Raw genomic sequence first — 56,609 nt, 5'->3', positions numbered from 1 at the left:
GACACCGGAGACCGTTTGCGATCCCTACACCAACGTCGCCCCGCGCAAATTCCGCATGAACCGGCAATGGCCATGGTGGAGCCCGCTGGTTATCTCCGCCCTCGCCATGGCGGTGGCCTACGGCATCTACAGCTACCGGCTGCACCTCATTACCACCGAGGTGCTGGAGTCGCTGAACGGCATCTTGCAGCAGTAACAGATCGGCGCATGTCGCCACGGATTTCCGTTTGCGCTACAGCGAGCAGGTGCGCACCGCTCGCCAGGTTCAGCGTGACTACACCTTTACCAACCCGGCCTACCGCCAGGAACACAGAGCTGCCGGGCCCTTCCTGGAGCATCAGTCCCAAGAGTTCGAATTCTTCGATTACCCAGGCCGTTACAAACGCGATGCGGTCGGCAAGCCGTTCACTGAAAACCGCATCACTGCGCTGCGCCACGATGTGCGTATTGCCGAGGTTGAGGGTGACGATGTTCGCCTGCAACCGGGCCTGAGCTTCACCCTGACAGGTCACCCACGTGACGACCTCAACACGCACTGGCGGGTGAACACGGTTACCCACAGAGGCATCCAGTTCACCAGCCTGCAAGAAGAAGCCGCAGGTGTGGAACAAGGCACGCGCTACGAGCAGACCGCCGTGCTGGTCCCCGGTCGGACCGAATGGCGCCCTGCCCCACTATCAAAACCACGCGTTGATGGCCCGCACATGGCTACCGTGGTCGGCTCGAAGGGAGAAGAAATCTATTGCGATGAGTGGGGCCGGGTGAAGGTCAGCTTTCCCTGGGACCGCGAAAGCCAGAACAACGAGTTCAGCTCCTGCTGGGTGCGTGTGTCGCAAGGCTGGGCCGGTGGCAGCTGGGGCGACGGATCAGCAAAGCGGTGTACAAGCCAGGCGAAGCCGAGCCGATATACCGGACGCTGTTTCACTGGCAGGGATTGCGCTTGCTGCAGGAAGTGCAGAGCGGGCTGCCCAGCCTGTATGTCTATACGAGCCCGAACAGCTATGAGCCAGAATTTCTGATGCTGCCTGGCCACGATGAACGATTTTTCATCCACGCGATAAGACTTTAAACATTTTGTTTATTTCTTCGACGCTATGCCCCGCTTATAGTTGATGGGGCCGGTTGGTATTTGAAGACGCTGAGTGCCAGTCCTCCGACCGTACGAGCGATCCTACAGGGAGGTACGATGCTCAACAGAACAGCACAAGACTGGGAGCGTTTGCGAGCGCTGCCCGCCTTGCTCAAGGAACTCCCTGCAATCACGGATGAACTGGGCTTCCATTTCTACAGCTTCAGCTGCACCTGCCCCACCCACGAGGTTCATGCGGGCAACCTTCCACCGGGTGGAGAACGACTTGTCCAGACCGCATTGGACTTCAGGCCCCATCATCGCCAACAAGCGACTGTTCCCGTCCTTTGGACCAAGGATGTCTTCTTGAATAGGCCCCGGTTGTGGGAGGTCGCGCAGGGGCTTGGACTACGCCACGGCTTGATCCAACCCGTGCACGATGACGCCAGGCAAAGCAGCCTGGCGCTGTTACGCCCACATGTGAGTCTTTCGGTACAGGAGCTCTATCAGAAAGCTGCGCAGATCATGTGGCTGAGTGAACGCCTGCACTTGGCGGCAACTCAAGGGGAGCAGCACTCAGCTACGCTCACGAGCCCTATGGACCTCCGTGCGCATTATAACGAGTAACCTGGAGTCAGCCATCGGACGCTATCATCGGCCTGCAGTAGGCCTAACGACGGTCCGCTACCGCGACAGTGAAATAGTGGCTTTGACTGAAACGAAAAAAGACGCCGAAGCGTCTTTTTTCAATGATCTACAGACTTCCATGGAACCCTGTAAATCTATATTTGGAGCGGGAAACGAGACTCGAACTCGCGACCCCGACCTTGGCAAGGTCGTGCTCTACCAACTGAGCTATTCCCGCGTCTTGATGGGTGCCATTCTAGCGATTTCTAAAACAGCGTCAACCCCTTGATTCAAAAAAACTTTTATTTCTGCTCCGAGCCTTCGCGCAGGTGCGGCCAGGCGGCCAGCAGGTAGTGCACCATCGACCACAGCGTCAGCCCCGCCGCCACCAGCAGCAGCGCGTAGCCGAGGATTACCCAGAAGGTCACCGCCGGCGGGTTGCCCAGCAGGATCACCAGCGCCAGCATCTGTGCCGCAGTTTTCCACTTGCCGAGGTTGGACACCGCCACATGCGCCCGCGCGCCCAGCTCGGCCATCCACTCGCGCAGCGCCGAAACCACGATCTCGCGGCCGATGATCACCGCGGCCGGCAGGGTCAGCCAGAAGTTGGCGTGGGTCTGCACCAGCAGCACCAGGGCCACCGCCACCATCAGCTTGTCGGCCACTGGGTCGAGGAAGGCACCGAACGGCGTGCTCTGCTGAAGACGACGCGCCAGGTAGCCATCCAGCCAGTCAGTGGCGGCGGCAACGGCGAACACACTGCTGGCGGCCATGTAGCTCCAGTGGTAGGGCATATAGAACAGCAGGATGAAAATCGGGATGAGCAGGACGCGTAGAACGGTGAGCAGGTTTGGAATATTCATCGGTACGACTGGCCGCAAGTTGAGCCCGCATTCTACTCGCTATGCAGGCTGGCATAAATCGACTCGGCAAGCTTTTTACTGATGCCGGGTGCTTTGGCGATTTCATCGACACTGGCGCGGTTGAGCTCCTGCAGGCCGCCGAAATGTTTCAGCAGGTCGCGCCGGCGCTTGGGCCCTACCCCGGCCACATCCTCCAGGCTGGACACCCGGCGGGCCTTGCCGCGGCGGGCGCGGTGGCCGGTGATGGCGAAACGGTGGGCCTCGTCGCGGATCTGCTGGATCAGGTGCAAGGCCGGTGAGTCGCCCTTGAGGGTGAACTCATGGTGCACGTCGTTCAGGTACAGGGTTTCGAAACCGGCCTTGCGCGTCACGCCCTTGGCCACGCCAAGCAGGGTCAGGTCGCTGAAGCCCAGCTCCTGCATCACGTCACGGGCCATGTTCAGCTGGCCCTTGCCGCCGTCCACCAGCAGCACGTCGGGCAGCTTGCCCTCGCCATCCTTGATGCGCCCGTAGCGGCGGGTCAGGGCCTGGTGCATGGCGGCGTAGTCGTCACCAGCGGTGACGCCTTCGATGTTGAAGCGGCGGTAGTCGGACTTGAGCGGGCCTTCGGGGCCGAACACCACGCAGCTGGCCACGGTGGCTTCGCCGCTGGAATGGCTGATGTCGTAGCACTCCAGGCGCTGCGGCACCTCGTCCAGGCCCAGCACCTCGGCCAGGGCCTCGAAACGTGCGGCCATGTGCTGGCGGTTGGCCAGGCGCGCATTGAGCGCCTGCTCGGCGTTGGTCACCGCCAGCTGCTGCCAGCGGGCGCGGGTACCGCGTACCCGGTGGCTGATGGTCAACTCGCGGCCGCGCAAGGTCTGCAGGGCTTCGCTGATGGCTGCGAAGTCTTCGTGCACCACGTTGACGATCAGTTCGCCCGGCAATTCGCGCTCGGCATTGCCCAGGTAATACTGGGAGAGGAAAGCGGCCATTACTTCGGCCACCTCCTCCTCGATGCCCACCTGCGGGAAGAAGTTCTTGCTGCCCAGCACCCGCCCGCCACGCACGCTGATCAGGTGCACGCAGGCGCCACCGGGGTTGACGAAGGCGGCGATAACGTCGACGTCGCCGCTGCCGCCTTCGATGTACTGCTGGTCCTGGACGCGCCGCAGCAAGGCGATCTGGTCGCGCAACTCGGCGGCCTTCTCGAAATTGAGGGCCATGGCGGCCTTCTCCATCTCGGCATTGAGCTCGTTGCCCAGTTGCTGGCTACGCCCTTCTAGGAACATCACCGAGTGGCGCACGTCCTCGGCATATTCCTCGGCGGTCACCAGGCCCGTGCAGGGCCCTTTGCAGCGTTTGATCTGGTACTGCAAGCATGGCCGGGTGCGGTTGGCGTAGTAGCTGTCTTCGCACTGGCGCACCGAAAAGGCCTTTTGCAGCAGGCTGAGGCTTTCGCGAATGGCGCCTGCGCTGGGGTACGGGCCAAAGTAGCGGCCCTTGGCCTTCTTCGCCCCACGGTGAATGCCCAGCCGCGGAAACTCGCCGTCGGACAGGAACACGTAGGGGTAGGATTTGTCATCGCGCAGCAGGATGTTGTACGGCGGCCGCCACTCCTTGATCAGGTTCTGCTCCAGCAGCAGCGCCTCGGTTTCGTTGGCGGTGATGGTGGTTTCGACCTGGGCGATGCGGGCCACCAGCGCGGCGGTCTTGGGCGCCAGGCCGGTCTTGCGGAAATAGCTGGCCAGGCGCTTCTTGAGGTTCTTGGCCTTGCCCACGTAAAGCAGCCGGGCTTCGCCGTCGAACATCCGGTAGACGCCCGGGCGACCACTGCAGGTAGCCAGGAATGCGCTGGCATCGAAAACTTGGGACATGAGGTTTTACAGGCTTGCGTCGACCATGCCGTGGCGAACGGCCAGCAAGGTCAGTTCGACGTCGCTGGTGACCGAGAGTTTTTCAAAGATCCGATAACGGTAAGTATTGACGGTCTTGGGCGAGAGGCACAACTTGTCGGAGATGATCTGCACTTTCTGGCAGCCGACGATCATCAGGGCAATCTGGATTTCCCGTTCCGACAAGGCATCGAACGGTGAGCCCTGTGGCTGGAATGGCTTCAGCGCCATCTGCTGGGCAATCTGGGGGCTGATGTAGCGCTGGCCGGCGAAGGCCAGGCGGATGGCCTGGACCATTTCGTCGAGGCCGGCGCCCTTGGTCAGGTAGCCAGCAGCGCCGGCCTGCAGCAGGCGTGTGGGGAACGGGTCTTCCTCGCACACGGTCACGGCAACCACCTTGATGTCCGGGTGGCTGCGCAGCAGCTTGCGGGTGGCCTCCAGGCCGCCGATGCCGGGCATTTTCACGTCCATCAGCACCACATCCGGCTTCAGTTCACGGGCCAGCCTGAGTGCCGACTCGCCCGAATCGCCCTCACCCACCACCTGCAGGCCATCGATGTCGGCCAGCATGCGTGTAATACCGGTTCGTACCAGATCGTGATCGTCGACCACTAAGACCCTAATCAAGCACACACCTCGTCAGCAGGGCGATTGGATCCCGCCACCTTAACAAAATTTTTCACGGCGGACCTAACGCATTCCTTCCGTAAGAAACGCCTGAGGTTCAACCGTAAGCGGTCTCACTGTCTGTCGGGATTTGTCGTTGTTGGTCAAACGCCGCAACAAGTGCCAAAGTGCCGCCTGATCGTCGAACGACAACTGCCGGAAAGCCCCCAGCAAACCGGACTCATCGGCGCTCAGCCCCTCGAGCGGTGCCGGGGTGCGGATACCGCTGAGCACATATAGTGCATCCACGCCTCGGGTTGCCAATGCCGCCAGGTAATCGAGCCGCGGCAATCGTTCACCACTCTCGTATTTGCCCTGGGCATTGGGTTCGACGCCGCCGATATCGCCAAACACGCGCTGGGTCATCCCCAGGCGTTCTCGCTCTTCCCGCAGCCGCGGACCGATTCCATTCATGGGGGGTCTCCTTATCCCTGATCATACTCATGTACGGCCTACCCGCTGCAGGTAGCCGTGAACGCTTGGGTTCACTATGCCGATGCTCACCAGTGGCGACAAGCCATCATTGAGTTATTGGTCGATCGTGCGCTGCATGCGCACGAAGCATTCGTCCTCACCCATTTCGACGAAGCCGTGGCGCTGGTAGAGCACCCGCGCCGGGTTGCTGCGAAACACCATCAGCCGCAGCAGCGGCAGGTGCCGCTGGCGGGCCCACAGTGCCAACTGCTCCAGCACCCAGCTGCCGACCCCGCGCCGACGGTGCTCGGGTAGCAGGTGCAACTCGCGGATGAACAGCGCCTGGCGGTCCTGGCTGAGGCTGCAGAAGCCGAGTACCGCGTGGCCATCGGTCACCAGCCACTGCTCGCGCCAGCCCCAGGCTTCGTCGAAGGCTTCCTCTAGCCACAGCAGGTCGTATTCGCGGTAGTACGGCAACATCGCGCGGCGCGTGAGGTCGCGGGCGAAGGTGCGGTGGGTGTCGTTGGCGGGGGTCAGTTTCAGGGACATCACATTTCATACTCTTCGGTTTGCCAGGCCCGGCCCTATCGCCAGCACAACGAATATCAATCATGGGGCGTAGCACACGGGCGAACTGCCGGGCCCACGCCGGTCCAGTTCGTCCTCCAGCCATTCAGCCAACACCCGGGCATTGTTGTGCTCCGTATCCTTGCCCGCATAAAGCAATGTCAGCGTGCCCTTTCCGGCCAGGTCCAGCAGCGGGTACCAGTGCTCGGGGTGGGCCGCCAGCTCTTGCTGGTAACGCTCGGTGAAGCCGGCGAAATCCACTTCACCCTGGTGAAACGCCTTGCGCAACTCATCCGAGGGTGCAACTTCGCGCAACCACTGCCCGTGCAGGTCTTCCTTGCGCTTGTTACGCGGCCAAAGGCGATCGACCAGCACGCGCTGGCCGTCGTCTTGCTCAACCGCATCGTAGACACGCTTGCAGCGAATCATGGGTTTCTCCTGCCACTACCGTCCGTCTTGAGCCTAGATAAATCATTGATCGAGGTCACGGCCGGGTTACGAATTGTTTCTATGCTCAAGGCCTTCGGCACCCTTGCCCCACCCCGACCGGAGCCACCATGGCAACCCCCTCACTGGCCAGCCTGCCGCAACTGGCCCAACGCGATGCCCGCCCGCAACTTGCCCACAAACCCGGGCGAGCCACCCTGGTGTTGTTCTTCGGCCTGCTGCTGGCCGGTATTGCCTACACCGCCTGGAGCCTTAAACAGGATGTGACGGCCAGCGGCACGGTAATCACCACGGTCACACCATTCCTGCTGCTGGGCCTGGCATTGCTGATTGCACTGGGCTTCGAGTTCGTCAATGGCTTCCATGACACCGCCAACGCAGTGGCCACCGTCATCTACACCCACTCGTTGCCTGCCCCCGTCGCCGTGGTCTGGTCCGGGCTGTGCAACTTCCTCGGCGTGCTGCTTTCCAGTGGCGCGGTGGCGTTCGGCATCATCGCCCTGCTGCCGGTGGAGCTGATTCTGCAGGTCGGCTCCTCGGCCGGTTTCGCCATGGTCTTCGCCCTGCTGCTGGCAGCGATCATCTGGAACCTCGGCACCTGGTGGCTGGGCCTGCCGGCCTCATCCTCGCACACCCTAATCGGTTCGATCATCGGCGTGGGCGTGGCCAATGCGCTGATGCACGGGCGCGACGGCACCAGTGGCGTGGACTGGGCCCAGGCCAGCAAGGTCGGTTATGCCCTGCTGTTCTCGCCACTGCTCGGCTTTGCCTGTGCCGCCCTGTTGCTGCTGGCCCTGCGCGCGCTGGTCAAGCGCAAGGCGCTGTACCAGGCGCCGGAAGGCCAGACACCACCACCGTGGTGGATTCGCGGTGTACTGATCCTGACCTGCACCGGGGTGTCCTTTGCCCACGGCTCCAACGACGGCCAGAAAGGCATGGGCCTGATCATGCTGATTCTGGTTGGCACCCTGCCGATGGCTTACGCATTGAACAAGACCATGCCCAATGAACAGGCTTTGCAGTTTTCCGCGGTCGCCGAGGTTACCCGCCAGGCACTGGTGCGCGGCGCCCCGCAAGCAGCACCGGCCGACCCACTCCAGGTGCTGACCACGTTCATTGCCGAGCCCAGGGCCAACCCGCAACTGATACCGGCGCTGGCGGCACTGACCGGCATGATCGGCGAAGAGGTCAAAGGTTATGGCTCGCTCAAGCGGGTACCGGCCGAAGCCATGGCCAACGTGCGCAACGACATGTATCTGACCAGCGAAGCCATCCGCCTGATCGAGAAGAACCAGCTGGTGGTATTCGATGCAGGTACACGCAGCCAGGTGCTGCTGTTCAAGACCCAGCTGGATGATGCTACCCGCTACATCCCGCTTTGGGTGAAAGTGGCCGTGGCCATCGCACTGGGGCTGGGCACCATGGTCGGCTGGCGGCGCATCGTGGTGACGGTAGGCGAGAAGATCGGCAAGACCCACCTCAGCTATGCCCAGGGGGCTTCGGCCGAAGTGGTGGCAATGTGTACCATTGGTGCGGCGGACATGTTCGGGTTGCCGGTGTCGACCACCCATGTGCTGAGCTCCGGGGTGGCCGGGACCATGGTGGCCAACGGGTCGGGGATTCAGAAGCGCACGCTGGTCAACCTGCTGATGGCCTGGGTGCTGACCTTGCCGGCAGCGATGCTGTTGGCCGGCAGCCTGTACTGGCTTCTGCACCACATTTTCTGAAAAGCTGGAATACGCCCCTTGTAGGAGCGGCCTTGTGTCGCGAAAGGGCTGCAAGGCAGCCCCGGCGATTTATGCATCAGTGCTGAAATCCCGGGGCCGCCTTGCGGCCCTTTCGCGACACAAGGCCGCTCCTACAATGGCCGGTGCATGCACATAAGGCCGGTGTTGCCTGATCAGCCTGGGATTTTCAGGCCCCGTTGCACGGCCGGCCGCTCGAGGAACGCCGCCCGCACTCGCTGCACTTCCTTGAACTGATCGAAGCCAACCAGGTCTCGGGCGTTGTAACGCTCAACCAGGTTACGCACCCACGGGAAGATCGCGATATCGGCAATGCTGTACTCGTCGACCATCCATTCCCGGCCCTTCAGATGCCGGTCCAGAACACCAAGCAGGCGCTTGGACTCATTGACATAACGGTCCCGCGGGCGCTTGTCCTCGTATTCCTTGCCAGCAAAGAAATGGAAGAACCCGACCTGGCCGAACATCGGCCCGATGCCACCCATCTGGAACATCAGCCACTGCAAGGTCTGGTAACGCTGGGCCGGGTCCTGGCTGAGCAACTGGCCGCTCTTCTCTGCCAGGTACTGCAGGATCGCCCCCGACTCGAACAACGGCAGCGGCTGGCCGCCCGGGCCATTGGGGTCAAGGATGGCGGGGATTTTGTTGTTGGCGCTGAGCGAGATGAACTCGGGGCTCAGCTGGTCATCGTTGTCGAAGCTGACCTTGTGCGGCTCATAGGCCAGGCCGATCTCTTCGAGCATGATCGACACCTTGACGCCGTTGGGCGTCGGCAGCGAATACAGCTGCAGGCGCTCGGGGTGTCTGGCGGGCCACTTGCGGGTAATGGGGAAAGCACTGAGATCGGTCATGATCAACCTGGCCTGGGGAATGAACCTCTCACTCTAGAGACATCCCCGGCCGCTGACCATCACCGACCACTCATCAGCACCGGCGGCTCAGGCCTGGCCGTGGGCCTTGAGCTTGAGCTTTTCGGTATCGACGCGAACGAACACCGAGTCGGCAGTCACTGTCAGCACATCGTCGGCCCAGACTTCGCAGAGCACCCGGGTCTTGCGCCCCACCTCACCTTCCACACGCGCCTTGAGCAACAATTCGACGCCCATGGGCGTGGGCTTGAGGTAGTTCAGGCCAAGGCTGCCAGTGACACAGTCGATACGCGGCAGGCTGCCCGCTTCGCGACCTTCGTTGCGGTAGTGGTAAGCCATTGCCGTCCAGTTGGAGTGGCAGTCGACCAGCATCGCCAGCAGCCCGCCGTAGACCAGGCCGGGCCAGCCGATGAAGGTGCTGTCGGGCGCGTGCCGGCACACCAGGTGGATGCCGTCGGCGTCCCAGTGGCTTTGCAGGTGCAGGCCGCTGGGGTGGGAGCAACCGCAGCCGTAGCAAGTGCCGTCGGGTGCGGCGAGGGCCTGGAGGGAAAGGGGGTGGTCGTTCATACGCTTCCTGTGCTTATTGATATGGGGGGGCGCGCAACGCCCCCACATTAAAGCAGAAACATCAGGCCGTCTGGGCAACCACCCTGGCGCGCCGCTGGGTCAGCGAAACCAGCAGGATGAACGCGGTCACCCCGGCGGTCATCAGCGTCTCGTAGCGGTAGGCATCGCTGAACAGCATGTAGCCCAGCACCATGACGATGGTGCCGATCACCAGCCAGGTCAGCCATGGGAACAGCCACATCTTCAGCTCCAGCGGCCGCCCTTCGCGCTCGGCACGGGCCCGCATGCGCAGCTGCGAAACGGCAATCACCAGGTACACCAGCAAGGCGATGGCGCCGGTGGTGGACAGCAGGAAGCCAAATACCTTGCCCGGGAACACATAGTTGACGAAGCACCCGGCAAAGCCGGCCAGGGTCGAGAAGATGACCGCCACGGTCGGTACGCCCGAGCCGGAGATACGCTTGGTAACGCTCAGCGCCTGGCCACGGGCGCCCAGCGAATAGAGCATGCGCGACGCAGTGTACAGGCCCGAGTTCATGCAACTGGTCACGGCAACCAGCACCACGATATCCACCAGCAGCTTGGCGCCCGGCACGTTCAGCACTTCCAGCACGCGCTGGAACGAACCTACCGCTTTGAGGCCCGGGTCGTTCCACGCCACAAGCGACACCACAAGGAAGATCGACGCCAGGTAGAAGATGGCGATGCGGTATACAACAAGGTTGGTAGCGCGGCGGATCTTGTCTTTCGGGTTGGCGGTTTCGTCAGCGGCAATGGTGACGATTTCGGCGCCGAAGAACGAGAAGATGGTGATCAGCACGCCGCCGAGCACGGTGCCGAAACCGTTGGGCATGAAGCCTCCGTTGTCCCACAACCGGCTGACCCCGGACACCTCGGCCAGCGGCCAGACGCCGAACACCGCCAGGCTGCTGACCACGATGAAGGCGATGATCGCCACCACCTTGACCAGCGCGAACCAGTACTCGAAGGCACCGAAGTTCTTCACGCTGATCAGGTTGGTACCCGACAGCACCAGCATGATCAGGAAGGCGAACAGCCACGACGGCACGCCAGGGAAGTAGGCATGCAGGATGTCGGCGCCGGCAATGGCCTCGACCGGAATGATCAGTACCCAGAACCACCAGTACAGCCAGCCGATGGTAAAGCCCGCCCAAGGGCCGATGGCTTCGGAGGCATAGGTGGAAAACGAGCCGCTGTTGGGGTTGGCGATGGCCATTTCACCCAGCATGCGCATCACCAGCAAGACCAGCAGACCGGTCATGGCGTAGGAGATGAGGATGGCCGGGCCGGCGGTGGCGATGGCGTTGGAAGAACCGATGAACAGGCCGGCACCGATGATGCCGGCGATGGAGATCATGGATACCTGACGGGACGTCAGGCCGTGCTGCAGGGAGCGCTGTTTGTTGTTGTTTGGCGAAGCCATGAAGAACCCTCGAATGGGTCGGCCGCAGCGGGGCGGCTGAAGACTGGAGCAGAATTCTTATAAATTTCTGATGTTCGTTTTTGTTGTTTTGCAGATGCCGGAAGCGGGTACTGACCTCCTCTTCGCACGACCGGTTGTAATCGTTGATCCAGGTCAGTATTAATCTATAGGCCGAGGTCAACAAACGACCTTTTCGAAACACATGATTCCGTTATGGAATGAACTCCTTCCTTTTTTGCTCGGTATTTGCCCGTCATGTCCAAACGCCTGATGCCTTCGACCACCGCCCTTCAGTGCTTCGAAGCGGCCGCCCGCCACCTCAGCTTCACCCGCGCGGCCCAGGAACTGCACCTGACCCAGAGCGCCGTCAGCAAGCAGGTGGCGCAGCTCGAGGACATGCTGTCGCACTCGCTGTTCCAGCGCATTCGCCGGCGCCTGCACCTGACCCCGGCTGGCGCGCTGTACCTCACCGAAGTGAACAAGATCCTCACCCAGATCGACATTTCCAGCCGCTACATCCTCAGCTACGGCGACGAGACCGAAGTGCTGCGCATCGCCACCCAGCCCACCTTCGGCGCGCGCTGGCTGGTACCTCGGCTGAAGGGTTTTGGCGACCGCTACCCGCGCATTCACCTGGATATCCGCAACGAACTGGAGCCGTTCGACCTGGTGCAGGCCAAGGCCGACATTGCGTTTTTCTTCGGCCAGGGCACCTGGCCCGGGGCAACCTGCATCGAACTGTTCAGCGAGGAAGTGGTGCCGGTGTGCAGCCCGCAGCTGCAGGCCAACCACCGGTTCGACAGCGCCCAGGCGCTGACCGAGCACCGCCTGTTGCAGTGTGTGTCACGCCCGGAGGCCTGGCACGAATGGTTCCTGGGGCTGGGGCTGCATAGCCAGAACAGCTACCACGGGCCCCGCTTCGACACGTTCTACCTGTGCATCCGCGCAGCCATTGCCGGCTGCGGCATCGCCCTGATTCCGCGCTACCTGGTGGCCGAAGAGTTGAGCGAGGGCAAGCTGGTAGTGGCCTGGGACCACCCGGTGGCGAGCAACGGCCGGCACTTCATCGCCCATGCCGAGCATGCGGCCGAAGTGCCCAAGGTCAGGGCCTTCGTGCAGTGGATTCGGGAGCGGGTGGCCGAGGGGGACTGATATCACCTGGGCGGGCCTCTTCGCGGGTAAACCCGCTCCCACAGGGATCGCACACCTTTCAAGCGCGGCGCCGTACCTGTGGGAGCGGGTTCACCCGCGAAGAGGCCAGTGCTAGCAATACAAAATCAGACAAGATCAAGAATCCAGGGAATGACCGCAATCGAATAATTCGTTTGCGGAATAACCTGCCAACACGCTTGGATAATAAGAAATTCGAACAAAGGTCCGCGTGCCCATGAACCAGGAAAGTATCAGCCAATCCATTGCCATCGTTCACCCGATCACACTTTCCCATGGCCGTAATGCCGAAGTCTGGGACACCGACGGCAAACGTTACATCGACTTCGTCGGTGGTATCGGTGTACTCAACCTGGGCCACTGCAACCCGGCCGTGGTCGAGGCGATCCAGGTCCAGGCCGCTCGCCTGACCCACTACGCCTTCAACGCAGCCCCCCACGGCCCATACCTGGCGCTGATGGAACAACTGAGCCAATTCGTACCGGTCAGCTACCCATTGGCCGGCATGCTCACCAACAGCGGCGCGGAAGCTGCGGAAAACGCCCTGAAAGTGGCCCGTGGTGCCACCGGCAAACGCGCCATCATCGCCTTCGACGGCGGCTTCCACGGTCGCACCCTGGCCACCCTGAACCTCAACGGCAAGGTCGCCCCATACAAGCAGCGGGTCGGTGAACTGCCGGGGCCGGTGTACCACCTGCCCTACCCCAGCGCCGACACCGGGATTACCTGCGAACAGGCCCTCAAGGCCATGGACCGCCTGTTCAGCGTCGAGCTGGCAGTAGAGGACGTGGCAGCGTTCATCTTCGAGCCGGTACAGGGCGAAGGCGGCTTCCTCGCCCTTGACCCAGCCTTCGCCCAGGCCCTGCGGCGCCTCTGCGACGAGCACGGCATCCTGATCATCATCGACGAGATCCAGTCAGGTTTCGGCCGCACCGGCCAGCGCTTCGCCTTCCCGCGCCTGGGTATCGAGCCCGACCTGCTGCTGCTGGCCAAGAGCATTGCTGGCGGCATGCCGCTGGGCGCGGTGGTCGGGCGCAAGGAGTTGATGGCAGCGCTGCCCAAGGGCGGCCTGGGTGGCACCTACTCAGGCAACCCGATCGCCTGCGCAGCGGCCCTGGCCAGCCTGGCGCAGATGACCGACGAGAACGTCGCTACCTGGGGTGAGCGCCAGGAGCAGGCAATCGTGCGCCGCTTCGAGCGTTGGAAGGCCTCGGGACTGAGCCCGTTCATCGGCCGCCTCACCGGCGTCGGCGCGATGCGCGGGATCGAGTTCGTCAATGCCGACGGCAGCCCGGCACCGGCGCAACTGGCCAAGGTGATGGAAGCGGCGCGGGCCAAGGGCCTGTTGCTGATGCCCAGCGGCAAGGCGCGGCACATCATCCGCCTGCTGGCACCGCTGACCATCGAGGCCGAAGTGCTCGAGGAGGGCCTGGATATCCTCGAGCAGTGCCTGGCGGAGCTGGGCTCCTGAGAGGAACGGGGGCTTAAAGACCCAGTTCCTGCGGGGTGAGCATGTCGGACTCGAAGGCAATCCAGCCGCCTTCGAGTTCGGCGTGCCCGTTGACGATCGGGCCGTAGTAGGTCAGGCCGTTCTCCAGGGTCACGCAGATGTGCGTGGCGTTCTTTTCGGGGGCTGCGAGCGTACCGACGAAATGCACCTTCTTCAGCGTTTCGGTCACCGCTTCCAGGCCAACGCGCATGTTGGGGTTTTCCGAGGCCTCGGCGTCGCCGCCACGGTCTTCGGCGCTGACGGTGATGGTGGCGATGTACGGGTACTTGGTGCTCAAGCGGGTTACCTCTGTGGGTGTGTAGGCGTATGGGCGCGTAGAGTACGGCAGGTGATCTCTATTGTCTCTACTGGCCTCTTCGCGGGTAAACCCGCTCCTACAGTGACCGCACATTGCCCAAGGCCTGCGCAGTACCTGTGGGAGCGGGTTTACCCGCGAAGAGGCCGGGCCTGCAAAAGGTGATCTGAATGCCCCGATCTGTTAGGGTGCCCGCCGATGCACGCCACACCACACGAGGATCCCGAGTGAGCGCCGAAGAACCCCTGATCGCCGACCTGTTCGAAGTCGACAAACGCCTGTCCCTCAAGCCTGTGGTGGACTTCAACAGCTACCTGCGCAACGCCTTCGGCGAAGGCCCGTGCCGTTGCCATCGCTGCACCGAAGGGGGCGACCAAGGCACCTACAGTCACGCCCACACCTTCACCTTCGACGGCCGCCAATGGCACCGCCGCTTTGCCAGCACCTCCGGCAGCGACGTCGCCCAGGCCCTGAAAAAGGCCTGGCTTTCGTACACAAAGGCCGATCTCAACCTGATCGGCGCACTGGACCTGGCCACTCTCAAGACCTTCACCGAAGCCGCCCTGCACACGCGCCTGCTGGCCCTGCTGCCAGCCAGCGGCCTGGCCCGCGAAGTGGATGGCCAGTGGCTGCTGCAAGCCCAGGCCGACTGACGGCCCGGCGGTAAAGCAGGATTCTCCCGTTCTGCTACCGTGGGAGAATCCGCTCATCCGCAGGTAGTCCGCCATGGCCCGTACAACGCCCATCGAGCTGTATCGCAATATCGGTATCGTCGCCCACGTGGACGCCGGCAAGACCACGACCACCGAGCGGATCCTGTTCTACACCGGGGTCAACCACAAGATGGGCGAAGTGCACGATGGTGCCGCGACCATGGACTGGATGGCCCAGGAGCAGGAGCGCGGCATCACCATCACCTCGGCGGCGACCACTGCCTTCTGGCAGGGCTCGACCAAGCAGTTCGCCCACAAATATCGCTTCAACATCATCGACACCCCAGGCCACGTCGACTTCACCATCGAGGTGGAGCGCTCGCTGCGCGTGCTCGATGGCGCGGTAGTGGTGTTCAGCGGCGCGGACGGGGTCGAACCGCAGTCCGAGACCGTATGGCGCCAGGCCAACAAGTACCACGTGCCGCGCCTGGCCTACATCAACAAGATGGACCGCCAGGGCGCCGACTTTCTGCGCGTGGTCAAGCAGATCGATCAGCGCTTGGGCCACCATCCGGTGCCGATCCAGCTGGCCATCGGCAGCGAAGAGAACTTCATCGGCCAGATCGACCTGGTGAAGATGAAGGCCATCTACTGGAACGATGCCGACCAGGGCACCAGCTACCGCGAAGAAGACATCCCTGCCGAGCTACAGACACTGGCCGACGAGTGGCGCGCGCACATGGTCGAGGCAGCGGCCGAGGCCAATGACGAGCTCACCATGAAGTTTCTCGAAGGTCAGGAACTGAGCGTCGACGAAATCAAGGCAGCTCTGCGCCAACGCACCATCGCCAACGAAATCGTACCGACCATCCTCGGCTCGTCGTTCAAGAACAAGGGCGTGCCACTGATGCTCGATGCGGTCATCGACTACCTGCCCGCCCCTTCGGAGATTCCGGCCATCAAGGGCACCGACCCGGATGACGAAGAAAAGCACCTGGAGCGACACGCCGACGACAGCGAACCGTTCTCCGCCCTGGCATTCAAGATCGCCACCGATCCGTTCGTCGGCACCCTGACCTTCGCCCGGGTGTACTCCGGCGTGCTCAGCTCCGGCAACGCGGTGCTCAACTCGGTCAAGGGCAAGAAGGAACGCATCGGCCGCATGGTGCAGATGCATGCCAACCAGCGGGCTGAAATCAAGGATGTGTGCGCCGGCGACATCGCCGCGCTGATCGGCATGAAGGACGTGACCACCGGCGACACCCTGTGCGACATGGACAAGCCGATCATTCTCGAGCGCATGGACTTCCCCGACCCGGTAATTTCCGTGGCAGTGGAACCAAAGACCAAGGCCGACCAGGAAAAAATGGGCATCGCCCTCGGCAAGCTGGCCCAGGAGGACCCGTCATTCCGCGTGCGCACCGACGAGGAAACCGGCCAGACCATTATCTCGGGCATGGGCGAGTTGCACCTGGACATCATCGTCGACCGCATGCGCCGCGAGTTCAACGTCGAAGCCAACATCGGCAAGCCACAGGTGGCCTACCGAGAGAAAATCCGCAACACCTGCGAGATCGAGGGCCGCTTCGTCCGCCAGTCCGGCGGCCGGGGCCAGTACGGCCACTGCTGGATCCGCTTCGCCCCCGGCGACGAGGGCAAGGAAGGCCTGGAGTTCATCAACGAGATCGTTGGCGGCGTGGTCCCACGCGAATACATCCCGGCTATCCAGAAAGGCATCGAGGAGCAGATGAAGAACGGCGTGCTGGCCGGCTACCCGCTGATCAACCTGAAGGCGGCGGTGTTCGACGGCTCGTACCACGATGTCGACTCGAACGAAATGGCCTACAAGATCGCCGCCTCGATGGCCACCAAGCAGCTGTCGCAGAAAGGTGGGGCGGTGTTGCTGGAGCCGGTGATGAAGGTGGAAGTGGTGACCCCGGAGGAGTACCAGGGTGACATCCTCGGCGACCTGAGCCGGCGCCGCGGGATGATCCAGGACGGTGATGAAACGCCGGCCGGCAAGGTGATCCGTGCCGAGGTGCCGCTGGGCGAGATGTTCGGCTACGCCACCTCGATGCGCTCCATGACCCAGGGCCGGGCCAGCTTCTCGATGGAGTTCACCCGTTATGCCGAGGCACCGGCGAGCATTGCCGATGCCATCGTCAAGAAGAACCGCGGGGAATAAAACCTTCTCCTGCACCGGCCTCTTCGCGGGCATGCCCGTTCCCACAAGGGTTATGCGATCCCTGTGGGAGCGGGCGCGCCCGCGAAGAGGCCAGCACAGGCAACAACCCTTCTCAGTGCTGCTCCCCAGCCCGCTTCAGCAGCTTCTTGCAGCGCTCGGACAAATGCACCACCCGCAGTTGCTTGCCCGCCCTCGCATACCGCTCCCGCAAGGTCTTCAACGCCGCAATCGCCGAATAATCGACAAAGCTCAAATGCTGGCAATCCAGGGTCACCTTGTCCGGGTCGTTAGCCGGGTCGAACTGGTTCAGGAACACCGTAGTCGAGGCAAAGAACAGCGTGCCATGCACCTGGTAATGCTTGCCCTCCTCTGCATCCTCATGGCTGTCGGCATACAGCTCCCGCGCATGCTGCCAGGCAAAGTTCACCGCCGCGATGACGATGCCGAACAGCACCGCCACGGCCAGGTCGGTGAACACCGTGACCACGGTCACCGCAATGATGGCCAGCACATCGCTCAGCGGCACCTTGTGCAGCACCCGCAAAGACGCCCAGGCAAAGGTCTGCTGCGCCACCACGAACATCACCCCGACCAGCGCCGCCAGCGGAATACGCTCGATCAACGGCGACAGGAACAATACGAACAACAAGACCATAACCCCGGCCACCACCCCCGATAGCCGACCACGGCCATTGGAGCTGAGGTTGATCATGGTCTGGCCGATCATCGCGCAACCACCCATGCCACCGCACAGGCCGGAAACCATGTTGGCCGCGCCCAGCGCCACGCACTCGCGGTCCGGGTAGCCACGGCTCTCGGTGATTTCATCGGTCAGGTTGAGCGTAAGCAGGGTCTCAAGCAGGCCGACCATGGCCATCAGCACCGCATAGGGGGCGATGATCCTCAGGGTCTCGAGGTTCCACGGCACGTCCGGCAGGGCCAGCTGCGGCAGGCCACCGGCGATGCGCGCCATATCGCCCAGGGTGCGTGTGGGCAGGCCAAGCAGGTACACCAGCAAACCAACGCCAAGGATCGCCACCAGCGCTGGCGGCACCGTACGGGTCAACTTCGGCAGCACGTAGACCACCGCCATGGTCAGCGCCACCAGGCCGATCATCAAGTACAGCGGCGTACCGCTGAGCCAGTGCCCGCCCTCCTTGAAGTGTTCCAGTTGGGCCAAGGCGATAACGATCGCCAGGCCGTTGACGAAGCCGAGCATCACCGGGTACGGCACCAACCGCACCAGCTTGCCCAGGCGCAGCAAGCCGAACAGGATCATCACTACGCCGCCCAGCAAAACCGTGGCCAGCAGGTACTGCGCACCGTGCTGCACCACCAGCGCAACGATCACCACCGCCATCGAGCCGGCGGCACCGGAAATCATCCCCGGTCGACCACCGAAAAGCGCCGTCAGGGTGCAGATGATGAAGGCGCCATACAGGCCCATCAGCGGGTTCAGGTGAGCCACCAGGGCAAAGGCGATGCACTCGGGCACCAAGGCGAACGAGGTGGTCAGGCCGGCGAGCACGTCGGCGCGAAGTCGGGCGGGTTTCATGGGCATCCTGTGAGGCAATCCGGGCGGACGGTACAAAAACAAGGGGCGCGATGTTACGGAATTTGTCTGACAGCGGCCACCGCTCAAGGGGTTCTGTAACGTGAAACCAGCAGAAGCTGGGCAAATTTGCCATCATGAACATTCCACCTGCGGAGATCATGGACATGCCGCTACGCCCCCTATTCGCCGCCTTGCTGCTGGCCGCCAGCCTCACTGCCCAGGCCGCCACCGAGGTATTGCCGCTACAACACCGCAGCAGCGCCGAACTGCTACCTGCCGCCCAGGCATTCATCGGCAAGGACGGCACGGTCAGCGCCTTCGAGAACAAGCTGATCGTCAACGCCAGCCCCGAACGCATCGACGACCTGCGCACCCTGCTGCAACAGCTGGACACCGCACCCAAGCGCCTGCTGATCAGCGTCGACAACAACGACAGCAACTTCCAGGACAACCGTGGCAACGCGCGCGTCATCCACTATGGCACCAGCAACCGTGACGGCGGCATGCAGCAGATTCAGGCCAGCGAAGGCCAGCCGGCGCTGATCCAGATTGGCCAGAGCATCCCGATCACCAGCACCAGCACCGACAGCTACGGGCGCATCCAGAGCAATACCGAATACCGCAACGTGACCCAGGGTTTCTACGTCACCCCCAGCTTGAGTGGCGATACGGTTCGTCTGCAAATAAGCACCAATAATGACCGTATCAGCCAGGAACGTGCTGATGTAGTGAAAGTGCAAAGCACCGACACGACCATCACCGGCAAGCTCGGAGAATGGATCACACTGGCGGGCTACAACCAGCAGAGCCAAGCCGACCGTAGCGCATCAAGCCACAGTTACAGCACCCAACGGGGTGAAAACATGACTTTGCGCGTCAAAGTCGACCTTCTCGACTGATCCCAGGCAATTCAAGGCCTCGACCAAAGGCCTTGAAACTGACTGCCAAGTCGCATTAGACCAAAGATGTAGTAAGTGAAAAAAACCACTACAAAACATTTGACAGGGTCTTTTTCCCAAGGGCATGATGGCCTCGCTCCCGCTAATCAGGGGCCCTGGCAAGGGCCTTCGAGGCGCGCTCCTCCCACCCCTGGAGGCGTCTCGTGTCTATACGGCCCACAAGGCGGTTCGACGGGATTGCGACTGCAACGAAGAAGTTGTCCCGAGGGACGGAAGCGCATCACCGCAGTACTGGCAATCGCGTAGCACCGCAGCAAGGCAACCACGAGCCGACCTGCCGGAGCACCCTTTCGCCTGGCCTGCACACCCTTCCCCTTCGAGCCTTCGCGTTCGCCGCCGCACTCCTGCGAACAGGACAGCCGCCAGCTCCTGATCTGCTCCGAGCATCAGCACAATTACCCCAAGATCGATGCGACGAGGTTTATTTCCATGGCACTGACACGCGAACAGCAAATTGCAGCCCTCGAGAAAGACTGGGCCGAGAACCCGCGCTGGAAAGGCGTGACCCGTACCTACACCGCCGCTGATGTCGTTCGCCTGCGTGGCTCCCTGCAGCCGGAGCACACCCTGGCCCGCCTGGGTGCAGAAAAACTGTGGAAGCTGGTCACCGAAGGTGCCCACCCGTCCTTCCGCCCAGAAAAAGATTTCGTCAACTGCATGGGCGCCCTGACCGGCGGCCAGGCAGTGCAGCAGGTCAAGGCCGGCATCCAGGCCATCTACCTGTCCGGCTGGCAGGTTGCCGCCGACAACAACTCGGCCGAGTCCATGTACCCTGACCAGTCGCTGTACCCGGTCGACTCGGTACCGACCGTGGTCAAGCGCATCAACAACGCCTTCCGCCGCGCCGACCAGATTCAGTGGAAAGCCGGCAAGAACCCGGGCGACGATGGCTACATCGACTACTTCGCACCGATCGTGGCCGACGCCGAAGCCGGTTTCGGTGGCGTGCTGAACGCCTACGAACTGATGAAGAACATGATCGAAGCAGGCGCCGCCGGTGTGCACTTCGAAGACCAGCTGGCCTCGGTGAAAAAATGCGGCCACATGGGTGGCAAGGTACTGGTACCGACCCAGGAAGCCGTGCAAAAGCTGGTGGCCGCGCGCCTGGCAGCTGACGTATCGGGCGTGCCGACCATCATCCTGGCCCGTACCGACGCCAACGCCGCCGACCTGCTGACCAGCGACTGCGACCCGTACGACCAGCCGTTCGTGATTGGCGAGCGCACCCGTGAAGGCTTCTACAAGGTACGCGCCGGCCTCGACCAGGCCATCGCCCGCGGCCTGGCCTACGCGCCGTACGCCGACCTGATCTGGTGCGAAACCGCCAAGCCGGACCTGGACGAAGCCCGCCGCTTCGCCGAAGCGATCAAGAAGGAGTATCCGGACCAGATCCTGTCGTACAACTGCTCGCCTTCCTTCAACTGGAAGAAGAACCTGGACGACGCGACCATCGCCAAGTTCCAGCGCGAGCTGTCGGCAATGGGCTACAAGCATCAGTTCATCACCCTGGCCGGCATCCACAACATGTGGCACGGCATGTTCAACCTGGCGCACGACTACGCCCGCAACGACATGACCGCCTACGTGAAGCTGCAGGAGCAGGAATTCGCTGACGCCAACAAAGGCTACACCTTCGTGGCGCACCAGCAGGAAGTGGGCACTGGCTACTTCGACGACATGACCACCGTGATTCAAGGTGGCGTATCGTCGGTGACTGCACTGACCGGTTCGACCGAGGAAGAGCAGTTCCACTGATAGTGGGTTGCTGCTGAAGAAAGGCCCGAGGCTTGTTAAAGCCCCGGGCCTTTCTTTTTGGTCTGTACCCAGAAATACACGGACCCTGTAGGAGCGGCCTTGTGTCGCGAAGGGCTGCAAAGCAGCCCCCGCATTTTTTGCCTCGATGCTTAAATCCTGGGGCCGCTCTGCGGCCCTTTCGCGACACAAGGCCGCTCCTACAAAGCAATCGCGAAGCCCTGCACTACCTCAGTGCTTCATGCCCAGTTCCGCATCATCCATCAATGCCTTGGCCATCGCGCTCAGATAGTGGGCGGCCCAGATCATCATCGGTTTCTCATCCATCAGGCCGGTGATGGTCAGTTCGCGCACGTAACCCATCAATTCCGAAGACTGCTCGCGGGCGTCGCGACAGGGAATACCTAGCTCGATGCGGAACAGTGGGTGGGTGCCGTATTCGCCTTGGTAGAAGGTGGTCTTGCCGACAGTGAATTGGGTGTCTTCTGTGGTCATTTTTGAATCCCCTGAAAATTCTCGACTGCCTGGACGGGCCCTTTCGCGGGTAAACCCGCTCCCACAGGGACTGTGCAAGTCTTGAAGACTGTGGTGACCCTGTGGGAGCGGGTTTACCCGCGAAGAGGCCCGCCCAGACAACACATCACTCAAGCCTCAGTGCAAAGTCCGAGGCTCAGCAGGCATCTGCACCTGGATCAATGCCGACTCAAGCAAAGCCCGCAGCGCCTCCAGCTCGTGCATCGAGGTCATCATCAGGATCGACGCCGGTGATTTGGGCTGCAGCAACGATGCCTGATGCACCACCGTCGCCGCGCACAGCGCGTAGTCGGTGGCCTGGATCAGGGTGTCTTCGAGGGAATGGGGGTTGCGGGGTGGATCGGGGACAATTTTCAGCATGACTCGCTCCTTTCTTTCCTGTTTGGCCACCATCCGCCCGCTGTCAAACGGTTGGGTGGCAGCTATGCGCGGGTTGACAGACCGGTGGAAAGAAAGAAAGACCGGCGCACGCGAGCGTGCCCACACGCACAGCCGCCATTGAGGCAAAGCGAGTGCACCTTCTTTCAATTCCGGCCTGTCAAAGCCGTGTCGTTGATGTGCAACGACACGCCGAGACTAGAGCGCTGCCACAGCAGCCGCAACGAAAAAAAGGCGACAGGAGTATGTTTGGGAAATGACCTACATGGAAGGGGACAAATCTGTTTTATGCCGCACTTCGGCAGCGCCTGCACCGGCCCATTCGCGGGTAAACCCGCTCCTACATGGACCACCTATCGTTGTAGGAGCGGGTTTACCCGCGAAAGGGCCGGTACAGGAGGAAGCAAAACCCGGGATCAGGTCTATGCTTGAGGCAGCACAGCCGCAAGGACTGCCCATGCTTCGTCCAAGCCACCTGATGATTCTCGCCCTGACCGCCGCCGCCCTCTATATATATGCACTGGCCAGCGACAGCACCCTGCTTGCCCTCCTGGCCAAACCAATCCCGGTACTGACCCTGATCGCCTGGCTGCGCAGCACCTCTGCCACACCTTATCGCCAGTGGATCACCCTAGGCCTGGCACTCTCGGTACTCGGCGACATCCTGCTAGCCATCCCCGCCGACCTGTTCGTGTTCGGCCTGGCTGCCTTCCTCTGCGCCCACCTGGCCTACCTGCGCGCCTATTGCAGCCAGACCCTGCGCCCAGCCCTGCCCGCACTGCTGCTGAGCGGCATCACCGGCATCACTCTGCTCGGCGTACTGGCCAGCCACGGCCTCGGCCCACTACTGATCCCGGTCGTGCTCTACGCCTTGGCCATCAGCGCCATGCTCTGGCGCGCCCTGGCCTGTGGCGGGCTCGCCGCGCTCGGCGCCTGCCTGTTCGTGCTTTCCGACAGCCTGATCGGTATCGACCGCTTCGTCAGCCCGTTCGCCGCCGCGCCGTACCTGATCATCCTCACCTACTGGCTCGGCCAATGGGCGATCGCTTCATCAGCCAGTCATTGCTCAATCGGTAAAGTATTGACCCAGGGCGGGGCAAGCGGCGTCAGAAGCTGCTAGAACAGGCGTTTTTTGCATTTGCAAGTAGGGGGAATCGGCAGATGAACTTTACAAGACACAGAACAACGGAAATATCAGACATCAGATCAAATGATATTAATTATCATTTCGAAACTTGCAATTCGTTACCATTCGCAGGAAACATAATTAACAAAACCGCACGCAATGCCCGAATCTCAAGGCTTTCAGCCAGTTACAAGCGGCTTTTGTACTTAATCCTACGAATAAATTTGCTACAGAAATTTTACTTGCACGGGGTTTACCCATAAAATCAGCGCGATTGATTCAGCTGCGACATTTGGTCACTGCATGTGCGACACCAGGTCGCCGCTCTACACTTATTTCAGACTGCAGAGCTGGGTCTCTGTATAAGGATCTCTAGCATGTCCGATTCGGCAGGACTCATCGCCCACAACTGGGGCTTTGCCATCTTCCTCCTGGGTGTCGTCGGCCTGTGCGCCTTCATGCTCGGCCTGTCCAGCCTGCTCGGCAGCAAGGCCTGGGGCCGCGCCAAGAACGAACCCTTCGAATCCGGCATGCTGCCCGTCGGCAGCGCCCGCCTGCGCCTGTCCGCCAAATTCTATCTGGTCGCGATGCTGTTCGTGATCTTCGATATCGAAGCCCTCTTTCTCTTTGCATGGTCTGTGTCCGTCCGCGAAAGCGGCTGGACCGGATTCGTCGAAGCACTCGTTTTCATAGCAATTCTGTTGGCTGGTCTTGTCTACCTATGGCGCGTCGGGGCACTTGATTGGGCTCCCGAAGGTCGCCGCAAGCGGCAAGCGAAGCTGAAACAATGAGGCTTTGGCATGCAATACAATCTCACCAGAATCGATCCGGATGCGCCCAACGAGCAGTACCCGGTCGGTGAACGGGAAACCGTCACCGATCAACTGCTGGAGGACCAGGTCCACAAGAACATCTTCATGGGCAAGCTTGAAGATGTGCTGCGTGGCGCGGTCAACTGGGGTCGCAAGAACTCCCTCTGGCCGTACAACTTCGGCCTGTCCTGCTGCTACGTGGAAATGACCACGGCCTTCACGGCACCCCACGACATCGCCCGCTTCGGCGCCGAAGTCATCCGGGCATCGCCGCGTCAGGCCGACTTCATGGTCATCGCCGGTACCTGCTTCGTCAAAATGGCGCCGATCATCCAGCGCCTGTACGAGCAGATGCTCGAGCCGAAATGGGTAATCTCCATGGGTTCGTGCGCCAACTCCGGCGGCATGTACGACATCTACTCGGTCGTTCAGGGGGTCGACAAGTTCCTCCCCGTGGACGTCTATGTGCCCGGCTGCCCGCCACGCCCTGAGGCTTTCCTGCAAGGCTTGATGCTGCTGCAGGAGTCGATCGGCCAAGAACGACGCCCGCTTTCCTGGGTTGTTGGTGATCAAGGTATTTACCGTGCCGAGATGCCAGCCCAGAAAGACCTGCGTCGTGAGCAGCGCATTGCAGTAACCAACCTGCGCAGCCCCGACGAAGTCTGATCCAGCGACCTGCCGCCCGCTCCCCTGGAGCCGGCGGCCTGGCTTCATTCTTAACGTTGACCCAAAGCGACCGAGACCATGACAGCGGACAACGCTATTTTCATTCCGCCCTACAAGGCTGACGACCAGGATGTGGTCGTCGAACTGCACAACCGTTTTGGCGCCGAAGCATTCGTCGCCCAGGAAACCCGCACCGGCATGCCCGTGCTGTGGGTCAAGCGCGAGCAGCTCAAGGAAGTGCTCAGCTTCCTGCGCGGCGTAGCCAAGCCCTACAGCATGCTGTACGACCTGCACGGCGTCGACGAGCGCCTGCGCACCCAGCGCCGCGGCCTGCCAGCCGCCGACTTCAGCGTGTTCTACCACCTGCTGTCGATCGAGCGTAACAGCGATGTGATGATCAAGGTGTCGCTCAGCGAAGGCGACCTGAACCTGCCGACCGTGACCGGTATCTGGCCGAACGCCAACTGGTACGAGCGCGAAGTCTGGGACATGTTCGGCATCGACTTTGCCGGCCACCCGCACCTCAGCCGCATCATGATGCCGCCCACCTGGGAAGGCCACCCGCTGCGCAAGGACTACCCGGCCCGTGCCACCGAGTTCGATCCCTACAGCCTGACCCTGGCCAAGCAGCAGCTTGAAGAGGAATCGGCACGCTTCAACCCTGAAGCCTGGGGCATGAAGCGCCAGGGCGCCAACGAGGACTACATGTTCCTCAACCTCGGCCCCAACCACCCTTCCGCGCACGGTGCCTTCCGTATCGTCCTGCAGCTGGACGGTGAAGAGATCGTCGACTGCGTACCGGACATTGGCTACCACCACCGTGGCGCCGAAAAAATGGCCGAACGCCAGTCCTGGCACAGCTTCATCCCCTACACCGACCGTATCGACTACCTCGGCGGGGTAATGAACAACCTGCCGTACGTGCTCGCGGTCGAGAAGCTGGCCGGCATCAAGGTGCCACAGAAGGTCGACACCATCCGCGTGATGCTGGCCGAGTTCTTCCGTATCACCAGCCACCTGCTGTTCCTGGGCACCTACATCCAGGACGTCGGCGCCATGACCCCGGTGTTCTTCACCTTCACCGACCGCCAGCGCGCGTACACCGTGATCGAAGCGATCACCGGTTTCCGCCTGCACCCGGCCTGGTACCGCATCGGTGGCGTTGCCCACGACCTGCCGCGCGGCTGGGACAAGCTGGTCAAGGACTTCGTCGAATGGCTGCCCAAGCGCCTCGACGAGTACGAAAAGGCCGCCCTGCAGAACAGCATCCTCAAGGGCCGTACCATCGGCGTTGCCGCGTACAACACCAAGGAAGCCCTGGCCTGGGGTACCACCGGTGCCGGCCTGCGTGCCACCGGTTGCGACTTCGACCTGCGTAAAGCCCGCCCCTACTCCGGTTACGAGAACTTCGAGTTCGAAGTACCGCTGGCCCACAACGGCGATGCCTATGATCGCTGCATGGTCCGCGTCGAGGAGATGCGCCAGAGTATCCGCATCATCGACCAGTGCCTGCGCAACATGCCGGAAGGCCCGTACAAGGCGGATCACCCGCTGACCACGCCGCCGCCGAAAGAGCGCACCCTGCAGCACATCGAAACCCTGATCACGCACTTCCTGCAAGTCTCGTGGGGCCCGGTCATGCCGGCCAACGAGTCGTTCCAGATGATCGAGGCGACCAAGGGCATCAACAGTTACTACCTGACGAGCGATGGCGGCACCATGAGCTACCGCACCCGGATCCGTACCCCGAGCTACCCGCACCTGCAGCAGATCCCTTCGGTGATCAAAGGCAGCATGGTCGCCGACCTCATTGCGTACCTGGGCAGTATCGACTTCGTTATGGCTGACGTGGACCGCTAAGCATGAACAGCACGCTTATCCAGACAGACCGTTTCGCCCTGAGCGAAACCGAGCGCTCGGCCATCGAGCACGAAATGCATCACTACGAGGACCCGCGCGCGGCGTCCATCGAAGCCCTGAAGATCGTCCAGAAGGAACGTGGCTGGGTGCCGGACGGCGCCATCCACGCCATCGGCGAAGTACTGGGCATCCCGGCCAGCGACGTCGAAGGTGTCGCCACCTTCTACAGCCAGATCTTCCGTCAGCCGGTCGGCCGCCACATCATCCGCGTGTGCGACAGCATGGTCTGCTACATCGGCGGCCATGAATCCGTGGTCAGCCAGATTCAAAGCGAACTGGGCATCGGCCTGGGCCAGACCACCGCCGACGGCCGCTTCACCCTGCTGCCGGTATGCTGCCTGGGCAACTGCGACAAGGCCCCGGCGCTGATGATCGACGACGACACCTTCGGTGACGTGCAGCCGGCTGGCGTTTCCAAATTGCTGGAGGGTTACGTATGACCATTACTTCCTTCGGCCCGGCCAACCGCATCGCGCGCACGGCCGAAACCCACCCGCTGACCTGGCGCCTGCGTGACGACGGCGAGCCGGTCTGGCTTGCCGAGTACGAATCGAAGAACGGCTACGCTGCCGCCCGCAAGGCGCTGGCGCAGATGTCGGCCGACGACATCGTGCAAAGCGTCAAGGACTCCGGCCTCAAGGGCCGCGGTGGTGCAGGCTTCCCCACTGGCGTGAAGTGGGGCCTGATGCCCAAAGACGAATCCATGAACATCCGCTACCTGCTGTGCAACGCGGACGAAATGGAGCCGAATACCTGGAAAGACCGCATGCTGATGGAGCAACAGCCCCATCTGCTGGTCGAGGGCATGCTGATCAGCGCCCGCGCCCTGAAGGCCTACCGTGGCTACATCTTCCTGCGTGGCGAATACACCACCGCAGCGAAGAACCTGAACCGCGCCATCGAGGAAGCCAAAGCCGCCGGCCTGCTGGGCAAGAACATCCTCGGCAGCGGTTTCGATTTCGAGCTGTTCGTGCACACCGGTGCCGGCCGCTACATCTGCGGTGAAGAAACCGCACTGATCAACTCGCTGGAAGGCCGCCGCGCCAACCCGCGCTCCAAGCCGCCCTTCCCTGCCGCCGTGGGCGTGTGGGGCAAGCCGACTTGCGTGAACAACGTCGAAACCCTGTGCAACGTCCCGGCCATCGTCGCCAACGGCAACGACTGGTACAAGTCGCTGGCCCGTGAAGGCAGCGAAGACCACGGCACCAAGCTGATGGGCTTCTCCGGCAAGGTGAAGAACCCGGGCCTGTGGGAACTGCCTTTCGGCGTCACCGCCCGCGAACTGTTCGAAGACTATGCCGGCGGCATGCGCGACGGCTTCAAGCTCAAGTGCTGGCAGCCAGGCGGCGCCGGTACCGGCTTCCTGCTGCCCGAGCACCTCGACGCGCAGATGTACGCCGGCGGCATCGCCAAGGTCGGCACCCGTATGGGTACCGGTCTGGCCATGGCGGTGGACGACAGCATCAACATGGTTTCGCTGCTGCGCAACATGGAAGAGTTCTTTGCCCGCGAATCGTGCGGCTGGTGCACTCCATGCCGTGACGGCCTGCCGTGGAGCGTGAAGATGCTGCGCGCACTGGAAAAAGGCCAGGGCCGCGCCGAAGACATCGAGACGCTGCTGGGCCTGGTCAACTTCCTCGGCCCTGGCCGTACCTTCTGTGCTCACGCACCAGGTGCCGTCGAGCCGCTGGGCAGTGCCATCAAATACTTCCGCTCGGAATTCGAGGCAGGTGTCGCTCCAGCTGGTGCTGGCGATGCGCTGCGTCCGAACCTGGCGAAGCCAATCCAGGCCGGGCCGATCGTGGTCGGCGCATAACAAGATGATTAAGGCGGGTGGTCCGTGCCACTCGCCAGCTTGCCGGCAGGCCCGAGAAATCGTGGCGTGTCGCAAGCTCACCGATTTCCATTAGCCACGCCCGCTCACGCGGGCCAACGAAGAACTTTGAACAATGGCCACTATCCACGTAGACGGCAAAGCGCTCGAAGTCAACGGTGCAGACAACCTGTTACAGGCCTGTCTGTCGCTCGGCCTCGACATCCCTTATTTCTGCTGGCACCCGGCGCTTGGTAGCGTTGGCGCCTGCCGGCAGTGCGCGGTCAAGCAGTACACCGACGAGAACGACACCCGCGGTCGTATCGTCATGTCCTGCATGACCCCTGCCTCCGACGGCACCTGGATCTCCATCGACGATGAAGAGTCCAAGGCGTTCCGCGCCAGCGTCGTCGAATGGCTGATGACCAACCACCCGCACGACTGCCCGGTGTGCGAGGAAGGCGGTCACTGCCACCTGCAGGACATGACGGTAATGACCGGCCACAACGAGCGCCGCTACCGTTTCACCAAGCGTACCCACCAGAACCAGGACCTCGGCCCGTTCATCGCCCATGAGATGAACCGCTGCATCGCCTGCTACCGCTGCGTGCGCTACTACAAGGACTATGCCGGTGGTACCGACCTGGGCGTTTACGGCGCCCACGACAACGTGTACTTCGGCCGCGTCGAAGACGGCGTGCTGGAAAGCGAATTCTCCGGCAACCTGACCGAGGTCTGCCCGACCGGCGTGTTCACCGACAAGACCCACTCCGAGCGCTACAACCGCAAGTGGGACATGCAGTTTGCCCCGAGCATCTGCCACGGCTGCTCCAGCGGCTGCAACATCAGCCCGGGCGAGCGCTACGGCGAACTGCGTCGGGTGGAAAACCGCTTCAACGGCTCGGTAAACCAGTACTTCCTGTGCGACCGTGGCCGCTTCGGCTATGGCTACGTCAACCGCAAGGATCGCCCACGCCAGCCACACCTGGCCGACGGCACCAAGCTGGGCCTGGACGCCGCCCTGGACAAGGCCGCCGACCTGCTGCGCGGGCGTACCATCGTCGGTATCGGCTCGCCACGCGCCAGCCTGGAAAGCAACTACGGCCTGCGTGAGCTGGTCGGTGCCGAGTACTTCTACTCGGGTATGGAAGCCGGCGAACTGGCCCGCGTACGCCTGGCTCTGAACGTGCTGAACAACAGCCCGCTGCCGGTCCCGACCCTGCGCGACATCGAAGACCACGACGCCGTGTTCGTGCTCGGTGAAGACCTGACCCAGACCGCTGCCCGCGTCGCCCTGGCCGTGCGCCAGGCCACCAAGGGCAAGGCCGAGGCCATGGCCGAAGCGATGAAGGTGCAGCCGTGGCTCGACGCCGCCGTGAAGAACATCGGCCAGCACGCGCTGTACCCGCTGTTCATCGCTTCGCTGGCTGAAACCAAGCTGGACGACGTCGCCGAAGAATGCGTGCACGCCGCCCCGGCCGACCTGGCCCGCATCGGTTTTGCCGTGGCCCACGCCATCGACCCGAGCGCCCCTGCCGTCGAAGGCCTGGACGCCGAAGCGAAAGCCCTGGCCCAGCGCATCGCCGACGCCCTGGTCGCGGCCAAGCGCCCACTGGTCGTAGCCGGTACTTCGCTGGCCGACCCGGCGCTGATCGAAGCCGCCGCCAACATCGCCAAGGCGCTGAAACTGCGCGAGAAGAACGGCTCACTGAGCCTGGTGGTGCCTGAAGCCAACAGCCTCGGCCTGGCCATGCTCGGTGGCGAATCGGTCGATGCCGCGCTGGACGCGGTCATCAGCGGCAAAGCCGACGCCATCGTCGTGCTGGAAAACGACCTGTACGCCCGCGTACCGGCCGCCAAGGTCGATGCAGCCCTGGCCGCAGCCAAGGTAGTGATCGTTGCCGACCACTCGAAAACCCCGACTGTCGACCGCGCCCACCTGGTGCTGCCGGCCGCCTCGTTCGCCGAAGGCGACGGTACCCTGGTCAGCCAGGAAGGCCGCGCCCAGCGCTTCTTCCAGGTCTTCGACCCGCAATACCTGGACAGCAGCATCCAGATCCACGAAGGCTGGCGCTGGATGCACGCCCTGCGTGCCACCCTGCTGAACAAGCCGGTCGACTGGACCCAGCTGGATCACGTCACCAGCGCCTGCGCCGAAGCCGCCCCGCAACTGGCCGGCATCGTCAACGCCGCGCCAAGCGCCGCGTTCCGCATCAAGGGCATGAAACTGGCCCGTGAGCCGCTGCGCTACTCCGGCCGTACCGCCATGCGCGCCAACATCAGCGTGCACGAGCCGCGTACTCCGCAAGACAAGGACACCGCGTTCGCCTTCTCCATGGAAGGCTACTCGGGTTCGGCCGAACCGCGTCAGCAAGTGCCGTTCGCCTGGTCGCCGGGCTGGAACTCGCCGCAAGCCTGGAACAAGTTCCAGGACGAGGTCGGTGGCCACCTGCGTGCCGGTGACCCGGGCGTTCGCCTGATCGAACCTCAAGGCGACCGCCTGAGCTGGTTCAATACCATTCCGGGCGCCTTCAACCCGGCCCGTGGCACCTGGACTGCCGTGCCGTTCTTCCACCTGTTCGGCAGCGAAGAAAGCTCCTCGCGCGCCGCACCGGTACAAGAGCGCATCCCGGCAGCCTACGTGGCCCTGGCCAAGTCCGAAGCCGACCGCCTGGGCGTCAACGACGGTGCTCTGCTGAGCCTGAACGTGGCTGGTGTGGCCCTGCGCCTGCCGCTGCGTATCAATGAAGAGCTGGGCGCTGGCCTGGTCGCGTTGCCGAAAGGCCTGGCCGGCATTCCGCCTGCCATCTTCGGTGCATCCGTCGAAGGTCTGCAGGAGGCAGCACAATGAGCTGGTTCACCCCCGAAGTGATCGATGTGATCCTGACCGTGCTGCGGGCCATCGTGGTCCTGCTGGCGGTGGTGGTCTGCGGCGCGCTGCTCAGCTTCGTCGAGCGCCGCCTGCTGGGCTGGTGGCAGGACCGTTACGGTCCGAACCGCGTCGGCCCGTTCGGCATGTTCCAGATCGCTGCCGACATGCTGAAGATGTTCTTCAAGGAAGACTGGAACCCGCCCTTCGTCGACCGCGTGATCTTCACCCTGGCACCGGTAGTGGCCATGAGCGCCCTGCTGATCGCCTTCGTGGTCATCCCGATCACCCCGACCTGGGGCGTCGCCGACCTGAACATCGGCCTGCTGTTCTTCTTCGCCATGGCCGGCCTGTCGGTCTACGCGGTGCTGTTCGCCGGCTGGTCGTCGAACAACAAGTACGCCCTGCTGGGCAGCTTGCGTGCCTCGGCACAGACCGTGTCGTACGAAGTGTTCCTGGGCCTGGCGCTGATGGGCGTGGTGGTGCAGGTGGGTTCGTTCAACATGCGCGACATCGTTGAATACCAGGCCCAGAACCTGTGGTTCATCATTCCGCAGTTCTTCGGCTTCTGCACCTTCTTCATCGCTGGCGTCGCCGTGACTCACCGTCACCCGTTCGACCAGCCCGAAGCGGAACAGGAACTGGCCGACGGCTACCACATCGAGTATGCCGGCATGAAATGGGGCATGTTCTTCGTCGGTGAGTACATCGGCATCATCCTCATCTCGGCGCTGCTGGTAACCCTGTTCTTCGGCGGCTGGCACGGCCCGTTCGGCATCCTGCCGCAACTGTCGTTCCTGTGGTTCGCGCTGAAGACCGCGTTCTTCATCATGCTGTTCATTCTGCTGCGCGCATCGATCCCGCGCCCACGCTATGACCAGGTGATGGACTTCAGCTGGAAGTTCTGCCTGCCGCTGACCCTGATCAATTTGCTGGTGACCGCTGCGATCGTGCTCTACAACACGCCAGCCGTCGCGGCCCAGTGAGGATTTGACCCATGTTCAAGTATATCGGCGACATCGTTAAGGGCACCGGCACCCAGCTGCGCAGCCTGGCAATGGTGTTCTCCCACGGGTTCCGCAAGCGCGACACCCTGCAGTACCCCGAAGAACCCGTGTACCTGCCGCCGCGCTACCGCGGCCGCATCGTCCTCACCCGCGACCCCGATGGCGAGGAGCGCTGCGTAGCGTGCAACCTCTGCGCGGTGGCCTGCCCGGTCGGCTGCATCTCGCTGCAGAAGGCCGAGACCGAGGACGGCCGCTGGTACCCGGAGTTCTTCCGCATCAACTTCTCGCGCTGCATCTTCTGCGGCCTGTGTGAAGAAGCGTGCCCGACCACCGCGATCCAGCTGACTCCGGATTTCGAAATGGCCGAGTTCAAGCGTCAGGACCTGGTGTACGAGAAAGAAGATCTGCTGATCTCCGGCCCCGGCAAGAACCCTGACTACAACTTCTACCGTGTTGCCGGCATGGCAATCGCTGGCAAGCCGAAGGGCTCTGCACAGAACGAAGCCGAGCCGATCAACGTGAAGAGCTTGCTCCCATAAGGACAGAAAGATGGAATTCGCTTTCTACTTCGCATCCGGGATCGCCGTGGTCTCCACCCTTCGGGTGGTGACCGGCACCAACCCTGTGCACGCCTTGCTTTACCTGATCATTTCGCTGATTTCCGTGGCCATGATCTTCTTCGCCCTGGGTGCGCCGTTCGCCGGCGCCCTGGAAGTGATCGCCTACGCCGGCGCCATCATGGTGCTGTTCGTGTTCGTGGTGATGATGCTCAACCTCGGGCCGGCTTCGGTCGCCCAGGAACGGGGCTGGCTCAAGCCCGGTATCTGGGCCGGGCCGGTGATCCTCGCCGCCCTGCTGCTGCTGGAGCTGCTGTACGTGCTGTTCGTCACCCCGAGCGGCGCCGGCATCAGCGGTACCACCGTGGGCCCGAAAGAAGTCGGCATCAGCCTGTTCGGCCCTTACCTGCTGGTGGTCGAACTGGCTTCGATGCTGCTGCTGGCCGCGGCCGTCACCGCCTTCCACCTGGGCCGCAACGAGGCGAAGGAGTAAATCATGGGTGCTATCCCTCTCGAGCATGGTCTGGCAGTCGCCGGCATCCTGTTCTGCTTAGGTCTGGTTGGCCTGATGGTCCGCCGCAACATCCTCTTCGTGCTCATGAGCCTGGAAGTCATGATGAACGCCTCTGCCCTGGCGTTCGTCGTCGCCGGTGCCCGTTGGGTCCAGCCCGACGGCCAGGTGATGTTCATTCTGGTGATCAGCCTGGCAGCCGCCGAGGCCAGTATTGGCCTGGCCATCCTGCTGCAGCTGTATCGCCGCTTCCACACTCTCGACATCGATGCTGCCAGTGAGATGCGCGGATGAACCTTCTCTTCCTGACTTTCGTCTTCCCCCTCGTCGGCTTCCTGCTGCTGTCGTTCTCGCGCGGGCGGTTCTCGGAGAACCTGTCCGCCCTGATCGGCGTCGGCTCGGTAGGCCTTTCGGCCGCCACCGCCGCCTACGTCATCTGGCAATTCAATGTCGCCCCGCCTGAAGGCGGCGCGTACAGCCAGCTGCTGTGGCAGTGGATGTCGGTGGACGGCTTCGCGCCGAACTTCACCCTGTACCTGGACGGCCTGTCGGTCACCATGCTCGGCGTTGTCACCGGTGTCGGCTTCCTGATCCACCTGTTCGCTTCCTGGTACATGCGTGGCGAAGCCGGTTACTCGCGCTTCTTCGCGTACACCAACCTGTTCATCGCCAGCATGCTGTTCCTGGTGCTGGGCGACAACCTGCTGTTCATCTACTTCGGCTGGGAAGGCGTGGGCCTGTGCTCGTACCTGTTGATCGGTTTCTACTACAGCAACCGCAACAACGGTAACGCGGCACTCAAGGCATTCATCGTCACCCGTATCGGCGACGTGTTCATGGCCATCGGCCTGTTCATCCTGTTCGTCCAGCTGGGTACCCTGAACGTGCAGGAACTGCTGGTGCTGGCACCGCAGAAGTTCCAGGCTGGCGACACCTGGATGGTGCTGGCAACCCTGATGCTGCTGGGTGGTGCGGTCGGTAAATCGGCCCAGCTGCCACTGCAGACCTGGCTGGCCGACGCGATGGCCGGCCCGACTCCGGTCTCCGCGCTGATCCACGCGGCAACCATGGTGACCGCGGGCGTGTACCTGATCGCCCGTACCAACGGCCTGTTCCTGCTGGCGCCGGACATCCTGCACCTGGTAGGGGTGGTCGGTGGCGTGACCCTGGTACTGGCCGGCTTCGCCGCGCTGGTGCAGACCGACATCAAGCGCATCCTCGCCTACTCGACCATGAGCCAGATCGGCTACATGTTCTTGGCCCTGGGCGTTGGCGCCTGGGACGCGGCGATCTTCCACCTGATGACCCACGCCTTCTTCAAGGCCCTGCTGTTCCTTGCCTCCGGTGCGGTGATCGTTGCCTGCCACCACGAGCAGGACATCTTCAAGATGGGCGGCCTTTGGAAGAAACTGCCGCTGGCCTACGCCAGCTTCGTGGTCGGTGGCGCTGCCCTGGCTGCCCTGCCGATCGTGACCGTGGGCTTCTACTCCAAGGACGAGATCCTCTGGGAAGCCTTCGCCAGCGGCAACACCGGCCTGCTGTACGCCGGCCTGGTCGGTGCGTTCATGACCTCGCTGTACACCTTCCGCCTGATCTTCATCGCCTTCCACGGCGAAGCCAAGACCGAAGCCCACGCTGGCCACGGCATCAGCCACTGGCTGCCGCTGGGCGTGCTGATCGTGCTGTCGACCTTCGTCGGCGCCTGGATCACCCCGCCGCTGGCAGGTGTGCTGCCTGAAAGCGCCGGCCACGCCGGTGGCGAAGCCAAGCACGCGCTGGAGATCACTTCGGGCGCCATCGCCATCGCCGGTATCCTGCTGTCGGCCCTGCTGTTCCTGGGCAAGCGCCGCTTCGTCAGCGCCGTCGCCAACAGCGGTATCGGTCGTGTCCTGTCGGCCTGGTGGTTCGCCGCCTGGGGCTTCGACTGGATCTACGACAAGCTGTTCGTCAAACCTTACCTGCTGATCAGCCACATCCTGCGCAAGGATCCGGTTGACCGCAGCATCGGCCTGATTCCTCGCCTGGCTCGCGGCGGCCACGTCGCCATGAGCAAGACCGAGACCGGCCAGCTGCGCTGGTACACCGCTTCGATCGCCGTTGGCGCAGTGCTGGTACTCGGCGCTGTGGTAGTGGCCGCGGTATGACCATGAACCTTGCGAACCTTGCGACCCTGCAAAAGGAAACGAACCCGTCATGATTTTGCCTTGGCTGATCCTGATCCCCTTCATCGGCGGCTTCCTGTGCTGGCTGGGTGAGCGCTTCGGCGCCACCCTGCCGCGCTGGATCGCGCTGCTGACCATGTCCCTTCTGCTCGGCATCGGCCTGTGGCTGTGGGGTAACGGCGACTACACCCTGGCACCCGCTCCGGGCGCCGAGCCTGCCTGGGCCCTGGAATACAAAGTCCAGTGGATCCAGCGTTTCGGCATCAGCATCCACCTGGCCCTCGACGGCCTGTCGCTGCTGATGATCCTGCTCACCGGCCTGCTCGGTGTGCTGTCGGTACTGTGTTCCTGGAAAGAGATCCAGCGTCACGTCGGCTTCTTCCACCTCAACCTGATGTGGATCCTTGGCGGCGTGGTCGGTGTGTTCCTGGCCCTGGACCTGTTCCTGTTCTTCTTCTTCTGGGAAATGATGCTGGTGCCGATGTACTTCCTCATCGCGCTCTGGGGTCACAGCTCGTCGGACGGCAAGAAGACCCGGATCTACGCGGCGACCAAGTTCTTCATCTTCACCCAGGCCAGCGGCCTGATCATGCTGGTGGCGATCCTCGGCCTGGTGCTGGTCAACTACACCAACACCGGCGTGATCACCTTCAACTATAGCGACCTGCTCAAGGCCGAACTGCCAGCCGGTACCGAATACCTGCTGATGCTGGGCTTCTTCATCGCCTTCGCGGTGAAGCTGCCGGTGGTGCCGTTCCACTCCTGGCTGCCTGACGCTCACGCCCAGGCACCGACCGCAGGTTCCGTGGACCTGGCCGGTATCTTGCTGAAGACTGCGGCCTACGGCCTGCTGCGCTTCGCCCTGCCGTTGTTCCCGAACGCCTCGGCCGAATTTGCGCCAATCGCCATGACCCTGGGCCTGATCGGTATCTTCTACGGTGCCTTCCTGGCCTTTGCGCAAACCGACATCAAGCGCCTGGTCGCCTTCTCCAGCGTCTCGCACATGGGCTTCGTGCTGATCGGTATCTATTCCGGCAGCCAGCAGGCCCTGCAAGGCGCGGTGATCCAGATGCTGGCCCACGGCCTGTCCGCTGCCGCGCTGTTCATCCTGGCCGGCCAGCTGTACGAGCGCCTGCACACCCGTGACATGCGCCAGATGGGTGGCCTGTGGCACCGCATCGCCTACCTGCCGGCCATCAGCCTGTTCTTCGCCGCCGCCTCCCTGGGCCTGCCCGGTACAGGCAACTTCGTCGGCGAGTTCCTGATCCTGATCGGCAGCTTCGCCAGCGTGCCTTGGATCACCGTGATCGCCACCACTGGCCTGGTGTTCGGTTCGGTGTACTCGCTGATCATGATCCACCGCGCCTACTTCGGCCCGGCCAAGACCGACACCGTGCTGGCCGGCATGGACGGACGCGAACTGATCATGGTCCTGGGTCTGGCGGTACTGCTGATCCTGCTGGGCGTGTATCCGCAGCCGTTCCTCGACACCTCTGCCGCCACCATGAGTGGTGTGCAGCAGTGGCTCGGTTCCGCTTTCACTCAACTCGCTTCGGCCCGGTAAGAGCGCTATGGAATTCACCACTCAACACTTCATCGCATTGGCGCCGATGCTGATCACCACCATCACCACGGTGGTGGTGATGCTGGCGATCGCCTGGAAGCGCAACCACTCGCAGACCTTCCTGCTGTCCACCGTGGGCCTCAACCTGGCCCTGCTGTCGATCCTGCCGGCGCTGAAGGTTGCGCCGCTGGCGGTCACCCCGCTGATCACCATCGACAAGTTCGCCTGCCTGTACATGGCGATCATCCTGGTGGCGACGCTGGCCTGCGTCACCCTTGCCCACGCCTACCTCGGCGAAGGCTCCAAGGGTTTCCCGGGCAACCGTGAAGAACTGTACCTGCTGCTGCTGATGTCGGCCCTCGGTGGCCTGGTGCTGGTCAGCGCCAACCACCTGGCCGGCCTGTTCATCGGCCTGGAGCTGCTGTCGGTACCGGTCTATGGCCTGGTGGCGTATGCCTTCTTCAACAAGCGCTCGCTGGAAGCCGGCATCAAGTACATGGTGCTGTCGGCCGCAGGCTCGGCCTTCCTGCTGTTCGGCATGGCCTTGCTGTACGCCGACGCCGGCAGCCTGAGCTTCGACCAGATCGGCAAGGCCCTGGCCGCCACCAGCATGCCAAGCCTGGTGGCCCAGCTGGGCCTGGGCATGATGCTGGTCGGCCTGGCCTTCAAACTGTCGCTGGTACCGTTCCACCTGTGGACCCCGGACGTGTACGAAGGCGCCCCGGCACCGGTCGCCGCCTTCCTGGCAACCGCCAGCAAGGTTGCGGTGTTCGCCGTTGTCGTGCGTCTGTTCATGCTCTCCCCTGCTGCCAGCAGCGGCGCGCTGAGCACCGTACTGGCGGTGATTGCCGTGGCCTCGATCCTGATCGGTAACCTGCTGGCACTGACCCAGAGCAACCTCAAGCGCCTGCTCGGTTACTCGTCCATCGCCCACTTCGGTTACCTGGTCATCGCCCTGGTCGCCAGCAAGGGCCTGGCCCTGGAAGCCATGGGCGTGTACCTGGTCACCTACGTGATCACCAGCCTGGGCGCCTTCGGTGTCATCACCCTGATGTCCTCGCCTTACGGCGGCCGTGACGCCGATGCACTGTACGAGTACCGCGGCCTGTTCTGGCGCCGTCCGTACCTGACTGCGGTACTGACCGTGATGATGCTGTCGCTGGCGGGTATCCCGCTGACCGCCGGCTTCATCGGCAAGTTCTACATCATCGCCACCGGCGTCGAGTCGCACCTGTGGTGGCTGGTCGGTGCCCTGGTGATCGGTAGCGCCATCGGTGTCTACTACTACCTGCGCGTCATGGTCACCCTGTACCTGGTCGAGCCGAACCTGCGTCGCCACGACGCCCCGCTGAAATGGGAACAGCGCACCGGCGGCGTCATGCTGCTGGCCATCGCCATTCTCGCCTTCGTGCTGGGTGTGTACCCGCAACCGCTGCTGGAAATGGTCCAGCAAGCCGGCCTGCAACTGATCGGCTGATCGCCCCGGCAAAACAAGACACCCCGCTTATGCGGGGTGTTTTTTTATCTGCACGCTTTTATCCGTGAGCATGAAGGCTTATTCACCAGGATTGTCCTGGACGGCCCCCGGCAGCGCTGCCTTGCGTAAATCACCGTTGGCCGAAGGCAGGTACACTTCCGGGTTGGGCATGCCGCTGGGCGAGAGCTCATGGGTCATCTCGAACTCGGCACGCACCGACCAGCCACAGGCCTCGTTGGTGCATTGCAAATAGGCGATCCGCAGGAAAATATGACGCCCTTCACTGGTGCGTATACGCATCCGGCTGTGGCAATGCGGGCAAACCAGCTTGTATGTACTCACGGCAAGTACCTGCAAGCATTGTTCGGGCTTACCTTCTGTGAGAATAGTCGTCCGGTTTTGTCAGTATTGGCTGCATATATAGGTGTATTCTTCAGTTTGATGCTTCTCATTGCAGGAATGCTCCTTAAAACGCAGGGCTGTATTCATAACGAGTAGTTTAAGCCCATGGAATATCATTAAACCAGTCATGGATATTTGTTATGAGTACCCACGTACTTGCTTCGGTGCTGACGAGGCTGAAGCTTCTGACTGCTACGGAATCTGACGCCGAGCTGTCCAGAGCGCTCTCGATCAGCCCGCAGACATTGAGCAGCTGGAAGGTGCGCGACAGCATTCCTTATTCACTTTGCATAGACATCGCCAGGCAGTATGCGTGCTCACTGGACTGGCTGCTGCTGGGTGAACCCGAACGACATCGCGCAGGCCTTGACGACGAGGGCTGGGAACAGGACATGCTCGCGCGCCTGCGCACCCTGTCGCTTGCCGATCGCCAAGCCGTTCTCCTGCTGGTTCAGGACAAACAACGCATCCAGCAGCTGGAGCGGCAATTGAGCGCGCTGACCAGTCGCTCGCCCAATGCCGCCAGCGGCTAGCCCCGGCGGCGCCAGCGCTGGATGAGTTCACGCGGGTCCAGCGTATCCAGCCAGACCATCACCTTGAGGCTGATGGGGATAACCACCACGGCAGCCACGAACCCCGCCATGCCACGGCTCAGCAAGGGCACCAGTGACGAAACCAGCGGCTCGAACAGGTGGCCAACCCCCACGGTCACGAACACCAGCAAGAGTTTCTTGCCCAGCGTCAGGCGCCTGGCCGTGTTGGTGATCAAGCGGTCGCGCGCCGCACTCACCAGCAAAGCCCCCAGCAGCGCAGCGAACAGGACATTGCCATCCACGCCCAGCAACTCCACCAGCGCCGGGGCCAGGCTGTCGACAACAGATTTTTCAGTCATGAGCAGCCCCTCGGTGTGCGGCGGGCAGGTAGGCGGTCGAGCCCAGGTAGTGCATGACCGCGGCTTCGACAAAGCGGATATAGCACACCCGCAATGCACGCCCGTGGTCATGCCCGGCCACATCCTCGAGACGCTTGTAGCCCCGTTCTCGCAACACCGCGCGCCAGCGCGCGAATTCGCGTGCAGCGTCGATGGCAGCGCAGCGTGCGGCCACTTCCAGCACAGCCTCACTGACAGGCCGCCGCAGGTTCAGGCGCTCACGCAGCCTGTTCAGTTCCACCCGTGGCCAGAAGGGGTCATGGCAATCGGCAAAACGCCGTAACCGAGGATCGTTGCCCATGCTTCACCCCCTCACTGCTCGGCCAGCATGCCGTAGCGAATGGCCTTGATCACTGCAGCCACCCGCGTGGGCACATCGAACTTGCGCAGGATGTTCGACACATGGAAGTTCACCGTCGATTCCTTGCATTCCAGGATCTGGCCAATCTCCCACGAGCTCTTTCCGTAGGCACACCACAACAGCACTTGCCGTTCACGTGGCGTCAGGCGAACCGGGGCGTCCGCCAGGGGTTGCTGCGAGTGTCGTGCGTTGTCAGTCATGTTTGAACTCCACGGGTGATTGAGCGAGGCATCGCTGCCGGTCTGCAATCACCTTACGAAGCGCGGGTCGCCCTGCTCCATCGCTACGGCTTGTAAAGAACTTTCGTACAAAACCGTCTGACGAAGGTTGCGCGATTTTTGTCGACTTTCCTCGTGCTCCAAGCGGCATTTCGCTCGTCTCAACGCCGTTGTCCATTCGCCTTTCGCCTGGAGTCGTACAATGCGTTGCGTTTTGCCCCCACCATCCTGCCTCGGCCTGCTGGCTGCTTTCGTTGCCTCCCAGCCCGCCCTGGCGGCACCTTCGGTCGAGTTGGGCCAGGTGCTGATCACCGATGAGGAGCAGAACGACCTGACCGCAGCCAGCGAACGCCTGCACGAAGTGCCGGGCGCAAGCAACCTGGTGGACATGCAGCGTGTAGGGCAAGGCCGGGTTGCCAGCAACCAGGATGTACTGGCCTACCAGCCCGGGGTGTTCGCGCAATCGGCGGGCAACGATGGCATCAAACTGTCGATCCGCGGTTCGGGCATCAACCGCGCACCGGGGGCCCATGGCTCCGGGGTGTACACGATGTTCGACGGCCTGCCCCTGACCGGCCCGGGCGGTACGCCCTACGAGCTGTTCGAGCCGCTGTGGCTGAGCCGTGCCGAAGTGCTGCGCGGCGCCAACGGCTTCGACCAGGGCTCCCTCGCCCTGGGCGGTGCGATCAACTACGTCACCCACACCGGCTACGACGCCGCGCCGCTGCAGGTGCGCTACGAAGTCGGCAGCCGCGGCTACCAGCATCGGCACATCAGCTCGGGGCAGGTACTGGGCAACCTCGACTACTACGTGGCCCTGACCGATTCGGAATATGACGGCTACCAGGCGCACAGCAGCGGCAGTGCCAAGGGTGTGGCGGCCAATGTCGGCTACCGCTTCAACCCGAACCTGGAAACCCGCTTCTACCTGCGCTACCGGGAAACCGAGAACGAGTTGGCCGGGCGCCTGACCAAGGAGCAGATCAAGCATCACCCACGCGCGGCCAACCCGGCCTACCTGGCCCGCGACGACAGCCGCCCGCAACCGGGCAGCACTTGGGTAGGCAACAAGACCACCTTCTACCTCGACGACGATGCGCGCCTGGAAGCCGGCCTGGTCTACCACGACTACCCGATGGACCTGCGCGAAGGCCCGATGCGCCTGAAGGTGGCCTATACCGATGTGAGCGGCACCTTGAACTACTTCCGCCGCGACACCCTGTTCGGCCACGAGAGCAAGACCACCGTCGGCTGGCGCACCACCAAGCACCTGCCCAACAGCGGTGCTTCACAGTTCACCCGTAATGGCGACGTGTTCGGTGAGCGCACCCGTGACTTCAGCTACCAGGGTTCGGACACCGTGCTGCATGTGGGCAATGACCTGGAGCTGGTACCGAACCTGTGGCTGACCACTGGCCTGGCGATGATCTATACCCGCCGTGAAAGTGATGTCACTTACCACCCTGCCGGGGGCGGCAAAGTGAGCCAGCATGACTGGGACTATGCTCCACGCCTGGGGCTGCGCTATGACATCAGCCCGGACTTGCAGGTGTACGGCAACCTGAGCCGCTCGGTAGAGCCGCCCCATCCCTGGGCCCTGATCTGGAGTGCGCCTACAGCCAACCAACCGATCGAGATGCAAAACCAGACGGCCACCACACTGGAATTGGGTGCACGCGGCGAATCGGCATTGGGGCATTGGGACCTGGCGTGGTACTACTCGCAGGTTCGCCATGAATTGCTGGCGGTGGAGATCGTGCAAGGCGCTCCGGCCAAGGAATTCAACGCCAGCGCCACCGTGCACCAGGGCGTGGAAGCCGGCCTCGACAGTACCCTGTGGGAACGCGCCGGTACTGGCAGGCTGAGCTTGCGCCAGGCCTACACCCTCAGTGACTTCCACTACCGCGATGACGACAAGTTCGGCGACAACCGCCTGCCGGGCATCCCCATGCACTACTACCAGGCCGAGTTGCGCTATGACTGGCCGAGCGGTTTCTACGCCGGGGTGAACACGCAGATGGCGTCGAAGGTGCAGGTGGACTACGCCAACAGTTACCACGCCGATGAATATGCCTTGCTCGGCGCACGCCTGGGCTGGGATTCACCGAAGCAGGACTGGCAGACTTGGCTGGACCTGCGCAACCTGACCAACAAGCGTTATGCGGCGACGGTGACACCTGGCTACAACGATGCTGGAAAGGATGAGGCCCGTTCGACGCCAGGCGAAGGCTTTGGCGTGTATGCCGGGGTTTCCTACAGCTTCCGCTAGAACATGCCGCGCTCCGCTTCTGTAGGAGCAGCCTTGTGCTGCGAAGAGGCCGGTACAGATCCTATTGATGTGTGATTTGTACCGGCCTCTTCGCAGCACAAGGCTGCTCCTACAAAGAGACCGTCCATTCAACGATCGCGAATCAAACCGCCCTGTTCAACTTCACCCAGGAAGCGAACTTGTCGATAAACGCCTGCAAGAACGGCCGGGTCTTGTCATTGAGCTTGCCCGAATCCTCGAACAGGCTAGCCGCACCACCGATGTAGGCCTCGGGCATCTGCATGCACGGCATGTCCAGAAACACCAGCGACTGACGCACGGCATGGTTGGCGCCAAAGCCACCAATGGCCCCAGGCGACACACTGACCACCGCCGCCGGCTTGCCACTCCAGGCACTTTGCCCGTAGGGCCGCGAACCCACATCGATGGCATTCTTCAGGCCGCCAGGCACCGAGCGGTTGTACTCTGGGGTGACGAACAGCACCGCATCACTGCGGCGGATCTCGTCGCGAAAACGCTTCCACGCTTCCGGCGCTGCTTCGGCCTCGACATCCTCGTTGTACAGCGGCAAATCGCCAATCTCGACGATCTTCAGGGCAAGGCTGGACGGCGCCAGCTCCGAGAGTGCGCGGGCGATCTTGCGGTTGTAGGAGTCCTTGCGCAAGCTACCGACGACAACCGCTACCGAATACACCTGGCTCATGGCAATTCCAACCTTTGCTGAGTAAAGGGACGTTGTAGTTATAGATGACCGTTCCTCGGCGCTTTGGTTTTTTTTCCGCGGGGCGAAAACTTCCGACGCTGTTACACGGTCTATGCCTGCAGACATTTCCCACGCAATTCAGAGGTTTCCACCCAAATGGCAGCAGTAATGGTCGGCCAATTCCACGCCCGTGACGCCGAAGGCCGCATCTACCCCGTGCACGAGTTCCAGGAGTCGACCCTGCAAACCGACGGCAGCACGCTGGGCGCGCCCATCACCACCTATCGCCTGGCCATCGGCGACAAGGTCAACCATCTGGGTGAAAACCGCTTCGAACTGGCACGCAGCGGCGTCGAGATCATTCGCATTCCTTGATGCAGTCCACCGTGTAGCGGCCGCTTTCATTCTGCAGGCCGTGCACGTCGGCGACGAAACCTGGGAAGCCCTGGTTGAACGCCCGGGCGAAGGCCAGGTAATCGACTATCGAGCGGGTCGCCTCGGTAAACCGCTCCCCCGGCATGATCAACGGAATACCAGGCGGGTACGGCACCAGCATCACCGCTGCCACCCGCCCCAGCAGCGCCTCGATCGGCACCGCCTCCACCTCACCGCGCACCATCTGGTCATAGGCCCGGGCCGGGCTCACGGCCACCTCCGGCAAGCGCGTGAACAACCGTTTCAGTTGCTTGGCCGTGGCATTGGTACGGTAGCAGCCATGCAACTGGTCGCACAGATCGCGCAGCCCCATGCCCTGGTAGCGTGAGGCATCGGCAGCCACCACGCTCGGCAGGCAGTCGCTCAGGGCGGTATTGCCGTCATAGTGGCGCTTGAACTCCAGCAACTCGGTGAGCAAGGTGCTCCACTTGCCCTTGGTGATGCCCATGGAGAACAGCACCAGGAAGCTGTACAGGCCGGTTTTCTCCACCACCAGCCCCCGCTCCCAGAGAAACTTGCTGACCACTGCCGCCGGGATGCCATGCTCGCCCAGTGCACCGCCCGCGCTCAGGCCCGGCATCACCAGGGTCACCTTCAGCGGGTCGAGCAGCACATAGTCGTCTGCCACTTCGCCAAAGCCGTGCCACTCCGCCCCCGGCTGCAGCAGCCAGTCCTGCGCGGCCAGGCGGTGGATGCCTTCGGCGCTCGGCGGCTGCCAGATGCTGAACCACCAGTCGTCGGCGGCGATGTGCTCGCGCAGGTTGGCCAGGGCACGGCGAAAGCTCAGCGCCTCGTCGAACATTTCTTGCAGCAGCGAACGCCCGGCCGGCCCTTCCATCATGGTCGAGGCCACGTCCAGCGAAGCGAGGATGCTGTACTGCGGCGAGGTCGAGATGTGCATCATGAACGCTTCGTTGAAGCGGTCACGGTCCAGCTGGCGCCTGGCCCCATCCTGCACATGAATCATCGAGGCCTGGCTGAACGCGGCCAGCAGCTTGTGGGTGGAATGGGTGCTGATCACCAGCGGGCTGTCTGCCGCGCAGGCCGTGCCCATGGCATAGCGCCCGGTAAAGAACTCGTGGAATGCCGCATAGGCGAACCAGGCCTCGTCGAAGTGCAGCACCTCGACACTGGCGCCCAGGGTCTGCTTGATCAAGCCGGCGTGGTAGCACAGGCCGTCGTAGGTGGAGTTGGTCACCACCGCCAGCTTGATGCGCTGCCCGCGATCGCGAGCAAGAGGGTTGGCCTGGATCTTCGCCTGGATCGCCTCGGGGCTGAACTCGCTGAGCGGGATCGGGCCGATGATCCCGAGCTCGTTGCGCTCCGGGCACAAATAGAGGGGAATGGCACCGGTCATGATGATCGCATGCACCACCGACTTGTGGCAGTTGCGGTCCACCAGCACCAGGTCGTCGCGGCCGACCATGGCGTGCCAGACGATCTTGTTGGCCGTGGAGGTGCCGTTGATGACGAAAAAGGTGTGGTCGGCGCCAAAGTTGCGCGCAGCCCTGGCTTCGGCTTCGGCCAAGGGGCCGGTGTGATCGAGCAGCGAACCCAGCTCCGGCACGGAAACGGACAGGTCCGAGCGTAGGGTGTTTTCCCCGAAGAACTGGTGAAAGGCCTGGCCCACTGGGCTTTTGCGATAGGCCACGCCGCCGCCGTGGCCCGGGGTGTGCCAGGAATAATTGGACTGCGCGGTGTGCTGCACCAGGGCCTTGAAGAACGGCGGCAGCAGGCCGTCCAGGTAGATATGTGCGGCACGCGCCACCTGGCGCGCAAGAAACGGCACGGTGTCTTCGAACAGGTAGAGGATGCCCCGCAACTGGTTGAGCTCGCTCATGGCTTCGGCGGGGGCGTTTTCCAGGGTCACCTGTTCGCCCAAGGCGAAAATCGGCAGGTTGGGGGCGCGCAGGCGGGCCAGGCGGATCAGCTCGGCCATGTTCTGCAGCAGGTGAGTATTCTCGCCGACCCCCTCGGCGGCAATCAGCATGCAGGCCAGGCCATGGTGGGTGGCAGCGACCAGGCAGGCCTCGGCATGGTCGGCGGCGGCGAGGATGGCAAAGCCGTCCTGGCGCAGTTCCTCGGCGATGCCCCGCACACGCTCGCCAGCGACGCTGTCAACCTTGATGGCGCGGTGCACGATGAGGATGGGGAACTTGAGGTCCTTGTACATCAGGTGGCTACCTCCGAAGGACATGGCGTCCATTTCAGGGTAGTAGAACCTGTGTGGTCAGGGCCGGCATCGCCTTCAAGACATGCGCAGGATCTGTAGGAGCAGCCTTGTGCTGCGAAGAGGCCGGTAGGGCAACAGATCTTCTTCAGCAGAAATGGCCTCTTCGCAGCACAAGGCTGCTCCTACAGGTACATCACCGGCTTCGGAACTTGTGATGAACCTGTGGGAGCGGGTTCACCCGCGAAAGGGCCGGAGCAGGCGAAAGATCAGCCAGCAGGTGTCTCGGTCAGAGCCTGCCACATGGATGGCCCACCCGCCGACTTGGCAATGGCCGCCAGGCGCTCGGCATGCGCCTCCAGCTCCTCGGCACTGGCCATGATCACCCGCCCGGGCACACGCCCGGTAATACGGCGAATCTCGCTGCCACCAGCACCCGTCCCTTCATCCCCGGCTTCTGCCCCATGCGCGGCCAGCGACAGGCTGGTCTGGCCACCGGTCATTGCCAGGTAGACGTCAGCCAGCAATTCCGAGTCGAGCAATGCGCCGTGCAGCTCACGGCCCGAATTGTCGATATCGTAGCGTTTGCACAGCGCATCCAGGCTGTTGCGCTGCCCCGGGTGGCGCGCGCGCGCCAGCAGCAGGGTGTCGAGGATGGTGCAGTGCTGCGAAATGTCCGCGCGGTCCTGCTGGCCCAGCAAGGCAAATTCGTTGTTGATGAAGCCAACGTCGAACGCCGCGTTGTGGATGACCAGCGTGGCGCCCTGGATGAACTCGAAGAACTCCTCTGCGACATCGCCAAAGCGTGGCTTGCCGACCAGGAAGGCATCGGTGATGCCGTGGACGTTGATGGCGCCCTCGTCACTCTCGCGGTCCGGCTGCAGGTAGACGTGGAAGTGCCGCCCGGTCAGGCGCCGGCCGATGACCTCGACACAGCCGATCTCGATGATCCGGTGGCCTTCGCTGACCGGCATACCCGTGGTTTCGGTATCGAGAATGACGAACCGTTTATCTTGCTGCTGCTCCACGCGGGGCGCTCCAACTTGCATCAATTACAAAGGCCGGAATTGTACCCCAGCTCAGCGCTTGGCGCGCACCTCATCGACCCCACGATTGGCCAGCTGGTCGGCGCGTTCGTTGCCGGGGTGGCCGATATGCCCGCGCACCCACTTCCAGGTCACCTTGTGGCGGTTGACCTGCTCATCCAGCTGCTGCCACAGGTCGGCATTCTTCACCGGCTCCTTGGCCGCGGTTTTCCAGCCGCGCTTCTTCCAGTTGGTCATCCATTCGTTGATGCCCTTCATCACGTACTGCGAGTCGGTGGTCAGCACCACTTCGCATTCGCGCTTCAGCGCCATCAAGCCCTGGATCGCGGCCATCAGTTCCATGCGGTTGTTGGTGGTTTCGCGTTCGCCGCCCCACAGTTCCTTCTCGACGCCCTTGTAGATCATAAGGACGCCCCAGCCGCCAGGGCCAGGGTTGCCCTTGCAGGCACCATCGGTAAACATCTCGACGCTTTCGCTCATGTACCACTCATGTTCAGTGCTTTTCAGTATCCGGGTTGGCCGCCGTGCGGTTGACCTTGGCCAGGGGCAGCGGCAGCAGCTTGCCCATCGGCTCGCGACGCTCCTGGCGCAACGGCCGCAGGCCCACCACCATCTTGCGCGCTACCAGCAGGTACACCCCGCCACCGGAACTCTGCCAGCCGCCGGCCACCCGTTCCCAGCCCGCCAGGCGCTGCTGCCAGGCCGGTGAGGCAAGCGGCGGACGATAGCACCCGAAGCGGCGTTTCTCCAGCGCGAAGCCCAGCAGGTTGAGCCAGTCGCCCACCCGTGACGGCGAGATGCAACGGGCCTTGCGCAAGGCGCCGTGGCTGAAGAAATGGCGCATGCCCCAGCTGCTCCAGGGGTTGATCCCGACGATCAGCAGGTGCCCGCCAGGGCGCACGGCGCTGGCCGCCTCACGCAGCAGGCCGTGGGGCGAAAGGCAGAAATCCAGGCCATGCTGTAGCACCACCACGTCGGCGGCGTGCTCGCTCAGCGGCCAGGCCTGCTCCTCGCAGACAATCTCCACCCCCGGCAGCGGCGCACCGAGGCGTACGTTGCGCTGCACCTGGGGCGCGCTGGGCGGTGGCTCGGCGCAGGGCCCGTAGTGCACAAGGTAACCCCCGAAGAAGCGCCCGAGCTCTTCTTCCAGCAGTTTTTCTTCCTCCCTGAGCATCAGTTGGCCGAGTGGGCCGTTGAACCACTCACGGGCCAGGCTGATCAGCTTGACCCAGTCCGGGTCGGCCTGGGCAAAGGCTTGGTCGGTCATTGCGCTCTCCCTCGAAGGTTCTCGCACCGCGCCATCGCGGATAAGATGCCTTCATGTGCCACGCTAGGCGAATCGGATCCGCACCATGATACAGATCGATGCTCTCCCCGCTTTCTCCGACAACTACATCTGGTTGTTACAGGATACTGCCAAACGCCGCTGCGCGGTGGTCGATCCGGGTGACGCCGGCCCAGTGGAACGCTGGCTGTCGGCCAACCCCGGCTGGGTACTGAGTGACATACTGGTCACCCACCACCACAACGATCACGTCGGCGGCGTGGAACGGCTCAAGCAACTTACCGACGCCCGGGTCTGCGGCCCGGCCCACGAGCGCATTCCCTGCCGTGACCTGGCGCTGGATGAAGGTGACCAGGTGACCGTGCTGGGCGTGACCTTCCAGGTGCTGGCCGTGCCCGGCCATACCCTGGGGCACATCGCCTTGTTCAGCGACCAGCCGGCAACGCCGGTGCTGTTCAGTGGCGACACGCTGTTCGCCGCCGGTTGCGGGCGCATGTTCGAAGGCACTCCCGAACAGATGCAGCCAGCCCTCGCCCGCCTGGCAGCCCTGCCAGAGCAGACCGAGGTGTACTGCGCCCACGAATACACCCTGAGCAACCTGCGTTTCGCCAAGGCGGTGGAACCCGACAACCCGCACGTTCAGCAGCGGTTCGAGGACGTTACCCGTTTGCGTGCCGAAAATCGCATCACATTGCCATCAACGATCGGTCTGGAGCGCCTGACCAACCCCTTCCTGCGCACCTCTGAAACATTAGTTAAACAAAAAGCAGACGAATGGAAGGGACATTCAAACCCCTCGCATGTCGCTGTTTTTGCTGCCTTGAGGTCTTGGAAGGACACCTTCTGATAACCTCAAGATATATCGCAAGCGATGGTCAAAGGTTGACCAGGCCCGGAGCGGTTTCTAGAATCGCCGAAATTTTTCGCCCGGAAACCTGTGTCAGCCGATGTCTTCACGTAGCCGCAGAACCTCTCATTCCGTCGCCCTGACGCGCCTGGCCCAAATCAGTGCGCTGGCCCTGGCCGCCACGTTGGTGGGCTGCCAGAGCACCCGTCAGCTCGACGAATCCGATAGCGTTCGCGCGCACAACTACCAGGCGCGGATCAAGCACAAGCCTTCACCGCTGCTGGTAAAGCCGGCCGAACAGGCACCGCAGGACGTTTGGGAACGCATGCGCCAGGGCTTCGCCCTGCAGGACAACATCGACGTCAACCCGCGCATCGAGCAGCAGCGCCTGTGGTTCGCCAGCAATCCAAGCTTCATCGAAAGCGCCGGCGAGCGTGGCAGCCTCTACCTGCACTACATCGTCGAGCGCCTCGAAGAACGCGACATGCCGCTGGAGCTGGCCCTGCTGCCAGCCATTGAAAGCGCCTACAACCCGATGGCCTACTCGCGCGCCCATGCCGCGGGCATGTGGCAGTTCATTCCGTCCACCGGTCGTCACTTCAACCTGCGCCAGACCAACTTCTACGATGGCCGTCGCGACGTGACCGCCTCGACCAACGCCGCACTGGACTACCTCAGCCGCCTGCACGACATGTTCAACGGCGACTGGTTGCTGGCCCTGGCTGCCTACAACGCCGGCGAAGGCACGGTCAGCCGCGCCATCGAGCGCAACGAGCGGCTCGGCCTGCCCACCGACTACTGGAACCTGCCGCTGCCGCAGGAAACCCGCGACTACGTGCCCAAGCTGCTGGCCCTGTCGCAGGTGGTACTCACGCCGCAAGCCTATGGCGTGAACCTGAACCCGATCGCCAACGAACCCTACTTCGAGGCGGTGGCCATCAACGACCGCCTGGACCTGTCGCGGGTAGCGGCCTTCGCCAACATCGACGAGGACGAGCTGATCCAGCTCAACCCGGCATTCAAGAAGCGCATGACCGTGGACGGCCCGCAGCAGCTGCTGGTACCCACTGCCAAGGCGCAGCTGCTGAGCGACAGCCTGTCCAACCTCAAACCCGAGCAGCTGGTCAGCCTGCAGCCGAACAAGGCTGTGTTCGCCCGCGCCGTGGCCGAAGCCAAGGCCCCAGTGGCGGCGCGCAGCTACCGGGTCAAGCGCGGCGACAACCTGGGCGCCATCGCCAAGGCCAACCGCGTTTCGGTCAAGGACATCAAGCGCTGGAACCGTCTCTCCGGCAACAACGTGCGCGCTGGCCAGGTCCTGGCCCTGCGCGGTGGCAGCGCGCCGAGCGCTGCTGGCAATCGGGTAGCCGCCTCCGGGCAGCGCTCCACGCAGTACAAGGTACGCAAAGGCGATTCGCTGTACTTGGTGGCCAAGCGCTTCAACGTGGAAATGAAACACCTCAAGCGCTGGAACCCGCGCAGCGGCCATGCCCTGAAGCCAGGCCAGACCCTGACCGTCTACCTCTCGCATTGATGTAGTTACAGGGGCTGCTTTGCAGCCCATTCGCGGGCACGCCCGCTCCCACAGGTTTTTCACCGCCATCAAGGCCGGTGTTGTACCTGTGGGAGCGGGCGTGCCCGCGAATGGGCCTGAGAAATACACACTGGAAAACCCCTGCCCCCTCTCTTTTTCCAACCCCACCAAGCTGTTACTGTACCCCGATCAAAGCCCAACGCCTCTGGATCGGATGCCGACTTGATACGTCCCCTCCTGCTGTCTCTCAGCCTGGCCTTGAGCTTTCCCGCAGCCGCGATGGTGAGCGAAAGCCACGGATACGCGCAGTTCGGCACGCTCAAGTACCCAGCCACATTCACCCATTTCGACTGGGTCAACCCGCAAGCGCCCAAGGGCGGCACCTTGCGGGCGATGGCTTTCGGAACCTTCGACACCCTCAACCCCTACACCTTCAAGGGGTCGAGCCCGATTACCACGCCCAATTTCCAGCAGTACGGCATCAGCGAGCTGAACGAGCCGCTGATGGTCGGCACCGGCCAGTACGACCCGTCCGGCGACGAACCGACCTCCAGCTACGGCCTGATCGCCCGCTCGGTGGAGTACAGCGAGGACCGCAGCTGGGTGGTGTTCAACCTGCGCCCGGAGGCCCGCTGGCATGACGGCAAGCCGATCACCTCGGCAGACGTGGCCTTCTCCTACCGCACGCTGCTCCAGGATGGCCACCCGATCTACCGCACCAACCTGCAGGAAGTGCAGCGGGTGGACATCCTTGGCCCGCTGCGCATCCGCTTCGTATTCAAGCGCGCCGGCAACCCGCTGCTGATCCTGCGCCTGGGCGAAATGCCGGTGCTGCCCAAGCACTACTGGCAAAAGCGTGACTTCAAGGCCACCACCTTCGAGCCTCCACTGGGCAGCGGCCCTTACCGCATCACCCAGGTCCAGCCTGGGCGCCGGTTGGTGTTCGAACGGGTAAAGAACTACTGGGGCAAGGACCTGGCGGTGAACCGTGGCAAGTACAACTTCAACCGCGTGGAATACGAGTTCTACCGCGACGCCACGGTCGCCTTCGAAGCATTCAAGGCCGGCGAGTTCGACATCTATATCGAGCATCAGGCGAAGAACTGGGCCAACGGCTACAACTTCCCGGCCGTGCGCCGGGGCGAGGTGATCAAGGCGCAGATCCCGCACCGCATCCCCACGCAAACCCAGGGCCTGTTCATGAACAGCCGCCGGGCCACCTTCAGCGACCCACGGGTACGCCAGGCACTGGGGCTGATGCTCGACTTCGAGTGGACCAACCGCGCGCTGTTCAGCGGCGCCTACCGCCGCTCGACCAGCTACTACCCCAACAGCGAATTCGCCGCCACCGGCCTGCCCACCGGCAAGGAATGGCTGTTACTGGCACCGTTTCGTGACCAGTTGCCGGCCAGCCTGTTCAGCGAACCCTACAAGGTCAGCCATACCGATGGCCGTGGCATCAACCGCCAGACCCTGCGCCAGGCCCTCGGCCTGCTCGCCGAGGCCGGCTGGAAGCTGAACGGCCAACGTCTGGTCGACAGCAAGGGCCAGCAGCTGCGCATGGAACTGCTGCTGGTAAACCCCAACCTTGAACGCATCCTGCAACCTTATGTCGAAAACCTGGCCAGCATCGGCATCGATGCGCGCTTGCGTACCGTGGACCGCGCCCAGTACAAACAACGCCTGGACCAGTTCGATTTCGACATGATTCTGATGACCCTGAACCAGACCCTGAGCCCGGGCCTCGAACAGTGGCTGTACTTCCACTCCAGCCAGGCAACCACCAAGGGCAGCAAGAACTATGCTGGGGTCAAGGACCCGGTGGTCGACCATCTGCTCGACACCCTGCTGGCCGCCCGCACCCGCGATGATCAGGTCGCCGCCGCCCGCGCCCTGGACCGCGTGCTCTCATGGCAGTACTACATGATCCCCAACTGGTACCTCGACAATCATCGCCTGGCCTACCGCAACCGGTTCGCCTTCGTCACCACGCCGCCCTACACCCTTGGGCTGAACAGCTGGTGGATCAAGACTTCGGAGAAAGCCCAATGACGCCAACGCACCGACTGCGCCGGTTGGCCGGCAGCCTGTTGCTTGCCTGCCTGAGCCTTCCCGCCCTGGCCGCACCGCAACACGCGCTCACCCTGTACGACGAGCCCCCAAAATACCCCGCCGACTTCAAGCACTTTGCCTACGTCAACCCTGACGCACCCAAGGGTGGCACCTTCCGCCAGTCCAGCTTCGGCGGCTTCGACAGCCTCAACCCGTTCATCAACAAGGGTGTGCCGGCCGAGAACATCGGCAGCATCTACGACACCCTGATGCGCCAGAGCCAGGACGAGCCGTTCACCGAGTACGGCCTGGTGGCCGGCAAGATCGAAAAAGCCCCGGACAACAGCTGGGTGCGCTTCTACCTGCGCCCCGAGGCACGCTTCCACGACGGCCACCCGATGCGCGCCGACGACGTGGTGTTCACCTTCAATGCCCTGATCAAGGACGGCGCGCCGCTGTACCGCCAGTACTATGCCGACGTCGCCGAAGTGGTCGCCGAAGACCCGCTGACGGTGCTGTTCACCTTCAAGCACAAGAACAACCGCGAGCTGCCGCTGATTCTCGGCCAGCTGCCGGTACTGCCCAAGCACTGGTACGAAAGCCGCGAGTTCAACCGCGGCAACCTGGAAATCCCGCTGGGCAGCGGCCCTTACAAGGTTGCCGAGGTCAAGGCCGGGCGCTCGGTGCGCTACGAGCGAGTCAAGGACTACTGGGCCAAGGACCTGCCGATCAACCGCGGCTTCTACAACTTCGACGTCATGACCTTCGACTCCTACCGCGACACCACTGTCGCCCTGGAAGCACTCAAGGCCGGTGCGTTCGACTATGCGCTGGAAGTCAGCGCGAAGAACTGGGCCACCGCCTACAACGTACCCGCCGTGCGCGATGGCCGCCTGATCAAGGAAGAGTTGCCCAACGGCAACCCCACGGGCATGCAGGGCTTCATCTTCAACATCCGCCGACCGGTGTTCCAGGACGTGCGCGTGCGCCAGGCGCTGAGCCTGCTGCTGGACTACGAGTGGACCAACAAGCAGCTGTTCAACGGTGCCTACACCCGCACCGGCAGCTATTTCGAAAACTCGGAAATGGCCGCCCGCGGCCTGCCCAGCCCCAGCGAACTGAAAATCCTCGAACCGCTACGTGGCAAGGTCCCCGAGCAGGTATTCAGCGAAGCCTTCCGCAACCCGGTCAGCGACGGCAGCGGCATGATCCGCGAACAGCAGCGCCAGGCCTACAAGCTGCTGCAGGAAGCCGGCTGGAAGATCGTCGACGACAAGATGGTCGACGCCCAGGGCAAGCCGGTAAGCATCGAATTCCTGCTGGCACAGACCGAGTTCGAACGCATCCTGCTGCCGTTCAAGCGCAACCTCGCCGACCTTGGCATCGACCTGAACATCCGCCGGGTCGACGTGTCCCAGTACATCACCCGCCTGCGCTCGCGCGACTACGACATGATCGTCGGTGGCTACCCGCAGTCCAACTCGCCGGGTAACGAGCAGCGCGAGTTCTGGTCCAGTGCCGCCGCCGACAACCCCGGCAGCCGCAACTTCATCGGCCTGCGCGACCCGGCCATCGACCAGCTGGTGGAACAGCTGATCAATGCCGATTCGCGGCAGAGCCTGATCGACCACTGCCGGGCCCTCGACCGCGTGCTGCTGTGGGGCTACTACGTGATCCCCAACTGGCACATCAAGACCTGGCGCGTGGCCTACTGGAACCACATCGGCCACCCGGACGTCTCGCCCAAGTACGACATCGGCATCGACACCTGGTGGATCAAGCCCGGCGTAACCCCGGCCGTCAGCGAAACCACTGCGGACGAGGCCGAATAACATGCTGGCCTACATCCTGCGCCGCCTGCTGCTGATCATCCCGACCCTGTTCGGCATCCTGATCATCAACTTCATCATCGTCCAGGCCGCCCCCGGCGGCCCGGTCGAGCAGATGATCGCCAAGCTCGAAGGTTTCGAAGGCGCCACCAGCCGCATTGCCGGTGGCGGTGCCGAAGTGTCCGTGGCCGGCTCCAACTACCGTGGCGCCCAGGGCCTGGACCCGGCACTGATCGCCGAGATCGAACGCATGTACGGCTTCGACAAGTCGCCGCCCGAGCGCCTGTGGATCATGATCAAGAACTACGCCCGGCTGGACTTCGGCGACAGCTTCTTCCGCGATGCCAAGGTTATCGACCTGATCATCGAGAAGATGCCTGTGTCAATTTCGCTGGGGCTGTGGAGCACGCTGATCATGTACCTGGTGTCGATTCCGCTGGGCATCGCCAAGGCCGTGCGTCACGGCAGCCATTTCGACGTGTGGACCAGTTCGGCGATCATCGTCGGCTACGCCATCCCGGCGTTCCTGTTCGCCATCCTGCTGATCGTGCTGTTCGCCGGCGGCAGCTACTTCGACTGGTTCCCGCTGCGCGGCCTCACCTCCAACAACTTCGACGAACTGAGCACCACCGGTAAGGTGCTGGACTACTTCTGGCACCTGGTGCTGCCGATCACCGCGCTGGTCATCGGCAACTTCGCCACCATGACCTTGCTGACCAAGAACAGCTTCCTAGACGAGATCAACAAGCAATACGTGGTCACCGCCAAGGCCAAGGGCCTGAGCCGGCCACGGGTGCTGTACGGCCATGTGTTCCGCAACGCCATGCTGCTGGTGATTGCCGGTTTCCCTTCGGCGTTCATCGGCATCTTCTTCACCGGTTCCTTGCTGATCGAGGTGATCTTCAGCCTCGACGGCCTCGGCCTGATGAGTTTCGAGGCAGCCATCAACCGTGACTACCCGGTGGTCTTCGGCACCCTGTTCATCTTCACCCTGCTGGGGCTGGTGGTGAAACTGATCGGCGACCTGACCTACACCCTGGTCGATCCACGCATCGACTTCGCCAGCCGGGAGCACTGACATGGCCTTGTCCCCCCTCAACCGCCGGCGCTTCGAGCGCTTCAAGGCCAACCGCCGTGGCTGGTGGTCGCTGTGGCTGTTCCTGATCCTGTTCGGCCTGAGCCTGGGCGCCGAACTGATCGCCAACGACAAGCCGATTGCCGTGCGCTACGACGGCGAATGGTACTTCCCGGCATTCAAGCGCTACCCGGAAACCACCTTCGGCGGCGAATTCCCGCTGGAAGCCAACTACAAGAGCCCGTACATCCGCGAGCTGCTGGAGAAGAAAGACAGCTTCGTGCTGTGGGCACCGATCCCGTTCAGCTACCAGAGCATCAACTATGACCTGCGGGTACCCGCCCCGGCCCCACCGTCGGCGGACAACTGGCTGGGCACCGACGACCAGGGCCGCGACGTGCTGGCACGGGTGATCTACGGTTTCCGCATTTCCGTGCTGTTCGCCCTGACGCTGACCCTGCTCAGTTCCATCGTCGGCGTGATCGCCGGCGCCTTGCAGGGCTTCTATGGCGGCTGGGTCGACCTGGCCGGGCAACGTTTCCTGGAAGTCTGGTCGGGCCTGCCGGTGCTGTACCTGCTGATCATCCTCGCCAGCTTCGTGCAACCCAACTTCTGGTGGTTGCTGGGCATCATGCTGCTGTTCTCGTGGATGAGCCTGGTGGACGTGGTGCGCGCCGAGTTCCTGCGCGGGCGCAACCTGGAATACGTGCGCGCAGCCCGCGCGCTGGGGATGCGCAACGGCGCGATCATGTACCGGCACATCCTGCCCAACGCCATGATCTCGACCATGACCTTCATGCCGTTCATTCTCACCGGCGCCATCGGCAC

General features: G+C 62.8%; 54 protein-coding genes, 1 tRNA gene and 1 pseudogene (2 of these 56 cut by a window edge). 33 read left to right on the top strand and 23 right to left on the bottom strand.

The genetic code is table 11. From position 1 onward, the window contains the following. From icmH to RR51_RS07875, 3 genes and pseudogenes are all read left to right on the top strand, one after another. Positions 1–196 carry the final stretch of a type IVB secretion system protein IcmH/DotU gene (gene icmH, locus RR51_RS07885; RefSeq protein WP_039613119.1) on the top strand. Its footprint begins 680 nt before the window's first position, so the window shows 196 of its 876 coding nt (coding positions 681–876); its start codon lies off the left edge, out of view; the stop codon is at positions 194–196. Positions 197–224: 28 nt separating this feature from the next. Continuing rightward, positions 225–878: pseudogene (gene tssI, locus RR51_RS07880) on the top strand (type VI secretion system tip protein TssI/VgrG); the annotation flags it as partial. Positions 879–1,186: 308 nt separating this feature from the next. Then, a complete protein-coding gene (locus tag RR51_RS07875; protein ID WP_039613117.1) occupies positions 1,187–1,696 on the top strand; it encodes an autoinducer binding domain-containing protein in 510 nt (169 codons plus the stop codon). A 162-nt stretch (positions 1,697–1,858) separates the two neighbouring features. Here the strand turns inward: RR51_RS07875 and RR51_RS07870 are convergent. The 7 genes from RR51_RS07870 to RR51_RS07840 form a co-directional block, all read right to left on the bottom strand. Further along, a tRNA-Gly gene (locus RR51_RS07870) sits at positions 1,859–1,934 on the bottom strand. Positions 1,935–1,998: 64 nt separating this feature from the next. Further along, positions 1,999–2,559, bottom strand: a complete 561-nt coding sequence (gene pgsA, locus RR51_RS07865) for a CDP-diacylglycerol--glycerol-3-phosphate 3-phosphatidyltransferase (RefSeq protein WP_039613116.1) — start codon at positions 2,557–2,559, stop codon at positions 1,999–2,001. A 32-nt stretch (positions 2,560–2,591) separates the two neighbouring features. Further along, a complete protein-coding gene (uvrC, locus tag RR51_RS07860) occupies positions 2,592–4,415 on the bottom strand; it encodes an excinuclease ABC subunit UvrC (protein WP_013973365.1) in 1,824 nt (607 codons plus the stop codon). A 6-nt stretch (positions 4,416–4,421) separates the two neighbouring features. Continuing rightward, positions 4,422–5,060, bottom strand: a complete 639-nt coding sequence (gene gacA / locus RR51_RS07855; protein ID WP_015271036.1) for a response regulator transcription factor GacA — start codon at positions 5,058–5,060, stop codon at positions 4,422–4,424. Positions 5,061–5,123: 63 nt separating this feature from the next. Next, a complete protein-coding gene (locus RR51_RS07850) occupies positions 5,124–5,513 on the bottom strand; it encodes a helix-turn-helix domain-containing protein (protein ID WP_039613115.1) in 390 nt (129 codons plus the stop codon). Positions 5,514–5,627: 114 nt separating this feature from the next. Next, positions 5,628–6,062, bottom strand: coding sequence for a GNAT family N-acetyltransferase (locus tag RR51_RS07845; RefSeq protein WP_039613114.1), 435 nt, complete (start codon positions 6,060–6,062; stop codon positions 5,628–5,630). A gap of 60 nt (positions 6,063–6,122) precedes the next feature. Further along, entirely contained in the window at positions 6,123–6,509 is a 387-nt protein-coding gene (locus RR51_RS07840; RefSeq protein ID WP_039613113.1) for a DUF488 domain-containing protein, read from the bottom strand. 128 nt (positions 6,510–6,637) lie between these two features. Between RR51_RS07840 and RR51_RS07835 the strand changes: the two genes are divergently transcribed. Continuing rightward, entirely contained in the window at positions 6,638–8,254 is a 1,617-nt protein-coding gene (locus RR51_RS07835) for an inorganic phosphate transporter (RefSeq protein ID WP_039613112.1), read from the top strand. A 173-nt stretch (positions 8,255–8,427) separates the two neighbouring features. Here the strand turns inward: RR51_RS07835 and RR51_RS07830 are convergent, their stop codons facing one another. The 3 genes from RR51_RS07830 to RR51_RS07820 form a co-directional block, all read right to left on the bottom strand. Further along, positions 8,428–9,123, bottom strand: coding sequence for a glutathione S-transferase N-terminal domain-containing protein (locus tag RR51_RS07830; RefSeq protein ID WP_039613111.1), 696 nt, complete (start codon positions 9,121–9,123; stop codon positions 8,428–8,430). A gap of 87 nt (positions 9,124–9,210) precedes the next feature. Next, complete coding sequence (locus RR51_RS07825) at positions 9,211–9,708, bottom strand: PaaI family thioesterase (RefSeq protein WP_039613110.1); 498 nt, start codon at positions 9,706–9,708, stop codon at positions 9,211–9,213. 61 nt (positions 9,709–9,769) lie between these two features. Beyond that, positions 9,770–11,152 (bottom strand): amino acid permease, encoded by a 1,383-nt coding sequence (locus tag RR51_RS07820; RefSeq protein WP_015271043.1) that lies wholly within the window; start codon positions 11,150–11,152, stop codon positions 9,770–9,772. 255 nt (positions 11,153–11,407) lie between these two features. On the opposite strand from RR51_RS07820, the gene gcvA reads away from it, so the two are divergent. Beyond that, positions 11,408–12,304 carry a transcriptional regulator GcvA gene (gene gcvA, locus RR51_RS07815; RefSeq protein WP_039613109.1) on the top strand — a complete coding sequence of 299 codons (897 nt, stop codon included), beginning with the start codon at positions 11,408–11,410 and terminating at the stop codon, positions 12,302–12,304. A gap of 235 nt (positions 12,305–12,539) precedes the next feature. Further along, on the top strand, positions 12,540–13,793 hold the full coding sequence (locus RR51_RS07810; protein WP_039613108.1) for a 2-aminoadipate transaminase: 1,254 nt from the start codon (positions 12,540–12,542) through the stop codon (positions 13,791–13,793). Positions 13,794–13,806: 13 nt separating this feature from the next. On the opposite strand, the gene RR51_RS07805 is transcribed toward RR51_RS07810, so the two are convergent. Continuing rightward, entirely contained in the window at positions 13,807–14,109 is a 303-nt protein-coding gene (locus tag RR51_RS07805) for a hypothetical protein (RefSeq protein ID WP_013973376.1), read from the bottom strand. Positions 14,110–14,354: 245 nt separating this feature from the next. Between RR51_RS07805 and RR51_RS07800 the strand changes: the two genes are divergently transcribed. Continuing rightward, entirely contained in the window at positions 14,355–14,780 is a 426-nt protein-coding gene (locus RR51_RS07800; RefSeq protein WP_039613107.1) for a hypothetical protein, read from the top strand. A gap of 73 nt (positions 14,781–14,853) precedes the next feature. Further along, positions 14,854–16,965 (top strand): elongation factor G, encoded by a 2,112-nt coding sequence (gene fusA, locus RR51_RS07795; RefSeq protein ID WP_039613106.1) that lies wholly within the window; start codon positions 14,854–14,856, stop codon positions 16,963–16,965. 112 nt (positions 16,966–17,077) lie between these two features. Here the strand turns inward: fusA and RR51_RS07790 are convergent, their stop codons facing one another. Continuing rightward, entirely contained in the window at positions 17,078–18,520 is a 1,443-nt protein-coding gene (locus RR51_RS07790) for a SulP family inorganic anion transporter (RefSeq protein ID WP_039613105.1), read from the bottom strand. Between the two features lie 164 nt (positions 18,521–18,684). On the opposite strand from RR51_RS07790, the gene RR51_RS07785 reads away from it, so the two are divergent. Together RR51_RS07785 and aceA are read left to right on the top strand one after the other, a co-directional pair. Further along, the gene (locus RR51_RS07785) at positions 18,685–19,419 is read left to right on the top strand and encodes a secretin N-terminal domain-containing protein (protein ID WP_039613173.1); all 735 of its coding nucleotides are present in this window, start codon (positions 18,685–18,687) and stop codon (positions 19,417–19,419) included. Positions 19,420–19,908: 489 nt separating this feature from the next. Then, positions 19,909–21,234 (top strand): isocitrate lyase, encoded by a 1,326-nt coding sequence (gene aceA / locus RR51_RS07780; protein ID WP_039613104.1) that lies wholly within the window; start codon positions 19,909–19,911, stop codon positions 21,232–21,234. Positions 21,235–21,462: 228 nt separating this feature from the next. On the opposite strand, the gene RR51_RS07775 is transcribed toward aceA, so the two are convergent. Then, complete coding sequence (locus tag RR51_RS07775; RefSeq protein ID WP_039613103.1) at positions 21,463–21,726, bottom strand: DUF3077 domain-containing protein; 264 nt, start codon at positions 21,724–21,726, stop codon at positions 21,463–21,465. A 156-nt stretch (positions 21,727–21,882) separates the two neighbouring features. Then, a complete protein-coding gene (locus RR51_RS07770) occupies positions 21,883–22,125 on the bottom strand; it encodes a hypothetical protein (protein ID WP_039613102.1) in 243 nt (80 codons plus the stop codon). Between the two features lie 475 nt (positions 22,126–22,600). Here RR51_RS07770 and RR51_RS07765 point away from each other — a divergent pair, with 475 nt between their 5' ends. The 14 genes from RR51_RS07765 (at position 22,601) to nuoN (ending at position 38,627) form a co-directional block, all read left to right on the top strand. Then, on the top strand, positions 22,601–23,263 hold the full coding sequence (locus RR51_RS07765; protein ID WP_039613101.1) for a lysoplasmalogenase: 663 nt from the start codon (positions 22,601–22,603) through the stop codon (positions 23,261–23,263). A gap of 383 nt (positions 23,264–23,646) precedes the next feature. Further along, on the top strand, positions 23,647–24,060 hold the full coding sequence (locus tag RR51_RS07760; RefSeq protein WP_003251427.1) for an NADH-quinone oxidoreductase subunit A: 414 nt from the start codon (positions 23,647–23,649) through the stop codon (positions 24,058–24,060). 9 nt (positions 24,061–24,069) lie between these two features. Continuing rightward, positions 24,070–24,747, top strand: coding sequence for a NuoB/complex I 20 kDa subunit family protein (locus tag RR51_RS07755; protein ID WP_003251429.1), 678 nt, complete (start codon positions 24,070–24,072; stop codon positions 24,745–24,747). Positions 24,748–24,825: 78 nt separating this feature from the next. Beyond that, on the top strand, positions 24,826–26,607 hold the full coding sequence (gene nuoC, locus RR51_RS07750) for an NADH-quinone oxidoreductase subunit C/D (protein WP_013973384.1): 1,782 nt from the start codon (positions 24,826–24,828) through the stop codon (positions 26,605–26,607). Positions 26,608–26,609: 2 nt separating this feature from the next. After that, positions 26,610–27,107, top strand: coding sequence for an NADH-quinone oxidoreductase subunit NuoE (gene nuoE, locus RR51_RS07745; protein ID WP_003251433.1), 498 nt, complete (start codon positions 26,610–26,612; stop codon positions 27,105–27,107). Further along, positions 27,104–28,483: an NADH-quinone oxidoreductase subunit NuoF gene (gene nuoF, locus RR51_RS07740; RefSeq protein WP_039613100.1), complete on the top strand. Its 1,380-nt coding sequence runs from the start codon at positions 27,104–27,106 to the stop codon at positions 28,481–28,483. The genes nuoE and nuoF overlap by 4 nt, the downstream gene beginning before the upstream one ends. Before the next feature lie 133 nt (positions 28,484–28,616). After that, entirely contained in the window at positions 28,617–31,331 is a 2,715-nt protein-coding gene (gene nuoG / locus RR51_RS07735) for an NADH-quinone oxidoreductase subunit NuoG (protein ID WP_013973387.1), read from the top strand. Continuing rightward, positions 31,328–32,335, top strand: coding sequence for an NADH-quinone oxidoreductase subunit NuoH (nuoH, locus tag RR51_RS07730; RefSeq protein WP_003251440.1), 1,008 nt, complete (start codon positions 31,328–31,330; stop codon positions 32,333–32,335). Before nuoG ends, nuoH begins: the two co-directional genes overlap by 4 nt. An 11-nt stretch (positions 32,336–32,346) precedes the next feature. Then, a complete protein-coding gene (nuoI, locus tag RR51_RS07725) occupies positions 32,347–32,895 on the top strand; it encodes an NADH-quinone oxidoreductase subunit NuoI (RefSeq protein WP_003251442.1) in 549 nt (182 codons plus the stop codon). A 10-nt stretch (positions 32,896–32,905) separates the two neighbouring features. Beyond that, the gene (gene nuoJ, locus RR51_RS07720; RefSeq protein WP_003261007.1) at positions 32,906–33,406 is read left to right on the top strand and encodes an NADH-quinone oxidoreductase subunit J; all 501 of its coding nucleotides are present in this window, start codon (positions 32,906–32,908) and stop codon (positions 33,404–33,406) included. A 3-nt stretch (positions 33,407–33,409) separates the two neighbouring features. Beyond that, positions 33,410–33,718, top strand: coding sequence for an NADH-quinone oxidoreductase subunit NuoK (nuoK, locus tag RR51_RS07715; protein ID WP_003251446.1), 309 nt, complete (start codon positions 33,410–33,412; stop codon positions 33,716–33,718). After that, on the top strand, positions 33,715–35,568 hold the full coding sequence (nuoL, locus tag RR51_RS07710) for an NADH-quinone oxidoreductase subunit L (protein ID WP_013973388.1): 1,854 nt from the start codon (positions 33,715–33,717) through the stop codon (positions 35,566–35,568). Before nuoK ends, nuoL begins: the two co-directional genes overlap by 4 nt. Positions 35,569–35,617: 49 nt before the next feature. Further along, the gene (gene nuoM, locus RR51_RS07705; protein ID WP_015271056.1) at positions 35,618–37,150 is read left to right on the top strand and encodes an NADH-quinone oxidoreductase subunit M; all 1,533 of its coding nucleotides are present in this window, start codon (positions 35,618–35,620) and stop codon (positions 37,148–37,150) included. Between the two features lie 7 nt (positions 37,151–37,157). Then, complete coding sequence (nuoN, locus tag RR51_RS07700; protein ID WP_013973390.1) at positions 37,158–38,627, top strand: NADH-quinone oxidoreductase subunit NuoN; 1,470 nt, start codon at positions 37,158–37,160, stop codon at positions 38,625–38,627. A gap of 78 nt (positions 38,628–38,705) precedes the next feature. On the opposite strand, the gene RR51_RS07695 is transcribed toward nuoN, so the two are convergent. Continuing rightward, a complete protein-coding gene (locus RR51_RS07695) occupies positions 38,706–38,969 on the bottom strand; it encodes an ogr/Delta-like zinc finger family protein (protein ID WP_023662582.1) in 264 nt (87 codons plus the stop codon). A gap of 200 nt (positions 38,970–39,169) precedes the next feature. On the opposite strand from RR51_RS07695, the gene RR51_RS07690 reads away from it, so the two are divergent. Continuing rightward, positions 39,170–39,562, top strand: coding sequence for a helix-turn-helix domain-containing protein (locus tag RR51_RS07690; protein WP_003261013.1), 393 nt, complete (start codon positions 39,170–39,172; stop codon positions 39,560–39,562). On the opposite strand, the gene RR51_RS07685 is transcribed toward RR51_RS07690, so the two are convergent. The 3 genes from RR51_RS07685 to RR51_RS07675 are packed head-to-tail and all read right to left on the bottom strand — an operon-like array spanning position 39,559 to position 40,521. Further along, a complete protein-coding gene (locus tag RR51_RS07685) occupies positions 39,559–39,921 on the bottom strand; it encodes a hypothetical protein (RefSeq protein ID WP_015271057.1) in 363 nt (120 codons plus the stop codon). The two genes, RR51_RS07690 and RR51_RS07685, sit on opposite strands and share 4 nt — an antisense overlap. Continuing rightward, positions 39,914–40,261: a head completion/stabilization protein gene (locus RR51_RS07680; RefSeq protein WP_039613099.1), complete on the bottom strand. Its 348-nt coding sequence runs from the start codon at positions 40,259–40,261 to the stop codon at positions 39,914–39,916. Before RR51_RS07680 ends, RR51_RS07685 begins: the two co-directional genes overlap by 8 nt. A gap of 11 nt (positions 40,262–40,272) precedes the next feature. Continuing rightward, the gene (locus tag RR51_RS07675) at positions 40,273–40,521 is read right to left on the bottom strand and encodes a helix-turn-helix domain-containing protein (protein ID WP_003261017.1); all 249 of its coding nucleotides are present in this window, start codon (positions 40,519–40,521) and stop codon (positions 40,273–40,275) included. A 220-nt stretch (positions 40,522–40,741) separates the two neighbouring features. Here RR51_RS07675 and RR51_RS07670 point away from each other — a divergent pair, with 220 nt between their 5' ends. Beyond that, complete coding sequence (locus tag RR51_RS07670; RefSeq protein ID WP_039613098.1) at positions 40,742–42,808, top strand: TonB-dependent receptor family protein; 2,067 nt, start codon at positions 40,742–40,744, stop codon at positions 42,806–42,808. Positions 42,809–42,950: 142 nt separating this feature from the next. Here RR51_RS07670 and chrR read toward each other — a convergent pair whose 3' ends face one another. Further along, positions 42,951–43,511 carry a class I chromate reductase ChrR gene (chrR, locus tag RR51_RS07665; RefSeq protein WP_003261018.1) on the bottom strand — a complete coding sequence of 187 codons (561 nt, stop codon included), beginning with the start codon at positions 43,509–43,511 and terminating at the stop codon, positions 42,951–42,953. A 156-nt stretch (positions 43,512–43,667) separates the two neighbouring features. On the opposite strand from chrR, the gene RR51_RS07660 reads away from it, so the two are divergent. Continuing rightward, complete coding sequence (locus tag RR51_RS07660) at positions 43,668–43,886, top strand: hypothetical protein (RefSeq protein WP_003261019.1); 219 nt, start codon at positions 43,668–43,670, stop codon at positions 43,884–43,886. On the opposite strand, the gene RR51_RS07655 is transcribed toward RR51_RS07660, so the two are convergent. From RR51_RS07655 to RR51_RS07640, 4 genes are all read right to left on the bottom strand, one after another. After that, on the bottom strand, positions 43,870–46,119 hold the full coding sequence (locus RR51_RS07655) for an Orn/Lys/Arg decarboxylase N-terminal domain-containing protein (protein ID WP_039613172.1): 2,250 nt from the start codon (positions 46,117–46,119) through the stop codon (positions 43,870–43,872). The genes RR51_RS07660 and RR51_RS07655 overlap by 17 nt on opposite strands. A gap of 266 nt (positions 46,120–46,385) precedes the next feature. Beyond that, complete coding sequence (gene dnaQ / locus RR51_RS07650) at positions 46,386–47,144, bottom strand: DNA polymerase III subunit epsilon (protein ID WP_039613097.1); 759 nt, start codon at positions 47,142–47,144, stop codon at positions 46,386–46,388. Between the two features lie 51 nt (positions 47,145–47,195). Further along, complete coding sequence (gene rnhA / locus RR51_RS07645; protein ID WP_003261021.1) at positions 47,196–47,642, bottom strand: ribonuclease HI; 447 nt, start codon at positions 47,640–47,642, stop codon at positions 47,196–47,198. 13 nt (positions 47,643–47,655) lie between these two features. Beyond that, entirely contained in the window at positions 47,656–48,429 is a 774-nt protein-coding gene (locus RR51_RS07640) for a class I SAM-dependent methyltransferase (protein WP_013973399.1), read from the bottom strand. Positions 48,430–48,514: 85 nt separating this feature from the next. Between RR51_RS07640 and gloB the strand changes: the two genes are divergently transcribed. From gloB to RR51_RS07610, 6 genes are all read left to right on the top strand, one after another. Continuing rightward, complete coding sequence (gene gloB, locus RR51_RS07635) at positions 48,515–49,294, top strand: hydroxyacylglutathione hydrolase (protein ID WP_039613096.1); 780 nt, start codon at positions 48,515–48,517, stop codon at positions 49,292–49,294. A 100-nt stretch (positions 49,295–49,394) separates the two neighbouring features. Beyond that, on the top strand, positions 49,395–50,825 hold the full coding sequence (locus RR51_RS07630; protein ID WP_013973401.1) for a lytic transglycosylase domain-containing protein: 1,431 nt from the start codon (positions 49,395–49,397) through the stop codon (positions 50,823–50,825). A 222-nt stretch (positions 50,826–51,047) separates the two neighbouring features. Continuing rightward, positions 51,048–52,877 carry an extracellular solute-binding protein gene (locus tag RR51_RS07625; protein WP_201775108.1) on the top strand — a complete coding sequence of 610 codons (1,830 nt, stop codon included), beginning with the start codon at positions 51,048–51,050 and terminating at the stop codon, positions 52,875–52,877. Continuing rightward, positions 52,874–54,709 (top strand): extracellular solute-binding protein, encoded by a 1,836-nt coding sequence (locus RR51_RS07620; protein WP_039613094.1) that lies wholly within the window; start codon positions 52,874–52,876, stop codon positions 54,707–54,709. Before RR51_RS07625 ends, RR51_RS07620 begins: the two co-directional genes overlap by 4 nt. A 1-nt stretch (position 54,710) precedes the next feature. Beyond that, positions 54,711–55,784 carry a microcin C ABC transporter permease YejB gene (locus RR51_RS07615; RefSeq protein ID WP_009686399.1) on the top strand — a complete coding sequence of 358 codons (1,074 nt, stop codon included), beginning with the start codon at positions 54,711–54,713 and terminating at the stop codon, positions 55,782–55,784. Position 55,785: 1 nt separating this feature from the next. Further along, positions 55,786–56,609, top strand: the 5' portion of a protein-coding gene (locus RR51_RS07610) for an ABC transporter permease (RefSeq protein WP_013973404.1). It continues 196 nt past the right edge of the window; only the first 824 of its 1,020 coding nucleotides appear in the window; it begins with the start codon at positions 55,786–55,788; its stop codon lies beyond the right edge, outside the window.

The sequence above is a fragment of the Pseudomonas sp. C5pp genome, assembly GCF_000814065.1.
Classification (GTDB): domain Bacteria; phylum Pseudomonadota; class Gammaproteobacteria; order Pseudomonadales; family Pseudomonadaceae; genus Aquipseudomonas; species Aquipseudomonas asiatica.
This window is presented reverse-complemented; position numbering and strand designations above follow the sequence as displayed.

Bases quoted from the DNA above. Each gene is read 5' to 3' on its own strand.
- chrR (WP_003261018.1), bottom strand. From the start codon at position 43,511: ATGAGCCAGGTGTATTCGGTAGCGGTTGTCGTCGGTAGCTTGCGCAAG.
- RR51_RS07685 (WP_015271057.1), bottom strand. From the start codon at position 39,921: ATGACTGAAAAATCTGTTGTCGACAGCCTGGCCCCGGCGCTGGTGGAG.
- RR51_RS07790 (WP_039613105.1), bottom strand. From the start codon at position 18,520: ATGAAACCCGCCCGACTTCGCGCCGACGTGCTCGCCGGCCTGACCACC.
- RR51_RS07775 (WP_039613103.1), bottom strand. From the start codon at position 21,726: ATGACCACAGAAGACACCCAATTCACTGTCGGCAAGACCACCTTCTAC.
- gcvA (WP_039613109.1), top strand. From the start codon at position 11,408: ATGTCCAAACGCCTGATGCCTTCGACCACCGCCCTTCAGTGCTTCGAA.
- RR51_RS07620 (WP_039613094.1), top strand. From the start codon at position 52,874: ATGACGCCAACGCACCGACTGCGCCGGTTGGCCGGCAGCCTGTTGCTT.
- nuoG (WP_013973387.1), top strand. From the start codon at position 28,617: ATGGCCACTATCCACGTAGACGGCAAAGCGCTCGAAGTCAACGGTGCA.
- RR51_RS07810 (WP_039613108.1), top strand. From the start codon at position 12,540: ATGAACCAGGAAAGTATCAGCCAATCCATTGCCATCGTTCACCCGATC.
- uvrC (WP_013973365.1), bottom strand. From the start codon at position 4,415: ATGTCCCAAGTTTTCGATGCCAGCGCATTCCTGGCTACCTGCAGTGGT.
- RR51_RS07840 (WP_039613113.1), bottom strand. From the start codon at position 6,509: ATGATTCGCTGCAAGCGTGTCTACGATGCGGTTGAGCAAGACGACGGC.
- RR51_RS07670 (WP_039613098.1), top strand. From the start codon at position 40,742: ATGCGTTGCGTTTTGCCCCCACCATCCTGCCTCGGCCTGCTGGCTGCT.
- RR51_RS07850 (WP_039613115.1), bottom strand. From the start codon at position 5,513: ATGAATGGAATCGGTCCGCGGCTGCGGGAAGAGCGAGAACGCCTGGGG.
- nuoL (WP_013973388.1), top strand. From the start codon at position 33,715: ATGAACCTTCTCTTCCTGACTTTCGTCTTCCCCCTCGTCGGCTTCCTG.
- pgsA (WP_039613116.1), bottom strand. From the start codon at position 2,559: ATGAATATTCCAAACCTGCTCACCGTTCTACGCGTCCTGCTCATCCCG.
- RR51_RS07825 (WP_039613110.1), bottom strand. From the start codon at position 9,708: ATGAACGACCACCCCCTTTCCCTCCAGGCCCTCGCCGCACCCGACGGC.
- RR51_RS07875 (WP_039613117.1), top strand. From the start codon at position 1,187: ATGCTCAACAGAACAGCACAAGACTGGGAGCGTTTGCGAGCGCTGCCC.
- RR51_RS07835 (WP_039613112.1), top strand. From the start codon at position 6,638: ATGGCAACCCCCTCACTGGCCAGCCTGCCGCAACTGGCCCAACGCGAT.
- nuoC (WP_013973384.1), top strand. From the start codon at position 24,826: ATGACAGCGGACAACGCTATTTTCATTCCGCCCTACAAGGCTGACGAC.
- nuoF (WP_039613100.1), top strand. From the start codon at position 27,104: ATGACCATTACTTCCTTCGGCCCGGCCAACCGCATCGCGCGCACGGCC.
- fusA (WP_039613106.1), top strand. From the start codon at position 14,854: ATGGCCCGTACAACGCCCATCGAGCTGTATCGCAATATCGGTATCGTC.
- rnhA (WP_003261021.1), bottom strand. From the start codon at position 47,642: ATGAGCGAAAGCGTCGAGATGTTTACCGATGGTGCCTGCAAGGGCAAC.
- nuoI (WP_003251442.1), top strand. From the start codon at position 32,347: ATGTTCAAGTATATCGGCGACATCGTTAAGGGCACCGGCACCCAGCTG.
- RR51_RS07845 (WP_039613114.1), bottom strand. From the start codon at position 6,062: ATGTCCCTGAAACTGACCCCCGCCAACGACACCCACCGCACCTTCGCC.
- RR51_RS07690 (WP_003261013.1), top strand. From the start codon at position 39,170: ATGAGTACCCACGTACTTGCTTCGGTGCTGACGAGGCTGAAGCTTCTG.
- RR51_RS07765 (WP_039613101.1), top strand. From the start codon at position 22,601: ATGCTTCGTCCAAGCCACCTGATGATTCTCGCCCTGACCGCCGCCGCC.
- RR51_RS07660 (WP_003261019.1), top strand. From the start codon at position 43,668: ATGGCAGCAGTAATGGTCGGCCAATTCCACGCCCGTGACGCCGAAGGC.
- RR51_RS07655 (WP_039613172.1), bottom strand. From the start codon at position 46,119: ATGTACAAGGACCTCAAGTTCCCCATCCTCATCGTGCACCGCGCCATC.
- nuoN (WP_013973390.1), top strand. From the start codon at position 37,158: ATGGAATTCACCACTCAACACTTCATCGCATTGGCGCCGATGCTGATC.
- RR51_RS07755 (WP_003251429.1), top strand. From the start codon at position 24,070: ATGCAATACAATCTCACCAGAATCGATCCGGATGCGCCCAACGAGCAG.
- aceA (WP_039613104.1), top strand. From the start codon at position 19,909: ATGGCACTGACACGCGAACAGCAAATTGCAGCCCTCGAGAAAGACTGG.
- RR51_RS07760 (WP_003251427.1), top strand. From the start codon at position 23,647: ATGTCCGATTCGGCAGGACTCATCGCCCACAACTGGGGCTTTGCCATC.
- RR51_RS07630 (WP_013973401.1), top strand. From the start codon at position 49,395: ATGTCTTCACGTAGCCGCAGAACCTCTCATTCCGTCGCCCTGACGCGC.
- RR51_RS07830 (WP_039613111.1), bottom strand. From the start codon at position 9,123: ATGACCGATCTCAGTGCTTTCCCCATTACCCGCAAGTGGCCCGCCAGA.
- nuoH (WP_003251440.1), top strand. From the start codon at position 31,328: ATGAGCTGGTTCACCCCCGAAGTGATCGATGTGATCCTGACCGTGCTG.
- nuoE (WP_003251433.1), top strand. From the start codon at position 26,610: ATGAACAGCACGCTTATCCAGACAGACCGTTTCGCCCTGAGCGAAACC.
- RR51_RS07770 (WP_039613102.1), bottom strand. From the start codon at position 22,125: ATGCTGAAAATTGTCCCCGATCCACCCCGCAACCCCCATTCCCTCGAA.
- RR51_RS07785 (WP_039613173.1), top strand. From the start codon at position 18,685: ATGCCGCTACGCCCCCTATTCGCCGCCTTGCTGCTGGCCGCCAGCCTC.
- nuoJ (WP_003261007.1), top strand. From the start codon at position 32,906: ATGGAATTCGCTTTCTACTTCGCATCCGGGATCGCCGTGGTCTCCACC.
- RR51_RS07675 (WP_003261017.1), bottom strand. From the start codon at position 40,521: ATGACTGACAACGCACGACACTCGCAGCAACCCCTGGCGGACGCCCCG.
- gloB (WP_039613096.1), top strand. From the start codon at position 48,515: ATGATACAGATCGATGCTCTCCCCGCTTTCTCCGACAACTACATCTGG.
- RR51_RS07615 (WP_009686399.1), top strand. From the start codon at position 54,711: ATGCTGGCCTACATCCTGCGCCGCCTGCTGCTGATCATCCCGACCCTG.
- RR51_RS07680 (WP_039613099.1), bottom strand. From the start codon at position 40,261: ATGGGCAACGATCCTCGGTTACGGCGTTTTGCCGATTGCCATGACCCC.
- nuoK (WP_003251446.1), top strand. From the start codon at position 33,410: ATGGGTGCTATCCCTCTCGAGCATGGTCTGGCAGTCGCCGGCATCCTG.
- nuoM (WP_015271056.1), top strand. From the start codon at position 35,618: ATGATTTTGCCTTGGCTGATCCTGATCCCCTTCATCGGCGGCTTCCTG.
- RR51_RS07820 (WP_015271043.1), bottom strand. From the start codon at position 11,152: ATGGCTTCGCCAAACAACAACAAACAGCGCTCCCTGCAGCACGGCCTG.
- RR51_RS07640 (WP_013973399.1), bottom strand. From the start codon at position 48,429: ATGACCGACCAAGCCTTTGCCCAGGCCGACCCGGACTGGGTCAAGCTG.